The sequence below is a fragment of the Curtobacterium sp. NPDC089991 genome (assembly GCF_044748425.1).
Taxonomy (GTDB): Bacteria; Actinomycetota; Actinomycetes; order Actinomycetales; family Microbacteriaceae; genus Curtobacterium.
In genome coordinates, this window is the sequence record NZ_JBIVGB010000002.1 from 678,043 (window position 1) to 733,992 (window position 55,950).

The following is a 55,950-nucleotide window of genomic DNA, read 5'->3' on the forward strand; positions in this document are numbered from 1 at the left end:
CGACGCCCGGACCGCGGCCCTGGTGGACGTCGGCCCCGGAGGCGTCGTCGAGTCCTTCCCCCTGCCGCACAGTCGGCGCCGGTACGTCGCCCTGGTGCCGGACTCGCTGGCGTTCGCCCCGAGCGGCGCGACCCCCGACCCGGAGACGGCCGCACGATTGGCCGCGATCGTCGCCGCACGCACCGGCGTCGTCCCGGATCCGTCGTCCTGCACGATGCTCAGCGGCTTCCGGGTGCGGCGCCGAGCGGCCGACCGCGTCGGCGTCGGCCGGGTCGTGCTCGTCGGCGACGCCGCCCACGAGATCAGCCCGATCGGCGGGCAGGGCATGAACCTCGGCTGGCTCGACGCGGCCGAGCTCGCGCCGTTGCTCGCCGGTGCGGTCCGGACCGGCGTGGCCGGACCGTGGCCCGGCTACGCCGCCCGCCGCCAGGCAGCCGCCCGCCGTGCGGCCCGGCAGGCCGAGGCGAACATGGGGCTCGGTCGTCCGCTCGGTGCCGCCTCCACCATCGGACGGGAGGCGCTGCTCCGGACGGTCCTGTCGCTGCCGACCGCGCACGGCCTGGCTCGGCTCTACGCCATGCGCTGGGCCTGACGGCTCGCGTCGGCGCGCGGCCGGCTCGCGTCAGGCGACGAGTCGCGCCCCGGCGACACCGAGCTCGACGACGAGCACCAGGGACGACGCGATGACGAGCCGGAACAGGGTCCGCGACGCCCGTCCCGCCAGCACCAGCCGGACCCCCACCACGGCGAGCGCCAGCACGACGACCGCTCCGACCACGGCCAGTACGACCCCGCCGCCGCGGACCGGGTCGTCACCGAGCACCTGTCCGCCGAGCACCAGGCCGGCCGCGACGACGAGCGACCCGAACGCGACGATCCCGGCTCCCCGGAGCCCGAGGCGGTGCGGGAACCCGCGGACCCCGGTGGCGGCGTCGTCGACCAGGTCGGGCAGGACGTTCGTGCAGTGGATCGCGACGCCGAACACCGCGCCGGTGGCGATCGCCCACCACGCCGGCCACAGCTGCTCGGGACCGGCGGACACCGCGACCACGGGCAGCAGCCCGAACGCGACGACGAACGGCACGACCGACCACACGGTGCGCTTGAGCCCGGCGTCGTAGGCCCACCCCGCGGCGACGAGCACCAGGTGCGCGACGGCGGCGACGGGCCCGAGGAACAGCGAGAGGACCACGGCGACCCCGGCGGTCACGAACGCCGCCGTGCGGACCGTCTCGACCGCGATGAGCCCGCGGGCGACGGGCTTGTCGCTCCGGCCGACGGCACGGTCGCGGTCGGCGTCGATCCAGTCGTTCGCCAGGCCGATCGACAGCTGGCCGGCGACCACCGTCAGCGCGACCAGGACCACGAGCCACACCGGGTGTCCGACCGCCGCGGCGATGACGGCGGCGAGCACCGTGACCGTGACGGTCGGGCCGGGGTGGGACGAGGCGAACAGCAGTCGCACCACGTGGGGGTCCTGGCCGGAAGTCACCCGGCCAGCGTACGGGCGGGGCGTGCCGGGCGACGCAGACTCCGACGGCCGAGCACCCCCGAGGCCAGCGCGATGCCGAGCAGCACGACCAGTCCGCCCACCGGCTCGTTCCACCGCACGCGCTCACCGAGCACGAGCACGCCGAGCGCCACGCCGACCACCGGCGTCAGGTAGGTGACCGTCGACGCCCGACCGGCGCCCCACGCCTGGACCAGGCGCGTGTTCCACGCGTAGGCCAGCCCCGTGCCGACGCAACCGAGCGCGACCATCGCGGCCACGATCCTCCCGTCCAGCTGTACCGGGCCGGTGGCGATGGCGGGCGCGACCAGCAGGAGCATGCCCGACGCCAGCGTGAGCTGCACCGTCGCGATCGTGACCGGGTCGTACGCGCTGCCCACCGCCACGCGGCGCAGGTAAGCGAGGCCGATGCCGTAGGACGCGGTCATGCCGAGCAACGCCACCTGCCCCGGGACGCTCGCCAGGACGGCCGGGTCGCCGAGCAGGTCCCACGGACCGACGAGCACCAGCACGCCGACGATGCCGACCACGATCCCGGCCACCTGCCGGCCCCGCAGCCGTTCGGAGGGCACGAGCACCGCGAGCGCCGCCAGCGTCATGATCGGGGTCGTCGCGTTGTAGATGCTCGCGAGCCCGGACGGCACGGTCTGCTCGGCCCACGCCATCAACGACGACGGCAGGGCGTTCAGGAAGAACGCGACGACCGCCAGGTGCGCCCACACGCGGGGCTCCCGCGGCCAGCGCCGACGGGTCGCGAGCAACAGCACGACGAGCGTCACGCCGCCCAGGACGGTCCGCACGGTGGCGACCTGCTGCGGTGCGAGTCCGTCGAGGCCGATCTTCGCGAAGAGGAAGCTCGAGCCCCAGGTGAGGGCGACGAGACCGTAGAGGAGGGCGTTCATGTGGCCTAGTGTCGAACCACCAACGCCCATGCGGCAAACGCATGGGGTTCATGCCGACATGAGGAGCACGCATGACCGTCTCGGTCCCCCAGCTCCGTGCGTTCGTCGCCACGCTCGACGCCGGGTCGTTCACGTCCGCGGCATCCGTGCTCGGCGTCGGCCAGTCGGCCGTCTCGCACGCCGTCGCCGGGCTCGAGCGCGAGGTCGGCGGGCCGGTCGTCCGGCGCGGTGCGGTCGCCGTCCCGACACCCCTGGGCGACCGCCTGCTCGCCCACGCCCGCAGCGTGCTCGCCTCGGTCGACGCCCTGGAGGCAGTGGTCCGGCCCGCCACAGCGCGCGGCACCGTGCGACTCGCGGCCGTCCCCACCGTCTGCCAGGGCCTGCTACCGCGGCTCCGCGAGCTGTGGGCGGTGACGTTGCCCGACGTCGACGTGCAGGTCTACGAGGGCGACGACGACGAGATGCCCGATTGGCTCGAGAGCGGCACCGTGGACGCAGCCGTGCTCGTCGACCCCGCGCCGGTGCCGGCCGGGGGCGTCGTCGTCGCCCGGGACGAGATGGCCGCCGTCGTCCGGCGCGACCACCCGCTCGCCGAGCTGCCCGCGCTCACGCTCGACGACCTGCACGAGGACGGCCTGGTCGCGGGCGGCGGCGGGTGCGAGTACCAGATCCAGAAGCTGCACGAGCTCGACGGACGCCCCTTCCGGTACGCCCACCGCGTGCGGGAGATGAGCACCATGTTCGGGATGATCGAACGGGGCGAGGGCGTCTCGATCGTGCCGACGCTCGGCCGGGTGATGCTGCCGCCGGACCTCGTGATGGTGCCGATGGCCCGGCGACTCGAGCGGACCCTGGTGCTGAGCGGCCCGTCGTCGCGCGAGTGGCACCCGCTGGCGAGGGCGCTGGTCGACGCGGTCTGACAGGTTGCACTTGCAAGTGCAACCCCGGTACCGTTGAGCCAGTTGCCCACCAACGGACGCGAGACGGAGACCCGATGCGCCAGACGACGACACGACGACCCCTCCGCGTCGACGAGGTCGCTCGCGCCGAGGCCGTCGACCTCGTCGAGCGCGCCGGCGATCGACAGGTCGCGACCGTCGAGCTCCACCTCGACGACGGCACGGAACTCGTGCTCCCGGAGCGACTCGGGGGCTTCGTCGCGAACCTCGTCCGCAGCATGGCCGACGGGGCTGGCATCTCGACGAGCATCCTCCCCGACGAGATGACGACGACCGTCGCCGCCGACGTCATCGGGATCTCCCGGCCCACCTTGATGAAGGCCATCGGCCGAGGTGAGATCGCTGCACACACCGTCGGGACCCACCACCGGCTCCGGCGCGCGGACGTCCTCGCAGCCCGAGACACACGACGGGTCGCCCGCGCAGCGGCAGCTCGCGAACTGCTCGAGTCCGGTGAGGCCTTCGACTGACACCCGGTCGCACTAGGCTTGATATGTGATGCTTCAGCGGGTCTTCGTCGATGCGAACGTCTTCTGCAGCCGGACGTTGCGAGACTGGACGTGCCTGCTCCGACTGCACACGGACGGCATGTTCCAGCTCCACACGACCGAGGACGTGCTGGCCGAGACCACGCACACCCTCCGCCGACTGCACCCCGACAGGCCCGGGTCGGCCGTCTCCCGGCTGCGAGCAGCGATCCTCGACTCGATCGACGAGCTCGTCGACGACTTCGACGCCACGGTCGAGTACCACGGAACCGATCCCGACGACCGGCACGTGCACGCCGCCGCGATCGCCTGCGGGGCGCACGTCCTCCTCACGCAGGACCGTGGTCTCCGCGCGACGGATGCAGCGATGTACGAGGTGTACCGCTGTGACGAGTTCTTCAGCCTGGTCGACGACTCGGCGCCGTGGATCGTGCGCGACGTCGTGCGCGAGCAGGCGCGGTACTGGTCCAGCCGTCCCCGCGGCGCACGGAAGAGCCTGCCCGGGGCGCTCCGTGACGCCGATTGTCCGACGTTCGCCGGGCGGGTGGAACGACATCTGCGGTTCCTCGCCGGATGACCGTGCGCTGAACGGACGACGGGGACCCCTCGGCAGGATGGACCGGTGGCCGAGACGCACGTGAAGACCTTCACCACCCCGGACGAAGCGGCAGCCGAAGCCGCCGGCCTCGGCTGGCTCGCCGAGGCCGAAGACGCTGGCGGCACCAGGATCGCGCGGGTGCTGGACCGGCCGGCCACGACCGTGCTCGACCTCGAGCTGATCACTGACGGCTCCCCCACCGCCGCACAGGCCGAGCGCTTCGGACGCTCCCTCGCGCACACCCACGCCGCCGGCGCCGACCACTGGGGCGCACCGCCCGCCGGCTGGACGACGGGTTCCGCGCTCCGGATGGGACGCTCCCGCACCCCGTTCGTCGACGCTGCGCATGCACCGAGTACCTGGGGCGCGTTCTTCGCCGAGTACCGGATCCGCGACTTCGTCCGCCGAATCGTCGACGCCGGCGGGTTCGACCACGCCCAGGCGGCCGTGTTCGAGCGGGTCGCAGACCGGGTGCAGGACGGCACGCTCGGGTCGCCGCAGCCCGCACTCGTCGGGGACCGGCCCGCGCGGCTGCACGGCGACCTGTGGGCCGGCAACGTGCTCTGGCCGACGGACGCGTCCGAACCGACCGGCGCGGTGCTCATCGACCCGATCGCGCACGGCGGGCACGCCGAGACCGACCTGGCGCTGCTCGGACTGTTCGGGCTGCCTCGGTTGGAGACGGTGCTCGCCGCCTACGACCGGGAGTCGCGGCTCGCCGACGGCTGGCAGGAGCGCGTCGAGCTCCACCAGCTCGCGCCGCTGCTGCTGCACGTGTTCCTGTTCGGCGGGTCGTACACGGGGGCGGCCCTCCACGCGGCGCAGCGGTACGCCTGACCGCGCACGGTGCAGGCTCGCACCGTGCATCCTTAGACCGCGCACAGCCGGCGCAGTGCCGCGCTCGGGGAACGCCCCCGATGCTCATCGACATGACCACGTACCCGATACCCGTGACCGATCGAAAGGCCTCCGCGCTGACCGACGCGCAGGATCGGCGTCGCAAGCCGTTCGCCCGCCTGTTCCTCGGCGAGCGCGAGGACGCCCGCTGGCTCCGGCCGGCGTTCTGGGCGCTCCTCGCCGTGACCGCCGTGGTGTACCTCTGGGACCTCAGCGTCTCGGGGTACGCCAACAGCTTCTACGCCGCCGCCGTGCAGGCCGGCACGAAGTCGTGGGAGGCGTTCTTCTTCGGCTCCCTCGACTCGTCGAACTTCATCACGGTCGACAAACCCCCGGCGTCGCTCTGGGTGATGGTGTTGTCCGCGCGGCTGTTCGGCTTCTCGAGCTTCAGCCTGCTGCTCCCGCAGGCGCTCATGGCCGTGGGCTCGGTCGCACTGGTGTGGGGCACGGTTCGCCGCACCCTCGCCCGCGTCGGCACCACCACCGCGAACGTGGGCGCGCTGCTCGCCGGCTTCGTCGTCGCGGCCACGCCGGCGGCGGCCCTGATGTTCCGCTTCGACAACCCGGACGCGATGCTCGTGTTCCTGATGACCGCCGGCGCGTACTGCACCGTGCGGGCGCTGCCGCGAGGCAGCTGGAAGTGGATCGCACTGGCCGGGGTCGCCCTCGGCTTCGCGTTCCTGACGAAGATGCTGCAGGGGCTGCTCGTCCTGCCGGCCTTCGGCCTCGTCTACCTGTTCGCCGCCCGCACCACCTGGGGCAAGCGCGTCATCGGGCTGCTCATCGCCGCGGGGTCCCTCGTGGTGTCGGCCGGCTGGTGGGTCGTCGCCGTGTGGTTGTGGCCGGCCGAGTCCCGCCCGTACATCGGCGGTTCGACGAACAACACCGTCCTCGACCTGGTGTTCGGCTACAACGGCCTCGGTCGGATCTTCGGCGGCTCGGGCAACGGCGGCGGAGGCGGCGGCATGACCGGCGGCACCGCGGGTGGCTCCTTCGGTGGCTCGACGGGCCTGAACCGGCTGTTCTCGTCCGAGATGGGGCTCGAGATCTCGTGGCTCCTGCCCGCAGCGCTCATCGCGCTGATCGTCGGTCTGGTCGTCGTCGGACGCCGTCACCTGGCCGACCCGGCCCGCGCCGGACTCGTCCTGTGGGGCGGCTGGCTCCTGGTCACCGGCCTGGTGTTCTCGTACATGTCCGGCACGATCCACCCGTACTACACGGTCGCGTTGGCACCGGCGATCGCCGGACTCGCCGGCACCGGTGGCGCGCTGCTCTGGCACGCACGAGCGCGGTTCGTCGGCCGGATCGGCCTGGCCGCGATGATCGGCATCACCGCCTTCTGGGGCTGGTGCCTGCTCAACGAGAACCCGACGTGGCTGCCGTGGCTCCGCTGGGTGATGCTGGCCGGCGGGCTGCTGTCCGCAGCGCTCGTGGTGATGGGCAGTGTCCCGTCGCTCCGCAAGCTGGTCACGGTCGGCGTCCTCGCCGGCACCCTGTTCGGGCTGTCCGGCACCACCGCCTACGCCCTCGCCACGACGACCGTCGCGCACTCCGGTTCGATCCCGAGCGTCGGTCCGGCGGGCAGCAGCTCCGGTGGGATGGGCGGCGGCACCGGTGGCTTCCCGGGAGGCACGGGCGGACCGGGTGGGTCGACCTCCGGCTCCGACGACGGCGGCTCCGACAGCACGTCCGACTCCCAGCAGGGTCCCGGCGGGACCCCGCCGGAGGGCGCGTCCGGCGAGGCGCCGGAGATGCCGGACGGCACGTCCGGCACGGCACCGGGCAGTGGCCAGGACGGCACGGACGACGCGACCTCCGAGGGTGGGTCGGGGACGGGCCTCCAGACCGGGGGCGGTGGCGAAGGTGCGTCGACCTCGTCGGCACTGCAGAAGCTGCTCGAGGCGTCCGACGCGAAGTGGGCGGCCGCCGTCAACGGATCGCAGTCGGCCGCGCAGCTCGAACTCGACACCGACACCGCCGTCATGGCGATCGGTGGCTGGTCGAGCGACCCGGCACCCACGCTCGCCCAGTTCAAGGCGTACGTCGCCGACGGGGACATCGGGTACTACGTCTCCTCCGGCTCCGGTGGCGGCGGGATGGGCGGCGGGTCGTCCACCGCCTCGGCGATCCAGGAGTGGGTCGCGGCGAACTACGAGTCGACCACGGTCGGTGGGCAGACCGTCTACGACCTGAGCACCGCCGAGTGATCGACGACGAGGGCGCGGTGGATAGGCTCGCGGACGTGACCGGCCAACCGCTGCAGCGCACCGACGGCACCCCCGTCCGCGCCCTCGTCGTCGACGACGAGCACGCCCTGGCCGACGCCGTCGCCCTCGCGTTCGAGGGGGACGGCTGGGCCGTGCGGGCGGTGCACCGAGGACGCGACGTCCTGTTCGCCGCGCGGGAGTTCCAACCCGACGTCATCGTCCTCGACGTGATGCTGCCGGACATCGACGGGTTCGAGGTGCTCGAGCGCCTCCGCGACTCCCGCGACGCCGTCCGTGTGCTCTTCCTCACCGCGCGCGACGCCCCCGAGGACCGGCTCGCCGGACTCACCGGCGGCGGCGACGACTACCTGACGAAGCCCTTCGGCATCGACGAGCTGCTCGTCCGAGCTCGGATCCTCGCACGGACCTCCGCTCGGGTCGCAGCGGTGGGCGGGAGCGCCGAGGTGGTGGTCGGTGACCTCCGCCTCGACGAGGACGCCCGCGCCGTCAGCCGTGCCGGCGAACCGATCGAGCTCACACCGACCGAGTACGAGCTGCTGCGGCACCTGGCGCGGAACGCCAACCGGGTGCTCTCGCGGGAACAGCTGCTCGCGGGCGTCTGGGGCATGGACTTCGGGTCGTCGTCGAACCTGGTCGACATGTACGTGTCGTACCTGCGGAAGAAGCTCGACGCCGGACGCGAGCCGATGCTGCAGACCGTGCGCGGGGCTGGGTACGTCTTGCGGCCGACGACGTGAGCCGATCGACGAAGGCGATCCGGGCCCGTCCGACTCGCGCCGGACGGGTGCCGTCGTTGCGGTGGCGGGTCGTGGCTGCCGTCGCGCTCCTGCTCGTCGCGACGAACGTCGTCGTCGGAGCGGTGACCGTCGTCGCGTTCCGGGGGTACCTGGTCGACCGCCTCGACGCGGAGCTGTCGACGGCGGCGAACCGGACCGTCGGTGGCCGGGACGGTGCGGACGCACCCACCGGCCCGCCGCCCGGGTCGTCGTCGGGATCGTCGTCGGGATCGTCGTCGGACCGTCCGGATCCGGACAACGCCTTCATCGGGGCGCCGGGGCAGTCCGCCGGCACCGTCGTCGCGATCGTCCGCGACGGCACCGTGGTGCTCGGCGGGTACACCGACAGCGACGGCGACCAGCACGGGCTGTCGTCGGCGCAACGGCGGACGCTCACCGCGGTCGACAGCGGCGCCGACCCGGCGACGATCGACCTCGGCTCGCTCGGCACCTACCGGGTGCAGGCGGTCGGGGACGACGGCGACGTGTTCGTCACCGCACTCCCCCTCGGCGACCTGAACGCCGCCATCGCCCGCCTGTTGCTCGTCATCGGCATCGTCACCGTGCTGGGCCTCGTCATCGCAGCGTGGGCCCTCGCACTGCTCGTGCGGCGGTCCCTCCGACCGCTCGAACGCGTCGCCGCGGTCGCCTCCGGGGTGACCGACCTCGACCTCGAACGCGGCGACACCGACATCCCGGTGCGGGTCGCCGACGCCGACCTCACCGCGAACCGCGAGGTCGGGCAGGTCGGCACCGCACTGAACCGGCTGCTCGGGCACGTCGCCCGAGCCCTGACGGTGCGCCGCGACGCCGAGGCCGGCATGCGGACCTTCGTCGCCGACGCCTCGCACGAGCTGCGGACGCCGATCGCGACCGTCCGGGCCTACGCCGAGCTGACCGCGCGCTCGTCGGACCTCGACGCGATCCACCGGAACGTCGACCGGATCGGCCGGGAGGCCGTGCGGATGGGCGACCTCGTCGAGGAACTCCTGCTGCTCGCGCGGCTCGACGCGACGGCCCTGGCGTCCGGGACTCCGGTGTCCCCGATCGTGCGCGAACCCGTCGACCTGACCTCGATCGTGGTCGAGGCGACGATGGACGCCCGCGCCACCGCTCCCGGGCACCGGTGGACCCTGCAGATCGTCGACGACCACCCGCTGACGGTGACGGGCGACGCGGAGCAGCTGCGCCGCGTCGTGACGAACCTGCTCGCGAACGCCCGGACGCACACCCCGACCGGCACCGCGGTGGTGGTGTCGCTGCAGCGGGTGGGACCGTCCGGTGCTGGTGCGGCCGCTCGCCTCGTCGTGGCCAACGACGGGCCGCCGATCCCCTCGGAAGCCCTCCCGACCCTGTTCGACCGGTTCACCCGGGGTGAGGCCTCGCGGACCCGTGCGCAGGGACAGGGGGCGAGCGGCCTCGGGCTGGCGATCGTGCAGGCCGTGGTGTCGGCGCACGGCGGGAGCGTGCGGGTGGCCTCCGGCCCCGGTCGGACGGCGTTCACGGTGGACCTGCCGGACGTGGTGCCGGCGCCCGCTTCGTGACGTCCGCCTCGCCCGCTTCGTGAGCAGAAAAGGTCGCGTGCTCTGGCGCGACTCGACCATTGCTGCTCACGAAGGACGCCGATCCCGACGGCGACGCATACTGGTCGCATGACGAAGGAGTACGGCGAGCTGCCGGGCCGCCCGGACCCGTCGGAACTCGTGGTCGAAGTGCCCGCGTTCGAAGACGACCGTCCGCAGCCCGAACCTGCACCGCCGGCGGCCGCACCGGAGCTCGTCGCAGCGACCGAGTTCGCCCGGAGTTCCCACGCGCCGCCGACGATCCGACGAACCCAGGTCCGTGCAGGGATGTGGATCGCGGGCGTGCCGATCGCGGTCCTCGCGGTCATCGCGATCGTGCAGATCCTCCTGCAACCCTGACGGTACCCGCGTGCTCGTTGCGGGTCAGTCGTCACGGTCGTCGACGTCTGATCCGCAGAACTCGCCGGGAAAGCGCAAGACCCGAGCGCCCAACCGTCCGGATGGGGCCCGCGCCAGAGGATGGCACGCGCCCGGCGCAACCGTCCGCATCATCAGACGATCGTCCAACGTCCGGGCCGAACGCGTGCAACCCGGCACCCGGCGACGCAGGCTGGGTCCTGTCCGAGCTGGACGACCCACACGGGTCACCACCGCAGAGATGGGAACACGATCATGAACTCGTTCAAGCGCAAGTCCGTCAAGCTCCTCGCCGGCACCGCACTGGGTGGCGCCGTCATCGCCGGGGCGTTCGTCGCGGCACCGGCACAGGCCGCCGAGCCCGCACCGAGCACCTCGGCCTCCGTCGGCGGCAACGTAAACGTGAACCTCGACCCGGTCGCGATCGTCAACGCGATCAAGGACGCCGTGAACGACCAGAGCGACCGCGGCGGCGCCGTGCAGGCCGCGCTCGACGTCGGCTACTGGAACGCAGGCAACCCCGACCGCCTCACCGTCGCGGTGGTCAACAAGAACCAGGACATCACGGTGTCCGGCGACGTCGCGGACGCGCAGTCGATCGACATCAAGGGCGGCAACTACGTCATCTACTGGTTCAAGGGCCCCGGCTCGATCACGAACAACGGTGACGGTGGCTGGCTGAACTGGGGTGCGTTCGGCAACATCGAACGCATCGACAACGTCATCCACGTGAACGGCGGCTGATCCGCCCGCGCTGATCCGTCGGCGCCGCACCGACGCCCCCGGGGACCACGGTCTCAGGGGGCGTCGTCGTGGGTGGCGGGACGCTCGGCGGCGGGCTCGATCGCCGGGGGCCAGGTCCGTGCTGCACCGCGGACCTCGCGCCGTGCACGGATCCACCCCTTCACGAAGGCGACCGACACCAGCGCCGTCCGGTTCGGCGCCTTCCACGACTTCATCAGCCGTCCGAGGTGCCACGCGACGGCCTGGCGACTGTAGGCCGTCTCCTTCGCGATCTCGTCGTTGGAGAGCCCCTGCGCGGCGAGCGCGAGCATCTGTTCCTCGGTCTCGTCGAGGCCAGGCGCACGGGCGACGAGGTCGATCTCCCCGGTGGTGACCGCCGCCGCGGACTCGCCCGCCGATCGCCGGCGCTGCTCGGCCCAGGCCTCGGCCCAGCACGAGCCGAGTTCGTGGGCGACGAGCGAGGCGCGGCTCATCGCGAGCATCGTCCGGCCGGCGTGGTCGAGCGTGACGGCGTGGTCGCGGGTGGCCGTGTGCATGACGAGGGCGAAGACCCGGATCGCCGGCAGGGCCCCGCGGAGCACGACCGACACGTCGACGCGGGGGTCCTCGGCGCTCGCGGCCGCCACCGCGCGCAGCTGGGCGAGGCACTCGCGGTCGACGGGTTCACCGCGCTCGACGGCACGCAGCGCGGCGGGGAGCACGAGCGGGACGATCTCGGCGTACCGGCGTCGCAGCCAGTCGTGGCCGTCCGGTCGGATGCCGTGCAGCGGAGGCGTGAGCAGGAGCTCCTCGAACTCCGGACACCGCTCGTCGAGCGCCAGGCCGAGCCGCTCCCCCGGGAGCAGCACCGCCGATCGGTGTGCGTCGTCGCGCTCGGTCGTCATCGTCCGTCGACCGTATCCGCGCGACACCTGTCGTGTTCGGCCGTGACGTGAACGGTCGCCGAACGCCGTTCTTACCGGGAGCACAGCGCACTGCCTCGGTCCGCATGTGCCCGCTGCCGAGCATGAGCGGCATGACGGAGACGAACCAGACCCTCGACATCGACATCGTCGTCCCCTGCTACAACGAGCAGGACACGCTCGCGGCCCACGTGCGACGCCTGCACACGTTCTGCCGGACGTCGTTGCACCACTCTTGGCGGATCACGATCGCGGACAACGCCTCGACCGACGACACCGCGCGGATCGCCGACGACCTGGCCGCCATGCTGCCCGGCGTGCACGCGGTCCACCTGCCCGAGAAGGGTCGTGGGCGGGCGCTCAAGGCCGTGTGGGGTGCATCTCCGGCGACCGTGCTCGTGTACGTCGACGAGGACCTGTCGACAGACCTCGCGGCACTCGAGCCGCTCGTGGCGCCGCTGCTCTCCGGGCACTCCGACCTGGCGATCGGCACGCGGTTGGCGGACTCGTCGCGGGTGGTTCGGGGCAGCAAGCGCGAGTTCATCTCCCGCTCGTACAACCTGCTGCTCCGCACGACGATGGGGGTGTCGTTCTCGGACGCGCAGTGCGGGTTCAAGGCGGTCACGAAACGAGCGGCCGACCAGCTGCTGCCGCTGTGCGAGGACGACGCGTGGTTCTTCGACACCGAGATGCTCGTCCTCGCCGAGCACGCGGGACTGCGCATCCACGAGGTCCCGGTGGACTGGGTCGACGACGTGAACTCGTCCGTGCAGATCGCCTCGACGGCCACCGAGGACCTCAAGGGCATGTGGCGCGTCTCGCGGGGCATCGCCAGCGGGCGGGTACCGGTGGGTGCCGTGTACGAGACCATCGGCCGCCGTCCGTTCACGCCACCGCACGTCGGGTTCCTCGGGCAGGTGCTGCGCTTCGGCGCCATCGGGGTGCTGTCGACCGTCGCGTTCGCGGTGCTGTACGCACTGTTCCGTCCGGCGATCGGGGCGCAGACGGCGGACTTCACCGCCCTGTTGCTGACGGCGATCGGCAACACCGCGCTCAACCGGCGGTTCACGTTCGGTGTGCGGGGGCGTGCCGGAGCCGGGCGACATCACGTGCAGGGACTGGTGGTGTTCGGCATCGCGTGGGCGATCACGTCGGGGTCGCTCGTGGTGCTGCACAGCACGACGCCGGGAGCGTCGCACGGTGCCGAGATCCTGGTGCTGACGGCCGCCAACCTGGTCGCGACCTGCGTTCGGTTCGTGCTGTTCAAGGCGTGGGTGTTCCGCAGCGGCCGCCGTCGCCCGGAGCTCATCCGCCCCGGCACGACCCCCGCCGCCGACGCCAGCACGGCGGTGACGGAGCCGATCACCGTCGACGAACGGACCGGCGAGCGCGCGGCCTGACACCGTGCGGGGCTGGCCACTCGGTGCGGGGTCGTTCGGCCCGCGCGGCCCGTCGCACCGTGCGGTGTGGCCCATCCCGTGCGAGGTTCCACGCTCCGTGCAGCGCAACAACAGCGCACCGAGCGGGCAACCTCGCACCAGCCGAACAGGCGCGCACGGTGCGCCGCACCGCGCGGTGTTGCGTGGGCGGTATACCGCGCCGTAGCATCGCCGTACCGCACCACAACCCCACAGGGCCCGACTGCCAACACCGGTCTGCCCGCGGCGAGCGCTCCATCGATGCAGCCTGGCCGTCCGCTGCCGGCAACGCCCCACTGGACCCGCACACGTGAACCCCACATCTTTCGGTCTCTACGACCCTGCCCGCGAATCGAGCGACTGCGGCGTCGGTTTCATCACCCGACTCGACGGCACGCCCCACCACGACGTCATCCGCAAGGGTGACGAAGCGCTCTGCGCAATCCCGCACCGCGGCGGCAAGTCCGCCGAGGGTGTCGGTGACGGCGCCGGTGTGAGCATCGACCTGTCGGTGGAGTTCTTCAGCGCCATCACCGGCCAGGAGCTCCGCGCCGGACACTTCGGTGTCGCGAACTGCTTCGTGCCGAGCGGCGCAGGTGCGGCGGCGGACGCCGAGCGCGCCCGTGCGCAGCAGACCGTCACGGACGCCATCGAGCAGCAGGGCTTCGAGCTGCTCGTCGTCCGCGACGTCCCGGTGGACCACTCCGTCGCCCGGCCCGAGGCCGAGCAGTACCAGCTGCCGATCGTGCAGTGGGTCTTCCGCGCGCCCGAGCAGTGGGACCGCACCGAGGTCGACGCGGCGGCGAACCGCGCCCTGCTCGCAATCGAGTCGGTGTCCTACGGCGAGGCCGCCGAGCAGCGCGCCGAGCACGCGGCCCTGTACCCGCTGTCGCTCAGCGCCCGGACCCAGATCCTGAAGGGCCGCCTGAACTCGGGTGAGGTCATCGGGTACTTCACGGACCTGCGTGACCCGCGGCACTCGGTGCGGACGCTGTACTTCCACACCCGGTTCTCGACGAACACCGAGCCGCACCCGACGATGGCGCAGCCGTTCCGGCTGATGGCGCACAACGGCGAGCTGAACACCGACCGGAAGAACCGACTGTCGGACGAGGCGCTGGCGCGTGCCCGCACCCGCAGCATCGTCCGCCCGCCCGGGCAGTCGGACTCGAGCCGCCTCGACCAGACGCTGCAGAGCCGCGTGTTCGACGACGGGCTCGAGATCGTCGAGGCCGTGGTCTCGCTCATGCCGCCGGCGTGGGAGAACGACCGCACGCTGACCGCCGACGTGCGGGACATGCTCGAGTACTTCTCGCTGTACGAGGAGAAGAACGACGGCCCCGCCGCCGTGATCTTCAGCGACGGCGACGTGGTCGGCGCGCGCCTGGACCGCCTGGGGCTGCGTCCGCTGCGCACCGTCGAGACCACCGAGTACCTGATGGTGTCGTCCGAGGCCGGTCAGGTCACGTTCGACGCCGACGAGGTCGTGCACCGCGGCCGCATCGAGGCCGGCGGCATGCTCGTCGTCGACCACCGCACCGGCACCCGGATGCGCACGGACGAGGTGCTGCGCATGCTCGCGGCCCGCCGCGACTACGGCACGCTGCTCGACGCCGCGCGTGTGAACCTCGACGACCTGCCCGCTCCGGACTACGAGCGCACGACGACCACCCTGGGCTACGAGGGCGACCTGTCGCTCGCCGGCCGGTACGTGGCGTACTCGCTGAACCAGGAGAGCTTCCGGTTCATGCTCGACCCGATGCTGCAGAACGGCTCGGAGCGGATCTCGGCGATGGGCTACGGCAACGCCATCAACGCCCTGAGCGACACCGAGGGCGGCATGGCGAAGTACTTCTCGCAGCGCTTCGCCCAGGTGACGAACCCGCCGCTCGACTCGATCCGTGAAGCCGACGGCATGAGCATGCGCGTGGCGCTCGGCGCGAAGCCGGACGGCACGGGTTCGACGAGCCGACAGCTCGTCGTGCAGTCGCCGATCCTCGGCCACCTGGACATGGTGCGCCTGCGCGACCAGGACATCGTGCCGCTCGAGCGCTTCGACATGCTCTACGTGCCGGTGCTCGGCGACGAGCAGGCGAACGCGGACGCCGTGCGCGACGCCGTGGACGCCCTGTGCGACGCCGTGGAGCAGTTCGCGGGGACGTCCGGCGGCATCGCCGTGCTGACCGACCGCGAGGTCTCGTCGGCCCGTGCGCCCCTGCCCGTGATCCTGGCCGTGGCCGCCGTGAACCAGCGGCTCATCGAGACCGGGCTGCGCCTGCGGGTGTCCGTCGTCGCCGAGAGCGGTCAGCTGCCATCGTCACACCACGTGGCGACGGCCCTGGGCTTCGGCGCCTCGGCTGTGTACAGCTTGAGCGCGCGCCTGCGTGCCGAGGAGAAGTACCCCGCCGCGCCGGCACCCGCCGGTGAGCTCACCGCGACGGACCTCGCGCTGAAGCAGTTCCGCAAGGCCGCCGAGAAGGCGCTCGCGAAGACCATGGGTCGCGTCGGCCTGTGCACCGCCGAGAGCTACATCGGTGGCGCGTTCTTCGAGCCGAACTACCTGGACACCGGCGACGACGTCCTGGCGCGGGTGTTCCCGCACATGCAGGCGCCGGTCGGCGGTGTCGGCTTCGACCGCATCGCCCAGGCGGCGACGGACTGGCACGAGCGTGCCCGCTCGGTCGCGGCCGAGGGCCAGGTCCCCCTGCTCGGCCTGTTCAAGGAGCGCTCGGACGGTGCCGGCCACTCGTTCGGCGTCGCGAGCGTCCGCGGGTTCGGCGGCATGACCGAGGAGCGTCCGGCCTTCGAGCGCTCCGGCGACTCGGACGCACTGCGCCTGCTGACGCTCGGTCAGCTCGACGACTCGTTCGGCATCACCGACGCCGCGTACCGCAACACCGGCTACGACCGCCTCAGTGACACCGAGATCGACCAGCACCGGATCACGCCGGGCTACGTCACGTTCCTGCAGACCACGCACGACGAGCGGTCGCGCCGTCCCGCTGCGCTCCGCGACGTGCTCGCCCTGCCCGCGGACGTCACCGGCATCGACACGGCCGAGGACTTCGCCCGCGAGCTGGGTCGGTTCTCGACGACCGGCAACGCCAGCGTCACCGTGCGCGGGCTGTCCGGCTCGCGTCCGACGGACGACCAGGACCTGCCGGGAGGCACGGAGCGGTTCCGCCTCGCCCTCGCGTCCACGGGGACCACGGGTGCACTGCGCCACCAGGCCCTGGCAGACGGCCTCGCGCTGCTCTACCCGGGCCAGGTCGACGTCGACGCCGTCGACGCCACCCAGGTGACGCTCCGCGCCACCGGCGCGGCCGTCGGGCTGCTCGCCCTGCTCGAGAGCGCGCCCGACAGCGTCGAGCTCGACGAGGTCCAGCCGGCGCACGAGATCACCCGGACCCTGGCGTCCGGCGCGATGAGCCACGGCGCCCTCGTCGCCACCGCGCACGAGGCGGTGGCGCACGGCACGAACATGGTCGGCGGCATGTCGAACAGCGGTGAGGGCGGCGAGCACCACTCCCGCTACGGCACCATCCGCGGCTCGCGGATCAAGCAGTTCGCCTCGGGTCGCTTCGGCATCTGGGCGGGCTACCTCGCCGACCCCATGCTCGAGGAACTCGAGATCAAGATCGGTCAGGGCGCGAAGCCCGGCGAGGGCGGTCAGCTGCCCGCGCCGAAGGTCACGGTGGACATCGCCGCGGCCCGTGGTGGCACCCCCGGCGTCGAGCTCATCTCGCCGCCGCCGCACCACGACACGTACTCGATCGAGGACCTGGCGCAGCTCATCCACGACTGCAAGGCCGCCCGTGTCCGGGTGATCGTGAAGCTCGTGTCCTCCGAGGGCATCGGCACCATCGCGGTCGGCGTCGCCAAGGCCGGTGCGGACGTCATCAACGTCGCGGGCAACACCGGTGGCACCGGTGCCGCGGCCGTCACGAGCCTGAAGTACGCGGGCCGCTCGGCGGAGATCGGCGTCGCCGAGGTCCACCAGGCCCTCGTCGCGAACGGCCTGCGCTCCAAGGTCACGCTCCGGTGCTCGGGTGCGCACCAGACCGGGTCCGACGTCGTGACGAGCGCCCTGCTCGGCGGCGACAGCTTCGAGTTCGGCACGACCGCGCTCATGATGCTCGGCTGCGTCATGGCGAAGAACTGCAACGTGAAGTGCCCGGCCGGCCTCACCACGAACGCCGAGGCGTTCGAGGGCGACCCGCGTGCCCTCGCGCAGTACCTGCTCAACATCGCCCACGACGTCCGGCAGATCCTCGCTCGCCTCGGTCTGCGCTCGCTGCGCGAGGCACGGGGTCGCACCGACCTGCTGCAGCTCCTCGACCACCCTGCGAGCGTCGGGCGTCTGGACGCCCGCGCCCTGCTCGCGCAGGTGCCGGAGAAGGTCGTGACGGACCCGGAGTACCTGGAGAAGGACTTCCACACCGACGACGCGCTGCTCGAGCGCATCCGCACTGCGCTGGTCGACCACGCCCAGGAGCACGTGCTCGTGCACGGGGTCCTGCTCGGCAACAGCGACAAGTCCGTCGGCGGCCAGCTCGGCATCGACGTCGAGCGCCTGCTCAACCACGAGCTCCGCGCCGAGGACGTCCAGGGGCTGCCCGCCGTGGCGACCGACGACCGCGGGCGCCGCCGGCTGGTCGACGGTGCGGTCACGATCCGTACCCAGGGCTCGGCCGGTCAGTCGTACGGCGTGTTCAACAACGACGGCATCGTGCTCGAGCACACCGGCACCGCGAACGACGGCGTCGGCAAGAGCCAGAGCGGCGGTCGGATCATCGTCCGCGCTCCGGGCGGCGGCAGTGCCGACCAGGGCGGGAACGTCCTGATCGGCAACTTCGCGCTCTTCGGGGCCACCGGCGGCCGCACGTTCGTCGAGGGCGAGGCCGGAGACCGCTTCGCCGTGCGCAACTCCGGCGCCACGGCCGTGGTCGAGGGCGTCGGCGACTTCGGGTGCGAGTACATGACGGGCGGCGCCGTGTTCAACCTCGGCGCGTTCGGCAAGGGGCTCGGCAACGGCATGTCCGGCGGGTTCCTGTACCAGTACGACCCGTCCGGTCAGGTCGCCCAGCGCGCCAGCACCGACTCGCTCCTCGTGTTCCCCGTCACCGACACCGAGCGCGGCGCGTTCCACGAGGCCGGCGCGCGCCTGCTGCTCGAGTGGCACCTCGAGGCGACCGGGTCGGCGCTGGCCGAGCGGCTGCTCGCCGACTGGGAGACCACCCGGCAGCACGTCTTCGTCGGCATGCCGCGCGCCCTGCTGCTCTCGCAGGACGCCGGCGAGATCCTCGCGGCGGCCACCCGCTCCGAGCTGCTCGACGAGCTCGCGTCCTCGATCGCCACGGACAAGCTCCGTGCGTTCAAGGTCGACTACCGCGACCAGCGCACCGTCCTCGACGGCCGGGCCCCGGCCCTCGGCGACCAGGGCGACGACATGTTCTCGCTGCTGTCGTCGTACACGGTGCTCGGTGTCGCCCAGGACGTCGCCCTCGAGCGCGTCCCCGGTGCGGGTCCGAACGACCCCCGCGTCACCGAAGCGGTGAAGAACCTCGTCCTGACCGAGGACTTCTCGGTGAAGCAGCGCGTCGTGAAGTACCTGCGCGGCACGCTCGACCGGTTCGCGGACGACCAGCTCGCGACGCTCATCGCGATCAAGCGGCTCGACGACTACAAGCGTGCGCTCACGCAGCGGAACAACCGCAGCATGGATGCACCGGGCACCACGGGGTGGATCATGCACCAGAACGCCAAGAACGACGGCCGCGTCCGCGAGGCCCGCTTCGACGAGCTGCTCGCCACCGCGGCGCTCGAGGACATCGCCCGCCGTGCACCCCAGGCGCCGACCGAGGCGGTGTCCGCGTGAGCCTGCTCCCCCCGACCGGATCGCTGATCCCCGTCGACGCACCGTTCTCGGCTGCCCAGGAGTCCTGGCTGGCCGGGTTCATCGCGGGCATCGCCGCCGCCGGCAAGAAGGCGTCCGGCGCCGCCCCCACGACGACGATCGACGTGCTGTTCGGCACGCAGACCGGCAACGCGGAGTTCCTGGCCGACGAGCTCGTCGCCGGGGCGAAGGCCCGCGGGCTCGGTGGCCGTGCCGCTGCACTCGACTCCGTCACCCCGGAGCAGCTCGCCGGGATGACCCACGTGCTCGTCGTCACCTCGACGTACGGCGAGGGCGAGATGCCCGACAACGCCGGTCTGTTCTGGGAGGCGGTCCAGGCGTCCACCGTGCCGCGGCTCGAGGGGCTGCAGTACGCCGTCCTCGGCCTCGGGGACACCAGCTACGACGAGTTCTGCCAGGCCGGCAAGCTCCTCGACACCCGCTTCGAGCAGCTCGGCGCGACCCGGGTGCACGACCGCGTGGACTGCGACGTCGACTTCGAGGACGCCGCCGCACTCTGGAGCGCCGCCGTGCTCGACCGGCTCGCTGCCGAGGCCGGCGCGACGGGCGCACCCGGCGCGACCACGGGCAGTGGTGCCGACGGCGGTGCCACCGCGACCGGCGGGGCGGGCGCGGGTCGTGCCTCCCGGCCGGGGTCGCAGTGGAACAAGCGCAACCCGTACCCGTCGCGACTGGCCGAGAACCGCCTGCTCTCCTCGCCGCGCAGCGCGAAGGAGATCCGGCACTACGAGTTCGACCTCGGCGACTCCGGCATCGAGTACGCCGCCGGCGATGCCCTGGCGGTCGTGCCGGTCAACGACGAGGTCTTCGTCGCGGAGTTGCTCGAGCAGGTCGGCGCGAACGGCGGCGAGGCGCTCGACGGCCGACCGATCACCGAGGTGCTGCGGAGCGACCGCGAGGTCCGCACGCCGTCGAAGGACCTCATCGCGGACCTCGTGCAGCGCGCCCCGGCGAGCGAACTCGCCGCGGTCGTCTCGCACGGCGACAAGCACGAACTGGACCGCTGGCTGTGGGGCCGTGACGTCCTCGACCTGCTGCGCGACGCCGGACCGGCCGCTCCCGGACTCGACGAGCTGCTGCCGAACCTGCGCCCGTTGCAGGCACGCCAGTACTCGATCTCGTCGAGCCCACTGGCGCACCCAGACCGCATCCACCTGACCATCGCGTCCGTCCGGTACGGCGACCCGCACCGGATGTACGCCGGCGTCGCGTCGACGTTCCTGGCGGACCGGGTCGACCCCGACGGTACGGTCGACGTCTACCTGCAGCCGAACGCGTCGTTCGGCGTGCCGGCCGACGCGTCCGCACCGATGATCATGATCGGTCCGGGCACCGGCATCGCCCCGTTCCGCGGGTTCCTGCACGAGCGGGCCGCGGCCGGTGCGACGGGGCGCAACTGGCTGTTCTTCGGCGACCAGCACCGCGACACCGACTTCGTCTACCAGGACGAGCTCACCGAGCTGCAGGAGCAGGGCGTGCTGAACCGCCTCGACCTGGCGTTCTCACGCGACCAGGCCGAGAAGGTCTACGTGCAGACCCGGATGCGCGAGCAGTCCGCCGAGCTGTTCGCCTGGCTCGAGGACGGCGGCCACGTGTACGTGTGCGGCGACGCCTCGCGGATGGCGAAGGACGTCGAGGCCGCGCTGCTCGACGTCATCCGCACCGGCCGCGGCCGCGACGAGGACGACGCGCTGTCGTACCTCGCCGACCTGCGCCGCACGAAGCGGTACGTCCGCGACGTCTACTGAGCCAGCAGCGCCCGCCCGATCCGGGCAGCAGAACGCCCGGGCAGCAGAACGCCCCGGTAGCGGAACCCGAATCCGACTGCCGGGGCGTCCTGTGGAAGGGTGCCGGTCAGTGAGGCCTGACCGACGAGCCCAGTGGCGTGACGCAAGGACCCGGGTGCGATGACCCGGCTTCCTGGACGACGAGTCTCCTGATCCGGGACTCCCGTCGTGCTCGCCACTCGATCGCCGATGGTTGGTCGGCGCCGGGCGCGCACTGCGTCACGGTCATTCGGGTCCCCCTCCTGCCGCGGTTCGTTGCCGTCACCGGCTCCCTGGATGCCGGCCCGAAGGGACGACTCTGATCCGCGGTACAGAAACCGTACGACGATCACCGGATCTTCGGAACCCGTTGACGGGATTCACTCAGCCGTGCTACCGCTCGGTGTCCCCGAAGCGTCGTCGGCGTCCCCCGGTGCGACCGCCCGCGACCACGCCGAGTCGGCCGCCGTGCTCGTGTCCGGCGGTTCCGGCGTCAGGACGAGCCCCGACCCGGACGTGGCCGAGGCGTAGAGGTCCTCGAGCCAGCTGCGGTTGATCGACGGCACCCGGCTGCCGGAGAACTTGAAGTGCAGGCCGACGTTGGGGTTCAACCAGATCGTGCTGCGGCCGTTGCCGTGGACGACGTCGTCCTTCCACGAGAACGCGAACCGGTGATCACGCCGGAGCATGTTCACGATCACGATCTGCAGGTGTGTCATGGCACGGTCGTCGATGCGGAGGTCGAGCGGCTGGCCGTCGTAGATGAGCTGACCCATGGCCCCTTCTACTCCATGGTGCCGGTGTGGTCGAGCGATCTCACCCAGGTCGTGATCGTGGTGTCGAACCAGACGGCGTCGACGTTCCGCTCCCAGGCGTGCTCGGCGGGCTCGCTGACCGCCAACGTCACGGTGTCGGGGTGCGCGTCGGCGAACTCCCGACTGACGGCGAACGGCACGGTGGTGTCCCCCGACGAGTGGATGAGCAGGGTCGGCGGCAGGCTCCGCGGCGTGTGCAACCAGGAGAGCGCGCGGACGTCCACGGGTGAACGGAGCCCGACGAGACGGCACACGAGCGGCAGCGCCATCGCCCGGAGCGCGGCACCGACGACGAACCCGGGGAGCCCGGCACGACCGGCCTGGGAGCGCACCGTGGTCGCCCAGTCGAGCGCCGGTGACACGAGGACCAGTCCGACGAACCGGTCGCGGTGCGCCGACCGTGCCAGCAGTTCGTGGGTGATCGTCGCGCCCATCGACCACCCCACGATGACGAGCCGTTCGGCCCCGTTCGCGACGGCGTGGTCGAGTGCGGCCTCGACGTCGGGCCACTCGCGGGCGCCGAGGTGCGAGGCACGGCCCTGCCAGGGCGCTTCGCCGTCGCCGCGGAACGACGGGACGATCGAGGTCCAGCCGGCCTCGAGTGCCGCCGGCACGGTCCGGAGCGCCGTCACGCGGGTGGTGCGGATGCCGTGCACGTGGACGGCCCAGGTCGCGGCGGGCGCGTCGGTGGCGGGCGCGTCGGCGCCAGGCGCGTCTGCGTTGGCCTGCGCGAGCTCGGCCTCGGGGCCACCGGGCCGGATGACCCACGCCGGCGCCGGGCCCACGGGCGTCGCCAGGTCGACCTCCGCCCAGTCGACGTCCATCGCGGCGGGGTCCGGGTGCACGTGCCCGCTCCACCGCACCCGTGTCGACACGTCGCCCGTCGTCCGGACCACCGCACGCCGCACGGTACCGGCGGCCTCGTCGACGTCGAGCACCGGTCCGACCGTGGTGTGCCCGGTACCGTCGTGCCACAGGCCGTACTCCCCCGGGCGCACGGTGTCGTCGGTGATCGGGAGCCGGATCGAGTCGTCGGTCGTCTCGAGCACCGGGGTCCAGCGGTCGCCGCCGGGCAGCACGATCTTGCCGACGACCTTCCGCACCACGAGCAGGAACGCCGCCGCCAGCACGACGAGCACGCCGAGCACCCACCAGACGATCGTCATCGCATCAGCCTCCGAGACTGCGGGTCAGGGTCAGTTCCGCCGAGCGCACCTGGGCGAGTTCGGCGTCGTCGAGGGTACGGCCCTGCACCTCGGCGTCGCGGATCGCGATGACGAGGTCGTAGGTCCGTGCCTGCACGTCGCCGTCCCGTTCGACGGCGCGCAGTTCGTGGCGCCGGGCGATGCGGCGGAGCCGTCGGTGGTGCCGACGACACGTCACGTCCCGCCACCACCGGCGGAACGTGAGGGACGCCATCGCGACGACGATGAGGACGATGCCCAGGTAGAACGGCGGGTCGAAGCCCAGACGGAGTCCGTCGCGCAGCGGAGCGGGGAACCACCCGAAGTGGTCGGCGGTGAGGGAGAGGAGCTCGTCGATGCTCGCGATGACCACGAGCGACAGGCCCACCCGGAAGACCACGAGCGCGACCGGGTTGCGCAGCACGCCGTACCGGAGCGTCGCGGCGGCGATCACGCCGACACCGACCATGTAGACCGACCCGTAGAGCCACATCGCCGGCTGGTGGATCTCCCGCACGATGAAGTGGAAGTCGGTGCCGCCCCGGTCGCGCACGGCGAAGAACGGGACGGCGAAGGCCACGACCACCACGAGGAGCGCGAGCGGGCTCGCCAACCCCGGCCGTTTCGGCAGGTCGGACGTGCTCGCCCGGAGCATCAGCCAGAAGGCCGCCGTGGCACACACGTTCTGCACCAGGTTGATGAGGTTCGTGCCCCCGAGGGCACCGTCGAGCACGGTCTGCGGTACGACGCTGCCGAGGGTCAGCAGCCCGAGCGCACCGACGCCGGTCGCGCCCCAGGCGGCGCGGCCACGTGGGTTCCGCAACACGTAGGGCGTGCGGGCGAGGAAGATCAGCGCCGCGCACCAGAAGGCGGCGGCGTGCAGGACGGCCATCAGCCGTAGGCCCGCTCGTCCGCGCTCGCGCTGCCGGCGAGCAGCACGGTCGCCAGCTCGTACGCGAACCGCTCGGCGAAGTGCTCGTCGTCGTCCGAGATGCTCACCAGTCCGGTGTCGCCGTCGAGGGCGCGGCGGCACACGTGCCCGCCCGAGGCGAACTCGGCGATCGAGGTGGTGGTCGGGGCTCCGGCGTCGCCGTGCACGAGGTGTCCGAGCTCGTGCAGGACGCAGTGCATCCGGTACAGCTCGGGGGCGCCGGCCGGCACCAGGACGAGGTTCTCGTGCTCGAACTGCGACACCAACGCGGTGAGCGGTCCCCAGCTCGGACCGTCGACGTCGACCACGCGGGTCGGCTTGCCGACGAACCGCCCGACCCCGGCGACGACGTCGGGGAGCCTCGGCGACGGAGGAAGGGTCGCGACGAGGGCACTGACGGTGTCCGACGCGCTCGAGCCCACTGGCATCGCCCCTTTCGATCTCCGCGGACAGACTACCTGCACGTCCCCCTTGCGCACGAGGGTGGACAGTCGTAACGTACAACCAAATGGTTGTACGAATTGCACTGTCCGACGCCGAGGTCGACCGGGTGTTCCACGCACTCGCCGACGCGACCCGTCGTGACATCGTCCGACGCACGCTCGTCGGGTCCTCGTCCGTCAGTGACCTCGCGGACGCGTACTCGATGTCGTTCGCCGCCGTCCAGAAGCACGTCGCCGTCCTCGAAGGAGCCGGACTCGTGAGCAAGGAAGCACGCGGCCGCACCCGCATCGTGCGCGCCGAACCGGGGCAGCTCGCCCGGGTGCGCGACCTGCTCGACGCCTACGGCGACCTCTGGCGGGGCCGGCTCGACCGCCTCGACACCCTGCTCGACACCGACAAGGAGCAATGATGCCCACCACGTCCGTCCACACCGATCCCGAGGCCCTCGCGCTGACGCTCGTCGCCGAGTTCCCCGTCCCGGTCGAGCGCCTCTGGGGCGCCTTCGCCGATCCCCGTCAGCTCGAACGCTTCTGGGGCCCACCCGGCTTCCCCGCCACCTTCACCTCGTTCGACCTGCGGCCCGGCGGCCGCGCCGACTACCGGATGACGTCACCACAGGGCGAGCGGTTCCACGCGGTCTGGCAGGTCACCGAGGTCGACGAGCCACACCGCATCGTGTTCCGCGACCTCTTCACCGACGCGGACGGCGAGGTCGACGACGGGTTGCCGGCCAGCGAGACCGTCCTGTCGTTCGAGACCGTCGGTACCGGGTCGCGGGCGACCGTCCGGTCGTCGTTCGGGTCCACCGCCGACCTCGAGACCATGGTGGACATGGGCATGGTCGAGGGCTACGAGCAGGCCTTCGGACAGCTCGACGCCGTCCTCGCCGACCTGCGCGAGTACGCCCTGGGCAACGGCACCGTCACCGAGCTCGTCGACGACACCCACGTCCGCATCACGCGGGCCTTCGCAGCACCACGCCACCTGCTGTGGCGGGCGCACACCGAGCCCGAACTCGTCCGGCAGTGGTTGCTCGGACCGGACGGGTGGGAGATGACGGTGTACGAGAACGACCTGACGCCGGGTGGCACGTTCCGGCAGGCGTGGGCGCCGACGGGTGACACCGAGGGCGAGCCGTTCGGGTTCGAGGGCGAGAACCTCGTCGTGGAACCGGAGCGGCGGATGGTGTCCACCGAGCGGATGACCGGTGCGCCGTTCCCGCCGAACACGAACGACCTGCAGTTCGACGAGGCCGACGGCGTCACCCTCCTGACGCTGCGCATCACCTACCCCGACCGGACGCAGCGCGACGTGATCCTGGCCACCGGCATGACCGACGGCATGGAGACCAGCTACCAGCGTCTGGAACGCGAGGTCCTGTCCGCCACGTGACCAGCGGACGGACGGGAGGCCCGTGGCGGGGCCGCCACGGGCCTCCCGTCCGTCACGCGGTGCGTCTCAGGACGCCTCGTAGTGGCGCGCGCCGCCGCGCACCCCGGCGAAGCGGTACGGCCCCGCCGTGACGCGCGGACGCTCGACGTCGTCGCTCGTCGCGGCGCCGGTCGCGTGCAGCTCGCGGTACGCGTCCACGGTCAGCGGAACGCGGGCCGAGAGCAGCTGCCGGACGCGGCCGACGCGACGGTGCTCACGGTAGGACGGCTGCACGATGCCGGTGAGGAGCTCGCCGACGCTGCCCGAGCCGTAGCTGAACAGGGCGATGCGCTCACCCGCCAGGTCCTCGTCGAGGTCGAGGAGCGCGGCGAGCCCGATCCAGAGCGACGCCGTGTACGTGTTGCCGGTCTGCTTGTTGTACGTGAATCCGACGAACAGCTCCGACTCGTCGAACGGCACGCCCACGTGCTGCGTCAGCTTCCGGTGGGCCTTGAGCGCCATCTTCGTGAACGGCTGGTGGTGGACGAAGCGCACGATGTCCTCGTACGCCGGTCCGCCTTGCTCGGCGAGGTCGTCCCACGCGCCCACGAAGGCGTCGACGTAGGCGCTGACGGACAGGCGGCCGTCGACCAGCGCGGTGGAGCGGTCGTTCGGACGCCAGAAGTCGTCGACGTCCGCGGTGAAGACGCCGGCGGCCGGCTCGATCTCGATGAGGTCGGGGTCGGCGGACACCAGGATCGCGGCCGCACCGGCACCCTGGGTGGGCTCGGCGGCGGTGTCGACGTCGTAGCGGGCGACGTCGGCGGCGATCACGAGCACACGCTCGTGCGGTGCCCGGGCGATGATGCCGAGGGCGAGCTGCACGGCGGCCATCCCGCCGTAGCAGGCCTGCTTCAGCTCGACGACACGGACGTTCTTCGGCAGGCCGAGCAGGCCGTGCACGAAGACGCCGGCGGCCTTGGACTGGTCGACGCCGGACTCGGTGGCGAACAGCACGGTGCGGATGCCGTCGACACCGTGGCGGTCGATGACCTCCTTGGCTGCGGCGGCCCCCATCGTGACGATGTCCTCGTCCGGGGCGGGCACGCTGAAGGCGTCCTGGCCGATGCCGACGTGGTACTTCGCCGGGTCGACGCCGAGGCGCTCGGCCAGGTCGTCGAGCTCGAGCACGTGGTGCCCGGTCGCGATGGCGATGTCGTGGATGCCGATGCGCGTCATGCTGCGCCTCCGGCCGGCTTCGTGCCGCGTCGCTCCATGGCGACGTGGGCGGCCATCAGCTCACCCGGGTTCGTCTGGGCGGCGAGCAGCGAGAGTTCCCCGCACAGCACCGTGGCGGCGCACAGGGCGGCGAGACGACGGGCGTTCGCACCGGGCTCGCGGTCCTCGCGGCAGCCGAGGCGCACCAGGGCGTCCTCGACGACGGGCAGGTCCCCGCCCTTACCGTTGCCGACCGTGCCGACGATCAGGTGCGGCAGCGAGGTGGCGAAGTACAGGTCGCCGTCGCGGTTCTCGGCACTCGTGATGCCCTGCGAGCCCTCGACGATGTTCGCGGCGTCCTGCCCGGTGGCCAGGTAGAAGCCGAGCAGCATGTTCGCGTAGTGGGCGTTCGCGGAGCGGAGCGCCCCGGCGATGGTCGAGCCGATGAGGTTCTTCGCGATGTTCAGTTCGACGATGCGCTCGGTACTCGACCGCAGGCGCTTCTCGACGATCTCGCCGGGGATCACGATCTCGGCGATGGTGTTGCGGCCACGACCACGGATGCCGTTCACCGCGCTGGCCTTCTTGTCGGTGCAGAAGTTGCCCGAGACGGACACGTAGCGCAGGCCCGGCTGCCACGCCAGGATCGCGGGCAGGAGCTTGTCCGCCGCCTGCGTGACCATGTTGTGACCGGAGGCGTCACCGGTCGTGAACGCGAACCGCAGGAACAGCAGGTCACCGACGATCTCGGGGTGCACCTCGATGAGCTTCGCGAACCGGCTCTGCCCGGCGACCAGCGCCTCGAGCTCGTCCTGTCGCGCGAGGATCTGCCCCGCAGCGACGTGCGCCGCGGCGGCACTGGCCGCGCGGACGACGACCGAGCGGGTCATGCGCTCGTCGACGACGGTCGCGACGATGCCGTCGTCGACCATGCGCGAGATGCGGGCGCCGCGGCCGACGGACGGCCAGAGCGGCGACTCGTACGTGGCGAGCGGGACCTCGTGCTCGTCCTGGACCGCGTTGCCGCTGATGCGGATCGGTCCGACCCACTTGGTCGGGATCGGCGTGAGCAGGTCACTCATCGAGGGCTCCTTCTGGTGCTCGCACCGCGACGCTGAGGTGTCTGATGTCGTGCGCCTCCCAGGCGCGGTGGATGCCGGCGGGGTCGATGTCCGCGGGGACGAGTGCGATGCCGCAGTCGCCGCCGCCGGCGCCGGACGGCTTCGCCGCTCCGCCGGCCGCCTCGACGACGTCGCACAGGGTCGCGAGGCGTTCGGTCTCGATCTTCGACCCGACCGAGTCGCCGAGGCGCTGCATGAGCACCCGGGCACGTCGGAGCGCGTCGAGCGTCTGCTCCGCGTCGCCGGCCTGGAGGCCCGTGGTCAGGTCGTCGACGCAGCTGCGGCTCTCGTCGAGGAACGCCTGGTACCCGCCGTTGCGGTGCCGACGCACCACACCGACGAGCTTCGTGGTCGAGGCCGGCGAGCCGGTCCAGCCGACCAGGAGCTGCAGGTTCTCGGGGGCCGGCAGCCGCTGGACGTCGAAGCCCGCCCACGCGGCGGCGTCGGTGAGGATGTCGGACACGCGGCGCTCGTCGACGAACGACGCGAGGTGGTCGCGGTCCGGGGCGCTGTAGCGCAGCCATCCACCGAAGGTGCTCGCGGCGAGGTCCCCGCCGGAGGCCCGCGGGTTCACCCGGATGGTGGCGAGCAGGGCGACCTGGAAGCGCTGCCGCTGCGTCAGGCCGATGCCGTAGAAACGGTCGAGGGCACCGACGGTCGCGACGGTCACCGCCGCCGAGGACCCGAGCCCGAACTTCCGGCCGCTGGCGTCGTCGAGCTGGCTCTCGATCCGCAGGTCGTGGAAGCGCGGGGCGATCCCCCGCTCGGCGCGGAGCTTCTCGACGAGGTCGATCGTCGCCATCACGTAGTCGTAGGGGTGGTGCTCGCGGTCCAGGGCGAGGCCGTCCTCGTCGCGCGTCCACGTCAGCGGCAGGTGGCCGTACTCCTCCGAGTGCACGCTGCCCGCACCGTGCGCCTCGGACACGCGTGCCGTGATGGCGCGGTCGAGGGCGATGAGGACGGACGGCTGGCCGGGCTCGACGACGGCGTACTCGCCGGCGACGAACAGCTTGCCGTGGGCGCGGAACTCGATCACTGCACGGACTCCTTCTGGTCGGGGCTGTCGCTCGCTGCGGCGACCCCGATCTCTTCGGAGCGGAGCACCCGAGCGGCAGGTCCGGTGCCGGACTCGATGACGTCGCCGAACGACGCCAGCGCGGTGGCCACGGCGGAGCGGTCCTCGGGCCGGCAGAGCACGACCACGTTCGGGCCGGCGTCGGCGGTGGCGTAGGCCTCGAGCCCGGCGGCGCGGAGTTCGCCCACGGCGTCGAACACGGCGACGCTGCGCGCGTTGAGGTAGCGGATGGGCGGGAAGGCGCCCTCGATCGTGGCGTGCATGCGCAGCGCGTTGCTCTCGGTGATCTCGCCGATGCGCGTGAAGTCGCCGGCTGCGCAGGCGTCGAGCATGTCGCCGACGGTCTCGGTGGTCGACGTGACCCACGCCGGGTAGAACGGCGACGTGGCGATGGTGCGGCGCATCGCCTCGCGCGAACCGATGGGCTTCGGTCCGGCGTCGATCGTCACGACCACCATGGCCATCGGCGGTGCCGGGATCGGCTCGGCGAAGGACCCCTGGTCGTCGCCGGCGTGCCACACGGCGACACCGCCGGGGATCGACCGCGTGGCCGACCCCGAGCCGCGTCGGGCCAGGCGGGACAGGTCGCGCGGGGACAGGTCGAGGCCGTACGCCGCCGAGGCCGCGGTGGCGAGCGCCGCGAACCCCGAGGCGCTCGAGGCCAGCCCGGCACCGGTCGGCACGGTGTTCTCGGACACGACGGAGGCGCGGGCGTCGCTACCGGCGAGCTCCCGCACGAGGTCGAGGAAATGCTGCACGCGCACCAGGGCGCCGTCCTCGACGACGTGACCGTTCAGCGTGAACCGGTCACGGGCCTCCTGGCCGGCGCCGGACCCGCCGTCCAGCGTGACGGTCGTCGTCGTCGGGAACACGTCGAGACCCATGGAGACGCTGCCCGTGGCGGGCAGCGCGAGCTGCGCGTCCGCCTTGCCCCAGTACTTGACGAGGGCGATGTTGGGGTGCGCGACGGCGGTGGCGGTCATCAAGCGCGGGCTCCGATCGTGGTGGTCCAGGTGGCTGCGGCCCCTGCGCCGCGGAGTGCGGCCGCGATGCGGTCCGCGTGGTCGTCGTCCGCGGCGAGTGCGAGCACGCACCCGCCCCGCCCGCCGCCGGTCAGCTTCGCGCCGAGGGCGTCCGCAGCACGTGCGGCGTCGACGAGCCGGTCCAGGTCGGCACTCGACACGTCGAGTGCGCTGAGCAGGTCGTGCGCGGCGTCCATCGTGGCACCGAGCCCCTGTGCGTCGCCAGCCTCGAGTGTCCCCCGTGCCCGCCGTGCGAGCGCGCCGATCCGGTCGATGACCGCGTCGACGGCGACCGGGTCCTGGTCGTGCCGTTCCCGCACGGCCGCGACCGCCTGCCGGGTGTGGCCGGGGACACCGGTGTCCGCGACGACGAAGGTGAAGCGGGCCCCGAGGGCGACGGGCTCGATGCGACCGCCCTCGAACCAGACCGGCACCGCGGCGACGACACCGCGGGCGTCGAGTCCTGACGGGCGGCCGTGGGCGACCCGCTCGCACTCCTGGATGAGGTCGTGGTGGGTCTCGGCGTCGAGGGTCTCGCCGAGGGCGTCCGCGACGGCTGCCGTCACGGCGGCGGCGACCGCTGCGCTCGACCCCATGCCCCGGGCGGTCGGGACCTCGCTCTCGACCCGGACGTGGAAGTGCCGGTCGGTCACCCCGAAGTGCCGCAGGGTCGCGGTGACGGCGGTGACGGTCGGCATCACGGCAGCGGGCGCGAGGTCGAGGGGACCGGTGTGCACCGTGGACTCGAGGGTGTGCCCGACGACCGTGCCGGTGGCCTCGTCGACGCCGGCGGTGACCGGGCTCACGGTCGCGACGACCCGGGCGTCGAGCACCGGCAGGACGAGTGCGGGTGCGCCGTAGACCACGGCGTGCTCACCGATCAGGATCGTCTTGCCGTGGGACGACGCGGTCCCGGAGCCGGGGGTCGTGGTGGAGTCGAGGTCGCTGCTGGTCATCGTGGGTCACGTCAGCCTAACCGTCCGGGCCGGAGCACGTGTTGGGTTGTGCACAACCGAGTTGCGTGCGATCCTGGTGGCATGCCCGTGACCGACGAGATGGTGTGCTTCTCCCTCTACGCAGCGAGCCGCGCGACCACGCAGGCGTACCGCTCGCTGCTCGAACCCTGGGGACTGACCTACCCGCAGTACCTGGTGCTCGTGACCCTGTGGATCGAGGGCGACCAGACCGTCTCGAGCCTCGGTGACCACCTGCAGCTCGACTCCGGCACCCTGTCGCCCCTGCTCCGCCGCATGGAGCAGTCCGAGCTCGTCCGCCGCGAACGCCGCAGCGCCGACGAGCGCGTCGTGACGATCACGCTCGGCGACCGCGGCCGCACCATCCGTGCCGACCTCGCGCACATCCCGGCGACGATCGCCGCCGGCATGGGGCTCCCCGACGAGCAGGCCGCCACGGAGCTCATCGCGACCCTGCACCGGCTGACCGAGACGATGCACGCCGCGGCCACGAACGACACCGCCGCGACGCCCGACCGCGCCGCCGCGGACCACTGACCCCACGAAGGAAGGAACACCATGGAAGCCCTCTACACCGCCGAGGCCCTGGCCACCGGCGAAGGCCGCAACGGCCACGTCGCCACGAGCGACGGCACGGTCGAGTTCGACCTCGCCATCCCGAAGGAGATGGGTGGCTCCGGCAACGGCGCCAACCCCGAGCAGCTCTTCGCCGCCGGGTACGCCGCCTGCTTCCACTCCGCACTGCAGGGCGTCGCCCGCAGCCAGAAGGTGAAGATCACCGACTCGTCCGTCGGCGGCCGCGTGCAGATCGGCCCGAACGGCAACGGCGGCTACCAGCTCGCCGTCATGCTCGAGGTCGTCATCCCCGGCCTGGAGCACGACCAGGCCCAGGCACTCGCCGACGCCGCCCACCAGGTCTGCCCGTACTCGAACGCGACCCGCGGCAACATCGACGTCACCATCGTCGTCTCGGAGGACTGACCCATGAGCACCACCACCCCCACCACCATGCGCGCCGTCGTCCACGAGACCTTCGCCGAGCCCGCCGAGGTCCTCGGCGTCCAGGAGCGCCCGGTCCCCACGCCCGGCGCCGGCGAGGTCCTCGTCCGCACGGTGCTCTCCCCCATCCACAACCACGACCTGTGGACCGTCCGCGGCACCTACGGCTTCAAGCCCGAGCTGCCCGCAGCCTCCGGCACCGAGGCGCTCGGCGTCGTCGAGGCCCTGGGCGAGGGCGTCACGAACCTGACGGTCGGCCACCGCGTCGCCGGCGGTGCCTTCGGCGTCTGGGCCGAGTACTACACCGCGAACGCCGCCGGGCTCGTCCCGGTGCCGGACGCCATGACCGACGAGGCCGCAGCACAGCTCGTCTCGATGCCGTTCAGCGCCATCAGCCTGCTGCACTCGCTCGACCTGCACGAGGGCGACTGGCTCATCCAGAACGCCGCGAACGGTGCCGTCGGGCGCATGGTCGCCCAGCTCGGCGCGGCCCGCGGCATCAACGTCATCGGCCTGGTGCGTCGCGCCGCCGGTGTCGAGGAGCTGCGCGAGCAGGGCATCGAGCGCATCGTCGCCACCGACGCGGACGACTGGAAGGACCAGGTCACCGCGATCACCGGAGGCGCCCCGATCGTCGCCGGTGTCGAGTCTGTCGGCGGCAAGGCCGCCGGCGACATCGCCAGCGTGCTCGGCGAGAACGCGACCCTCGTCGTCTTCGGCGCGATGGCCTCGCCCACGCTCGAGATCCCCTCCGGCAAGGTCATCTTCGGCCAGCTCACCGTGAAGGGCTTCTGGGGCAGCGTCGTCAGCAAGACGATGCCGGCCGAGACGAAGGGCCAGCTCTTCGGCGAGCTCATCACCCGAGTGCTCGACGGCTCGCTGACGCTCCCCGTCGCCGAGACCTTCGCGTTCGAGGACGTCCGCGACGCCGTGCGTGCCTCGGACACCGCCGGCCGCGTCGGCAAGGTGCTCCTGCGCCCGTAGCGCGACAGAACGACGGACGGGCGCGCCCCGCTCAACGGCAACGCGAAGCGTTGCGCGGGGCGCGCCGACCGAGCCTGCGAGGGAGGACGGTGCCAGTTGGCACCGTCCTCCCTCGCCGTCTGCACGCGCGATCACCGCGCCACGCGCGCGACCTAGCCGCGCGACGCCTTCTGCGGGACCGTGAAGATGTTGCCGGTGGTGACGCCCTCTTCCACCTCTTCGAGGGTGCGACCGCGGCTCTCCGGCACGAACTTCCAGATGAAGAGCAGCGCGAGCAGACCGACGATGCCGAAGCCGAAGAACGTCCCGGTGATGCCGGTCGCGGCGACGATCGTCGGGAAGTAGAGCCCGAGGAACGCGTTGGCGATCCAGAGGCAGAACACCGAGATGCCCATGCCGAGCGCGCGGATCTGGGTCGGGAAGATCTCCGACAGCACCACCCACACGGCGATGTTGAGGAAGGTCTGCATCGAGCCGACGAACGCGACGACGAGGAACAGGATCACCCACGGGCGAGCCGGGTTGCCCTCGGGCAGTGCGACCGAGGCGATGCCGATCAGGAAGTGGCAGACCGTCGTCAGCGAGAACCCGATGATCAGGGTCGTCCGGCGGTTGATCTTCTCCATGTTGTACAGCGCGATGACGCCACCGACCACGGCGATCACGCCGGGGGCGATGTTCGCGATGAGGGCCGCCGACGCCTGGAACCCGGACTCGATGAGGACGGTCTGCCCGTAGTACATGATCGAGTTGATGCCGGTGAGCTGCTGGGCCACGCCGAGCCCGGCACCGATGAGCACGATGCGGATGAGCCACTTGTTGCCGCGCAGCGTCTGCCACCCGCTGACTCGATCGGCCTTCGCCTCGAGGTCGTTGCTCCGCTTGATGTCGTCGAGCTCGGCGGTCGCACGCTCCGTGGTGCGGACCTGCTGCAGGACGGACAGCGCTTCGTCGTAGCGCCCCTTCGACGCAAGCCAACGCGGCGACTCCGGCACCCGGAGCATGCCGACGAAAAGAGCGATCGCGGGGAGTGCACAGACGGCCAGCATGACGCGCCAGACGCCGTTGCCCTCACCCCACAGGTTGCCGATGATGGCGTTGACCACGAACGCGGCGAGCTGCCCGATCACGATCATGAGCTCGTTGCGGCCGGACAGCGAACCCCGGATCTCGTACGGAGCGAGTTCGGCGAGGAACACCGGGACGACCGTCGATGCACCACCCACTGCGAGGCCGAGGAGCACACGACCGACGACGATGACACCGAACGTCGGTGCGAAGACGCAGATGAGCGTGCCGAGGAAGAACGTCACGGCGAGGGCGATGATCGTCTTGCGCCGCCCCCACCCGTCGGCGATGCGGCCGCCGAGCATGGCACCGATCGCGGCACCGAACAACAGGGAGCTGGTGACGACGCCCTCGGTGAAGTTCGTGAGGCCGAGCTCGGCCTTCATCGGGTTCAGGGCACCGTTGATGACACCGGTGTCGTACCCGAAGAGCAGCCCGCCGAACGTGGCGACCAGGGCCAGGACGCCGAGGCGTCGGCGGTGCGGTCCGGTCCCGATCGGGGGCAGTGCGACAGTCGGGGCTGTCGGCTTGATGTCGACCATTCGGTGACTCCTTCGTCGGTGATCGCGCTTCAGTGCGTGCACCGATGGTAACCCGATTCCATGTCCTGTCAATTGGACATTCTGTCGTCAGGACGATTGGATCGGTCCACATAACGCCTGATCAGGACGGGAGCGGTCCAACGGCCCCCGTTCGACCGTCAGGACTCGTCGGGCGTCGGGCTGTCCCCCAGCACGTCACCGAGCGACGCGATGTCCGCGCCGTGGTCGGTGTAGCGCCGGACGGTCCGTCGGGCAGCTGCGCTCGCGGCACCGGACAGCGCCGGGTTGCGTCGCGCGGCATCGGCCACCCGGCCCGCGTGCCCCGCCGTCGAGAGCAGGACGTTCGCCAGCGCCCGGGCGTCGCCGCGTTCGGGCACCCCGGTGACCGTCCACGCCGTGCGCACCTGGGCGTCCGGCGTCACACCGCGTCGGGTGCCCATGCGGTGCCAGTCGGACAGCACGCCCTCGGTCCGGGAAGCCGCGCGGTCAGCCTCGCCCGCTCTCCGGCGCGCGGCGTCGCGTGCAGCGGACTCGCTCGCGCCCTCGACCGTGTCGTACCGGTCGGTGAGGCCGTCGGCCCGGCGCCGGACACTCTCCGCCCGTTCACGAGCAGCGCCGTCGTCACCGCCTTCTTCTGCGATGCGGGCGGCGTGCGCGGCGGCAGCCGCGGCGAGGATCTCCGAACGCTCCATGGCCTCGACGGTAGCCGTTCCGACCGACACCGGCGACCGCTCAGACGATCGACACGTCCCAGCCGAGGTCGGCGGCCCGGTCACCGAGGACCCGGGCGTTCGCGCCGCACACCGACTCGGTCGACCCGGTCGGGTAGTAGCGACGGATGGCTGCTTCGGGAACGAACCGACCACCGAGCGGATCCGTGGCGGCATCACGCACGCTCCACCACCGATCGGTCGCCTGCGCGATCGCCGTCTCGAGCGGGACCTCCACGGTGACGATGCGCAGCTTCTCGTACCCGGCGTCGTCGAGCTCGGCGAGGAGGTCGTCGAGGTAGTCCACGCTCGACAGGGTGCCGTGCACGACGACGTTCTCGCCGTTGCGGAGGGCGCGGCGGCGCAACGTGTCGGCAACGGTGGTCGACTCGGCGTGCACGAACCCGGCGATCTCACGCAGCTGCACCGGCCGGTCGTCGGCCAGGCGACGAGCCGTCCACCGGTCCACGAGACCGTCCGCCTGTGCGCGCAGGAGCAGCGGGTCCTTGAAGTCGTCGGCGTCGATCGACCGGTAGCCGCACAGCTCCGGCATCCGCTCCAGGGCGGTCGACTTCCCCGACCCCGGCGGTCCGGCCGTCACGACCACCGCGAGCGAGCCGTCGGTGACCGGCGACGGGGTCAGCGCGCGGTGCTCCTCGAGCACGGACTCGTGGAACCGCAGGCGGCTCGCCTGGTACAGGAAGCCGTCCGGTGCGTAGATCGTCCTGGTGCTCGCGCCTGCCGTGTCCGACCAGGGGTTGTCGAGCGAGTCGGCCCGGAGCGCACGGCCCAGCTCGACGGCCACCCGGTCGCGGAGCTCCGTCACCGGGTGCGCTTGCGGGTCTGCCGTTCGGCGATCGCCCGGCGGACGGTCTCGTACTCGACCTCGGACAGGAGGCCGTCCTGGAACGCCGCCGCGAGTTCCTTGGTGGTGCCGGTGGCCGAGGCGGCACCGTCGAACGCCGCACCACGCTTCGGGGTGCGGTGCGTCAACGCCATCGACGACAGCTCGCGCAGCATCGTCTCCGAGTCGATCTGGCCGCCCTCGCGCCGGGAGATGACCTCACGCGGAGACGGCCGCTTGGTGGTCAGGGTTCGACGGGAGAGCCGCCGCGAGACCTCGGGCTGGGAGATCCCGGCGAGCTTCGCGATCTCGCGCTGCGGGACGCCGAGGTCGGCGAGCTTGAAGATCCCGCGCCGCAGTTCCATCTCGGCGTGGTGTTGCTGCTCACGACTGTGCAGGACGTGCTCGACCGCCGCACGGACGGTCGCGGGAGCACTGTCGGTCCGACCGGCCAACGCGCGCACGACGGCTTCCGTGTCGGGTCGACGGGGGTCTGACCCACCGCGTCGCCCGGGGACCACCCTGACGCCCATGACCACCTGCTCTCGTTGATACCGATGGTATCACTCGCCGTCGACGACGGAGGATCCGCGGTACGTCTGCAGACACAGGACGGAGGCGCTGCGTTCGCCCCGGGGACACCGCGCGGCTAGCATCGAGCTGAGGGGGAATCATGAACCGGACGCTCGCGATCGGGGTCGTCGTCGCGGCCACTGTGGCACTGTCGGGGTGCTCGCTGCTGCGCGGGTCGGACCGAGCCCTCCCCGCCCCGTCCACCCCGGCGACGACGCCGACCTCGTCCGCCACGCCGACACCGACGCCGGACGCCGACCCGGAGGGTGACCTCCTCGAGTCGTCGGCGCACCCCCGCACCCCGACCCCGGAACCCACCGAGTCGGCGGCTCCGGCTCCGACGCTGACGCCGATCCCCGCCGGGACCGTCCTCGCCCAGGGCGACGTCGCGTCCCCGAAGGGCAGCGTGCACTTCCGGTTCCGCGTGGTCGCGGTCGGCGACGACACGTTCACCGCGCAGTACTCCGGCTTCACCTCGACCCTGCCGGTGCCGGTCGGGGTCGGCCTGTTCGACCTGCCGCGCGCGGTCGGCGACGGCCTGACCTACCCCGGCGTCGGCGACCGGACGCTCGGTGGGCCGACCAGCACGGCGACCGCGGTGGACGTCCCGCTGAGCGGCTCCGGCGTCGACCCGTCGCACCTCACCACGCTCGTGACCTACTCCGCGGCGGCTCCGGGGCAGGAAGCCCCGGTCGAGATCGGGGCCGGCAAGGTGCTCGCGGTGACGACCGTGCGGTGGTCCGTCCCGGCGCGGCAGACGAACGTGCACCCGAAGGACGCCGGTGCCCGGGCGAACGCGACCGGTCCGGTCACCGCGACGACGGGCGGGGCGCCGCGGTCGTACACGGTCGCGCCGGACGACCTCATCGGGGACGTCGCGGCGCGGTTCGGCATCAGCGTGCGGGCGCTCGTCTGGCTCAACGAGGGCGTGCAGGTGTTCGGGACGGACCAGCACCTATACGAGGGAACGACGCTCAACCTCGACCCGCTCGCCCGCTGACCGCGGCGGTGGCCCCTCCACGAAAGCGACACTCTTCCGCGGAACATCGGCGCACATCTGTCGCTTTCGCGGGCCTGACGGCGCCCCGTGGGGCGCAATTGTCGCTTTGGCAGCGACCGACAGACGGACGGGAGGCCCGTGGCGAATCCGCCACGGGCCTCCCGTCCGTCAGGTGGGTGCGTCGCTACTTGCGCAGCTCCAGGTACTTCGCGATGAGCGCCTTCGTCGAGGCGTCCTGCGCGTCGAGCGCGGCCTGGTCACCCTCGACGGCGGGCGTGACCTGCAGCGCCAGCTGCTTGCCGAGCTCCACGCCCCACTGGTCGAACGAGTCGATGCCCCAGATCGTGCCCTCGGTGAACACGATGTGCTCGTAGAGCGCGATGAGCTGGCCGAGCACGCTCGGGGTGAGCTCCGGCGCCAGGATCGACGTCGTCGGCTTGTTGCCCGGGAAGGTGCGCGCCGCGACGATGCCCTCGTCCGTGGTGCCCTCGGCACGGACCTCGTCGGCGCTCTTGCCGAACGCCAGCGCCTTGGTCTGCGCGAAGAAGTTCGCCAGGAACAGCGTGTGCACGTCGGTGCCGGGTGCGACGCCCTTGCCGTCACCGGTCTCGTCCTTGAGCGGACGGGCCGGGTTCGCGACCGTGATGAAGTCGGCCGGGATCAGGCGGGTGCCCTGGTGGATGAGCTGGTAGAACGCGTGCTGGCCGTTCGTGCCGGGCTCGCCCCAGAAGACCTCGCCGGTCTCGGTGGTGACGGGCGAGCCATCCCAGCGGACGCGCTTGCCGTTCGACTCCATGGTGAGCTGCTGCAGGTACGCGGCGAAGCGGTGCAGGTACTGCGTGTACGGCAGGACCGCGTGGCTCTGCGCACCGAGGAAGTTCGTGTACCAGACGTTGAGCAGGCCCATCAGGACCGGGACGTTCCGCTCGAGCGGCGTGGTGCGGACGTGCTCGTCGATGGCGTGGAAGCCGGCGAGGAACTGCTCCCAGTTCTCCTGGCCGATCGCGACGATGACGCTCGTGCCGATCGCGGAGTCGACGGAGTAGCGGCCGCCCACCCAGTCCCAGAACCCGAAGGCGTTCTCGGGGTCGATGCCGAAGGCCTCGACCTTGTCGAGCGCGGTGGACACGGCGACGAAGTGCTTCGCGACGGCGTTCTTCTTCTCGTCGTCGGCGGCGTCGGTCAGGCCGAGCCGCTCCCACAGCCACTGGCGTGCGAGTCGCGCGTTCGTCAGGGTCTCGAGGGTGCCGAAGGTCTTCGACGCGACGATGAACAGCGTGGTCTCGGGGTCGAGGTCCACGGTCTTCTCGTAGATGTCCGCGGGGTCGATGTTCGACACGAAGCGGGCTTCGAGGCCGGGCTGGACGTACGGCTTGAGTGCTTCGTAGACCATGACGGGGCCGAGGTCCGAGCCGCCGATACCGATGTTGACGACGGTCTCGATGCGCTTGCCGGTGACACCGGTCCACGAGCCGTCACGCACCTGCGACGCGAACGCGTAGACCTTGTCGAGCGTGGCGTGCACGTCGGCGTCGACGTCCTGGCCGTCGACGGTCAGCGGCGCCGCCGGGACGAGCCCCTCGGTCGCCTTCGGACGGCGGAGCGCGGTGTGCAGGACGGCGCGGTCCTCGGTGACGTTGATGTGCTCGCCGGAGAGCATCGCCTGGAAGCGCTCGGCGACGCCGGTGTCCTTCGCGACCTGCAGCAGGGCGGCGAGGACGTCCTCGGTGACGAGGCCCTTCGACAGGTCCACGGTCAGGTCGGCGGCCTGGAACGTGTACTGCTCGGCACGGCCGGGGTCGCTGTCGAACCACCCGCGCAGGTCAGGGGTGAAGTCGGCAGCGATGCTGTCGAGCTTCTTCCAGCCTTCGGTCGATGTGGGGTCGACGGGAGCGGATTCGGTCACTTCGGTCCTCCTGGGATCACGTTCGAGACGTACAGCCCGCAGGTCACCGCACCAGTGCGTCGCGGACCGTCTTCGAGCGTAGTGCCGTCGGCACCGTCGCGCGCACCGCCGGACGGGAGGCACGGGGCGCGTTCGCTGCGCGCGTCACGTCCGGCGGATGGCCGGCCTCAGGGCCGGGGTGCGAAACGCCGCAGCCGCAGGCTGTTCGTCACGACGAACACCGACGAGAACGCCATGGCGGCGCCGGCGAGCACCGGGTTCAGCAGCCCCGCCATCGCGAGCGGGATCGCCGCCACGTTGTACGCGAACGCCCAGAACAGGTTGCCCTTGATGATGCCGAGCGTGGCCCGCGACAGCCGGACGGCGTCGGCGACGACGGTGAGCCGACCGCTCACGACCGTGATGTCACTGGCCGCGATCGCGGCGTCGGTGCCGGCCCCCATCGCGATGCCGAGGTCGGCCGCGGCGAGCGCGGCAGCGTCGTTGACGCCGTCACCGACCATGGCCACGCTCCGTCCCTGGGCCTGCATGGCCCGGACGGCGTCGAGCTTGCCGGCCGGGGTCGCGCGGGCGTGCACCTCGTCGATGCCGACCTGTGCGGCGACGGCTCTGGCTGCTCCGTCGTTGTCGCCGGTGAGCAGGACGGGGTGGAGGCCGAGGGCCACGAACCGCGCGACCGCGTCAGCGGCCTCGGGCTTCACGGTGTCGCCGACGACCACGACGCCCAGCACGCGGCCGTTCCGCGCGACGACGACCGCGGTGCCCCCGTCGGCCTCGGCGGCGGTGACCGCGGCCGAGGCGTCGTCGGGCACGACGACCGCCCAGGACGCTGCGAGCCAGCGGGTCCCGCCGACGAGCACGACGTCGCCGTCCACGACGGCCTGCACGCCGGCGCCGGGGATGGAGTCGAACTGCTCGGCGGCCGGGACGTCGAGTTGCCGGGCCGTCGCGGCCCGCACGACCGCACGTGCCACGGGGTGTTCCGATCCGTGCTCGACGGCGGCGGCGAGCCGGAGCACGGCGTCCGCGTCGAGGGTCGCGTCCGTCGAGGTCACGGCGCGAAGGGTCATCTCGCCGGTGGTGACGGTGCCGGTCTTGTCGAGCACGATGGTGTCGACGCCACGGGTCCGTTCGAGCACCTGCGGGCCGCCGATCAGGATGCCGAGCTGGGACCCGCGGCCGGTGCCGACGAGCAGTGCGGTCGGCGTCGCGAGTCCGAGGGCGCACGGGCAGGCGATGATGAGCGTGGCGACGGCCGCGGTGAACGCCGCCGTGACCGAGCCGCCGAGCACGAGCCAGCCGACGAACGCCAGCACGGCGAGCGCGATGACGATCGGCACGAAGACACCGGAGACCCGGTCGGCCAGGCGTTGGACGTCGGCCTTGCCGGTCTGCGCGTCCTCGACGAGCCGTCCCATCCGAGCGAGCTCGGTGTCGGCGCCGACGCGGGTGACGGCGACCACGAGCCGGCCGCCGACGTTGATCGTCGCGCCGGTCACCCGGTCGCCCGGTCCGACCTCGACGGGGACGGATTCGCCGGTGACCATGCTGCGGTCCACGGCCGAGGACCCGTCCTGCACGAGGCCGTCGCTGGGGATCCGCTCCCCCGGCCGCACGACGACGACGTCCCCGACGACGAGCGCCGACACGGCGACACGCTGCTCGACGCCGTCGCGCAGCACCGTGGCCTCCTTCGCGCCGAGTTCGAGCAGGGCGCGGAGTGCTGCGCCGGACTGCTTCTTGGCGCGGGCCTCCATGTACCGGCCGGCCAGGATGAACACCGTCACGGCCGCGGCGACCTCGAGGTACAGGTCGGCCGCCTCGGGGTCGGTCGCGATCCACGAGAACGTCATGTGCATGCCGGTCGTGCCGGCGTCGCCGAAGAAGAGGGCGTAGAGGGACCAGCCGAAGGCCGCCAGCACACCCACGCTGACCAGGGTGTCCATGGTCGCGGCACCGTGTCGGGCGTTCACCCACGCGGCGCGGTGGAACGGGAGCGCGCCCCACACCGCGACGGGCGCGGCGAGTGTCAGGGCGAGCCACTGCCAGTTCGGGAACTGCAGGACCGGCACCATCGAGAGCAGGACGACCGGCACGGCCAGGACCGCAGAAACGACGAGTCGTCGGCGCAGCGCACCGGCCGGGTCGTCGGCGTCGTCGTCCGGCGCCGTCGTGTCGGCCGGCGGCGCGGGGACGGTCGCACCGTAGCCCGCGGACTCGACGGCGGCGATGAGGGCAGCGGGGTCGGCGGGGCCGTCAGCCGCGACCTGCACCTGCGCCTTCTCGGTGGCGTAGTTGACGGTGGCGGTGACCCCGGGGAGCTTGCCGAGCTTCCGTTCGATGCGGTTCGCGCACGAGGCGCAGGTCATGCCCGTGATGTCGAGCTCGACGATGCCGTCCGTCACGACGGCACGACCTCGTACCCCGCCTCGGCGACCGCACCGCGGAGCGCACCGGCGTCGACGGGTGCGTCCGAGGTGACGGTCACCGACGAGGCACCGCCGGGGACGAGCGCGACGGCGACGTCGGACACCCCCTCGAGTTCGGTGAGTTCCTCGGTCACGCTCAGCACGCAGTGCTCGCAGGTCATGCCCTCGACGAGCAGCAGTTCGGTGGTCACGGTGTCTCCTCCTGTGGTTCGGGTGCGGGCGGCGGTCACGAGCGCACGAGCCGGGCGATGGCCTGGCTGGCTTCGCGGACCTTCTCGTCCGCGGCGTCGCCACCCTCGGCGACCGCCTCGGCGACGCAGTGCTTGAGGTGGTCCTCGAGCAGCGACAGCGCCACGCGTTCGAGCGCCCGGTTCGCCGCCGAGATCTGGGTGAGGACGTCGATGCAGTACGTCTCGTCCTCGACCATGCGGGCGATGCCGCGCACCTGGCCCTCGGCGCGACGGAGCCGCTTGAGCAGGTCGTCCTTGTCGCCGATGTACCCGACGTGTTCGTGCATGGTGGCCTCCACGGTCCTCAATACGGTACCCCCCTAGGGTATTCCCTCCCATGGACGCGCGGACACGAACGAGGGTATTCACCTCGCCGTGCCGTCGATGTCATGATTTCGACCATGACCGATCCGGCGACGAACGGCTTCCGCAGACTGCGGTTCGCCGACGGCGACGGCTCCGACTACTCGGACATCTTCGAGGCGGAGTACCACGGGTCCGACTTCGCCTCGGAGACGTACGCGACGAACGACACCCGCTACGAGTACACCGTGGTGGGCGACGACGACCTGACGCTGCGGACCATGCGCGCCGAGGGTGGTCGGCGCGGCGGGATGATCGGGGCGCGGGAGGACCACGTGGTCTTCTGGCTCACCAGGGGCCGACTCGAGATGCACTTCGCCGACCGCACGCGGGTGGTCGAGCCGGGCAGCCCGTACATCGCGAGTGCGTCCGAGGCGTACCGCTTCGAGTCCGACGGCACGGTCTACAACGGGGTGCACATCGCGGACTCGTTCCTGCGGACCGTCGGGCGCGACCTCGGCTACCGACTGCCGGACGGCCCACTGCTGTTCGAGCAGCAGGACGAGGTCATCGCCCGCCGCGAACCGCTGCGCCACCTCATCGGGGAGCTCGGCCCGGCACTCGTGGACGACCGGGTGGTCGGTCCGATGCGGACGGCCCTGAACCGTCGACTGGCGATCGTCGTGCTCGACACCTTCCCGATCCGCAACCGCGGCGACGACGTCCCCGTCGCGAACCGCCTGCGCGACGCGATCCGCTACGTCGAACAGCACGCGGCCGAACGTCCGGCGGTGTCGGACATCGCCGCCGCGTGTGGGCTCAGCCAGCGGGGGCTGCAGGACGTGTTCGCCCGCACCCTCGACTCCACGCCGCACCGGTTCCTGCGCGAGCACCGGCTCGACCGCGCCCGGAGCGAACTCCTGCGCGCGGGCGACGACCGGGCCCCCGGCGCCGACGGGGTCGCCGTGGTCGCACGTCGGTGGGGCTTCACCAACCCGGGCCGGTTCGCCACCACCTACCGCGAGCGGTTCGGCGAGGACCCCGCCGCCACGCTCCGCACGTCGCTGTCCGCACGCCCCGACAGCGGCCGGGCGTCGTGGCGCGTCCGCCGCGCGGTCGCGTTCATCGAGGAGCACGCCGCCGAGGACCTCTCCCTGCAGGACATCGCCGACGCCGCCGGGGTCCTGCCGCGACGCCTGCAGCAGCTCTTCCGGGCCGAGCGGGGCGAGTCCCCGATGGCGTGTGCCCGGGCGATCCGCGCCGCTGCAGAACGCAACGCGGCGGACGGAACACGCGAAACCGCCTGAGCGGACGGCCAGGGGGTACAGCCACATCCCCGTGTTTCCGCGGATTCCTGGATTTCTGCCGAATCCGAAAAGTCATGTGTGACGAATCTCTGGTGCAGCCCGTCTCATCCGTGAACAGCAACCGCTGGGAACGCCCGGCGGGTCACTCGGAAGGAACGAACCATGGCTGACTCCATCACCACCACCCCGGCAACCACCGCTGCGGCCCGGACCACCTCGCACGCCGGCTCGAACAGCGGCGTCACCGGCAAGACCGTCATCGACGACACCGTCGTGTCGAAGGTCGCCGGCATCGCGGCGCGCGAGGTCAACGGCGTGCACTCGCTCGGCGGCGGCGCTGCCCGTGCGATCGGCGCCCTCCGCGACGCGATCGGCCAGCGCGACTTCGGTCAGGGCGTCAAGGTCGAGGTCGGCGAGAAGCAGGTCGCCGCGGACATCGTCATCGTCGCCGAGTACCCGGTGTCGCTCCAGCAGGTCGCCGACGGCGTCCGCAGCAGCGTCGCTCGTGCCCTCGAGCAGATCGTCGGCATGGAGGTCGCCGAGGTCAACGTGACCGTCCAGGACGTCTTCATCCCGGGCGACGACGACGACAACGACAACGACGAGAAGAAGGAAGCGCGAGTCGCATGAGCAACACACTGATCGGTGCCCTCATCGGCGCCGTCCTCGCAGTCGTCGCACTGCAGTTCGGGTTCTGGGGCTTCGTCCTGGTCATCGTCTTCGGTGCGATCGGGGCCCTCGTGGCTGCCCTCGCCACCGGCAAGATCGACCGTGGCGCCCTGACCGACGTGCTCACCGGGCGCCGGAGCTCCCGGTGAACGCCGGCCCGGACGTCGTCCCGGGCCGCGTCGAGATCACCGCTCGTGCACTGACCTCGCTGGCGCGGGCCGTCGCAGCCGAACGGCTCGGCGCCCCCGCCAAGCGGGTCAGGGTCGGTCTCGGAGACGCGGCCGGAGCGATGGCCCTCGACGTCACCGGCCCGATCGCCGCGGGCGACGACCTCGTCGCCCGTTCGGCCCAGGTCGCCGACGAGGTCAAGCGCCGCGTGAGTGAACTCACCGGCCGACGCGTCGGCAGTGCCCACATCGAACTCACCGGGATCGTGCGCGAGCGCGAGTCCCGAACCCGGTAGGAGACCATCATGAGCAACGGTTCCGTCGAACGACGCATCCGTCGTCGGAGCGTGCACCGCTCCCGCTCGACCGCAGTGGCGGTGGCGCTGGTGGTCCTCGCACTGGTCGCCGCGTGGATCGGCACGGAGTCGGTCCTGCGGGCGATCGGGCGGCCTCCGCTCCTCGCCGACCCGCAGACCGCCGTCGACGCCGCACTGCAGCCCGACGCCGCGTTCGTCACGATCGCCGAGGTCATCGCCGTCGTGCTCGTGGTCCTGGGCATCGTGCTGATCGTCCTGGCCCTGAAGCCGGGTCGCCAGCACCGCTCCGTCGTCCAGCACGATCGTGGCGCCGTCGTCATCGACACCCGCATCGTCGCCTCGACCGCGGCCAACGCCGCCGGGACGGCCGCGGGGGTCCCCGAGGGCAACGCCTCGGCCACCGCCCGCGGTCGCCGCACCGACGTCCGGATCGTGCCCGTCACCGGCATCCCGGTCGACGAGCATGCGGTGCAGGCAGCCGTCCGTGACCGCCTCAGTGGTCTCGACGAGCGGTTCGGCCGGAACATCCGCGTCCGCGTCGACGAGAAGGGGACCCTCGCATGACCAAGAGCAACCGGACCATGAACCGGATCATCCTCTTCGTCCTCGGCCTCGTCGCCGTCGTCGTCGGTCTCACGATCGGCGCGGGTGTGCTGCCCGCCGTGCAGGACGCGATCAAGCCGTACGTCGACCTGCCGAGCAACCTGGACGTCCCCGCGTCCTCGCTCTGGATCGTCGCCGTCGCCTGCGCCGTCGTCATCGTGCTCGCCCTGGTCTGGGTGTTCACCCGCGGCGGGGGCGGCACGTCCGTCGCCGTCCGCGAGCGCTCCGGTGAGGACGCCGTCACGGTGAACGTCGCACTCGTCCGCGACGTCGTCGAGCACGAGCTCGCCGGGGTCCGCGACGTCGTCGGCTCCCGCGTTGACACCTACCTGGTGCGCAAGCAGCGTGCCGCTCGCATCCGCGTCGCGGTCCGCCGCGGCGGGGACGCCGTCTCGGTGCTCGACGCCGTCGACCGCGCCGTCGCGGTCCTCGACCGCACGCTCGGCCGCCAGGTGCCCGTCCTGGTCCACCTCACCGGTGGGACCCGTTCGGCGCTCGCGAAGTCGACCCGCGTCCACTGACACCCGTCAGCCGGACGCGACCCCGGGCCTCCCGGCCCACCGAAGACCCACGCAACACCCACCACCGGGCGAACGCCCGACCGATGAAAGGACCCCTCATGGGACTCGACGACAAGATCAAGAACGCTGCTCAGGACCTCGCCGGCAAGGCGAAGGAAGCCGTGGGCAAGGCCCAGAACGACGACTCCAAGGTCGCCGAGGGCCAGAAGGACCAGGCCTCCGCGAGCGTCAAGAAGACCGGCGAGGACGTCAAGGACGTCTTCAAGAACTAGGACGCTCGATGCGTGTCGGGGCACTCGCGACGTCGAGTGCCCCGATGCGTTCCGCGGACCCGAACGAGGAGGAACCATGCAGCACGACCCCCATGCGCACACGCAGGTCACCGAGGTGGCCCTGCCCGCAGAACTGACGGAGCCGCTGCCCGACGACGCGACCCCCGCGATGCTCATCGCGCGAACCGCGGCGGAGACGGCGCTCGGCGTGCCCGGCGTGCACCACCTCGGCGGGACCGTGTCCCGAGCCGCCGACGAACTGCGGAAGCGGCTCGGCCGCTCCGCCGGGACCGCCGGCGTGCAGGTCGACGACGAGGACGGCACCTTCGCGGTGCAGGTCTCCGTGATCGTGACCTACCCGCGGAACGTCCGCGAGGTCGCCGACGAGGTGAAACGGCAGGTCGCTGCAGCAGCTGGCCAGGTCGCATCCGTGCCGACGACCGTGGACGTCCGCGTCCTCGACGTGCACGGTCCGTTCGACGACGAGCCCTCGCCCGTCGAGCGAGCGGCCACCGCCGTCGGCGATGCCGTGCAGGATGCCGCCAAGGCGACGAGCGAGACCACGAAGCGCGTGGCGACGGCGACCGTCGACGCCACGAAGCAGGCGGCCGACGCGACGGCCGAGGCGACCAAGCGTGCCGCCGACGCCACCGCCGACGTCACGAAGCAGGCGGCCGAGGTCACCGCAGACGCCACCAAGCGTGCTGCCGACGCGACGGTCGACACCGCCAAGCGTGCTGCCTCGGCCACCGCTGAGGTCACCAAGCAGGCAGCCGACGCCACCGCGGACGCCACGAAGCGTGCAGCCGACGTCACCGCGGACGCCGCTGCACAGGCCGTGGACGCGACGACCGCCACGGCTGGCCGTGTGCACGAAGCCGCGTCCGACGCGCTCGACCGTGCGTCCGAGGGCGCACGGGACGCTGCCGACACCGCGCGCGACGCGGCCAGCAGCGCACGTGCGGCCGTCGTCGACGAGGACACTGCGACCCCCGTCGTCGCCTCCGAGACGGCTGCCGACGCAGCGGTGCGTGCCGCCGACTCCGCCGAGGACGCCGCGCAGGACGCCGCCGACGCCGCAGCCGACGCCAGCGAGGCAGCGCGGGCAGCCGCCCGCGACGGCGACCAGCCGACCGACCCGACCACGGACCGACCGTGACCACCGCCTGGTCCGGCGGTCGTCGGCCCCGCACCCGTCGGCCCCGGCCGCGCGGTGTGTGGATCGCCGGTGGCATCGGCGTGGTCCTGGTCGCCGGGGTCCTGCTCGGGGCGTTCCTGCCCCTGGTCGGGTTCCTCGGCGGCGTCACCGCCACCACCGCCGGCCTCGTGCCGTTCCCGTTCGTGCGGGTCACGGTCGTCGCGGTCCTCGGGCTGGTCGTCGTGCTGGCGCTCCTCGCCATGGCCCTCACTCGTCGGCACACCACGACGGCGACGATCTCGGTCGTGCTCGCCGTCCTGGTGAGCATCGCCGTCACGATCGTCCCCGTGGTGCTGGTGGCCGTCGGGTCCGCCGACCGTGCTGGCGACGTGTGGCCGATCGTCACCGAGCTCTGGCAACGCTTCACCGGCTGATCCGCCGGCACCTGCACCACCGACCAAGGAGTCCCACCATGCGCAACCGCATCATCGTCATCGGCCTGATCGTCCTGATCGGGTTCTGGTTCGGCTCCCGCGCGAACCGCCCGGTCATCAAGACGTCCAAGGGCGAGACCGTCCGCAGGGCCTGGAACGACCCGCACGCCCGCAAGGCCCGCAAGAAGCTGGGCAAGAAGATCGCCAAGGCCGCCAAGCGGCACAGCTGACGACCTGGAGGCCCGGATCACCTGCGCCGATCGGCGCGCGTGATCCGGGCCCCGCGTCCGCTACCCTCGCGACGTGAAGCGTCTCTCCCCCGGCCAGCGCTGGGTCATCGGTCTCGGCGCGTTCGCGCTCGTCTGTCTCGTCGTCGGCATCATCGGTCTGGTCGTCGGCGTCACGAACCGGTACGGGTGCCTCTCGGACGGAGACGTCTGGCCGCAGGAGCGCTGCCTCGGCGACGACTCCGGCATTTTCTGGGGCAGCGCCCTCGGCATCATCGGCCTGCTGCACCTCGGCTTGACCGGCCTGGCCGGTGCGCTCGTCTGGACCTCGACCCCGGCCATCGCTCCTGGCCCCGCTGAGCGCCCCACACCGGGCGCCGGTGCGACTCACCGGGTGTTCTCGTACGGCACGCTGCGGCAGCCGCTCGTGCAGGAGTCGCTGTTCGGCGGCCACGTCCCGACCACCCCGGACACGCTGCCCGGGTGGCGGCTCGACTGGGTGGCGATCACCGACCCCGAGGTGGTCCGGACGAGCGGCTCGGACCTGCACCCGATCCTCCGCCGGGGTGCACCGGACGACGTCGTCGAAGGTGTCGCTCTGACCCTCGCCTACGAGTGGCAGCTCCGCGCGGTCGACGACTACGAGGTCGCTGACTACCAGCGCATCCGGGTCGAGCTCACCTCGGGTCTGTCCGCCTGGGTCTACGTGGCGGCCGACGAGGCCTGAGCCGCCGCCAAGCGCGCGAGACCCTCGTCGATCGACACCGACGGGGACCACTGCAGGTCGGCTCGGGTGCGGCGTTGGTCGAACCAGTGCGCCGTCGACAGCTGCTCGGCGAGGAACCGCGTCATCGGCGGCTCGTCCTGCCCCGGACGCACCCGCCACACGGCCTCGACGAGCGACCCCGCGGCCCGGGCCACGACAGCCGGCACGTGCCACCGCGGTGCAGGCACACCCGAGGCCGCGCAGATCCCGGCGAGCAGGTCCGCGACGGGCCGGGGTTCGCCGTTCGTGACGACGTAGGCGTTGCCGTGCACGTCGTCGTCGGCCGCGTGCTCGAGCGCCGCGACCATGGCCGACGCGGCGTTGTCGACGTACAGGGTGTCGATCAGGGCGGCACCGGAGTCGAGCAGCGGCAGGCGCCCGGCCCGTGCCCGCTCGACGATCCGGCCGATCAGCTGCGTGTCCCCCGGCCCCCACACCAGGTGCGGCCGGACGGCGACGACGGCGAACCCAGGAGCGTCGGCGTCGAGCGCGAGGAGTTCGGCCGCGGCCTTCGTGCGGGCGTAGTCGCCTCGCGCGTGCTGCGGTTCGGCGACACCGGCTCCGGCGCCGACGAGCGACGACCCGGTGTGCGCGACCGACGGCGACGAGACGAACACGAACCGCCGGGAACCGGCACGACGTGCGGCGTCGACGAGTGCTCGGGTGCCGTCGACGTTCACACGGACGAAGTCAGCCGCGTCCCCCGCCAAGGAGACCTTCGCGGCGAGGTGGACGACGGCGTCGACACCGTCGACCGCGCGTGCCACCGCGGCGGCATCGGTCATCGAACCGGCGACGTCCTGCACGCCCGCGACCCCGGACGGCCGTCGCTGGAACGTGCGGACCTCGTGACCGGCGTCCCGCACGGCTGCGGCGGTCGCCCGACCGAGGAACCCGCTGGCGCCGGTGACCAGGACCGTCACGGGCGGCCCATCCGTCCACCGGACAGCACCGAGGCGGGTCGGAGATTTGCGCTGAGCGACAAGTCGCGCGTCCGACGGCCCGTGAAGTGTCGCTGAACGCGTGAGAACGCGCCGACCACGCCGGTCACGGGCGGGCCATCCGTCCACCCGACAGCACCGCGGTCGCCCAGCGGGACAGCCGGGCGCGGTCGACCTTCGAGTTGTGCCGGATGTCGGTCGGCAGCACGGGCACGGTCAGCACCGCTGCGAGCGGGACCCCGGCCGCGGCACGGACCGAAGCTGCCAACGCCGGCGGAGCCAGGGCAGGCCGTCGGACACGTCGCCCGCCGGTGGTCTCGACGACGGCCACGACCTGCTGCGTCCCGCGCGGTCCGATCCCTGCGACGCCGGCACGGCCGACTCCGGGTACGCCCTCGATGCGCTGCTCCGGTCCGACCGGGGTGACGACACCGTCCGGGGTGGTGAGCACGTGCTGCATCCGCCCCTCGACCCAGAGGCGCCCGGACGCGTCCAGGTGTCCGACGTCACCGGTGCGGTGTCCGCGCGGGTCCTCGACGCCGAGCCGCGCGACGCGGTTCGTCCGCCAGAGCCGGTCGTAGTGGTCGCGCACGTGTGGTGCCACGACGACGATCTCGCCGGTGACGCCCGCCGCGTCGGTCAGCCCACCGGTCGCTGCACCCGCGGCGTCGAGCGGCGCGATCCGCACCCGCACGTTCGCCGCCGGGAGTCCGACGCAGATGCCCTCGTCGTCCGAGGCCGCCGCCGAACGGACGCCGTCCAGGTCGACGTCGGTCATGAGCAGCCCCTCGGTCATGCCGTAGGGGGTGTGCGCACTCGCGTTCGGCATCAGCTCGGTCGCCGCGGTCAGCAGCGCGGCCGACACCGGGGCGCCCGCCGACAGGAACAACCGGACGCGCGCGAGTGCCGCACGGTCGGCGTCGGTCAGCACCGATGCCGTCGCCACGACGTTCGCCAACGCCGCCGGCGACAGGAAGACCACGGTCGCGTCGGCCGCGGCCACCGAGGCCGCGACGGCGCGCGCCGTCAGGGTGCGGGGCGCGGTGACGTCCATGTCCGGCGCCACCGACCGGGCACCGAGGGCCGGTCCGAGCAGCGCGAAGGGTGCGAAGCCCGCGACGAGGCCGGTGCCGACACCGATGTCGTACTGGGCCGCCAGGACGTCGCGGACGGCACCGAGCTGTCCGTGCGTGTAGACGACGCCCTTCGCCGGGCCGGTCGACCCGGAGGTGAACAGGATCGCGGCCGGAGCATCGGACGCCGGCACCGTGGGCAGCACGGAACCGTACGCGGGCCGACGGGCACCCCGCCGGGCGACGTCGACGAGCGTGTGCTCGACGCGCAGCGCACGCCGTGCGGGTGCGGGCAGCGGGACGGTCGCGATGCGCCGACCCGGCCAGCCGAGTGCACGAGCGGCTCCGAGTCCGGGCAGCGCGCCGATGATCCAGTCGGGCCGGGCTCCGCGGACCGCACGGGTCAGACCGCGCAGCCCCAGTCCGGCATCGGCCACCACGACGACCGCACCGATCCGCACGCAGGCGTACAGGACGGCCGTCAGGTCGGCTCCCGGGGTGACGAGGAGCGAGACACGGTCACCGCTCCGGACACCGAGGTCGTCCAGCCCGGCGGCGATCTCGTCCACCCGACGGGCGAGCAGACGCCACGTGATCGTCCGGGGGCCGCCGGCCGCGGCCATCTCGACCAGGGCGGGTTCGTCGCTGTCCCGCAGGTCCTCGAGCGCGGCGCCGAGCGGGCGGCTCACGTCGGTCGACTGGTCGGCGTCGACCGGGAGGCCCTTCTCGGCTGGAGCAGGCACGTGTCCGCCCGGCAGACGGTCGCCGATCCAGTCGAACACCGCGCCCGCCACGTCGGCGTCGTCGGGCAGCAGGTGGCCGGCACCTTCGAAGCGGTGCACGTCGGCCTGCGGCAGCCGCTCGGACAGGTCGTCGAGGTAGCGCTCCAGGAACACCGGATCGCGGGGACCCCAGAGCAGCAGCGCCGGGACCTCGAGCGCAGCGACCCCGGCGGCGATCCGGTCGAGCTCGGGCGCACTCCGGTGCCGGGCGTCGACGGGGATGTCCGCCACGAATCCACCGATCCCGCCACGACGCGCGGCACCGCGGTAGGGGGCACGGTAGCCGTCGGCCACGGCACGGTCGAGCTTCGGGTGCGCGATGCCGAGCGTCGTCTCGAGGAACGCCGGCGTCACGACGGTCGCACGGCCGAGCAGCCCCGGCCCCAGGGCGAGCCGCAGCGGCGCCGGGATCGGGGCGTCGTCGGGCTGGTGCACGGCGGTGTTGCACGTCATCACGGCAGCCAGGACGTCGGGGTGGTCGACCGCCCATCCGAGCGACACGACTCCGCCCCAGTCGTGGCCGAGGGTGACGACCGGGCCGGTCAGCCCGAGTTCGTCGGTCAGGGCACCGAGGTCCGCGACGCGCTGCGGCAGCCCCCGTTCCACCCCGGTGCGCTCCGAGAAGCCCATGTCGAGCTGGTCGACGGCGACCACGCGCCAGGCCGGGCCACCGGCCTGGGCGACCTCGAGCGAGGTGCGGAGCACCGACCGCCACAGGTACGACCACGTGGGGTTGCCGTGCACGCACAGGATGGTGCCGACCGGTTCCACGCCGAGCGCGGCCAGGGACCCGGCCGTGTCGAGGAGGTGCCAGGTGCGCGCGGCGCGATCCGTCCCCACGGGCTCGGCCGGAACGTCGCTCCGCAAGCTCCGCGACGCCCCGGAACCGGCCCGCGTGGGCCCACCTCCCGAACGGTTCTCGGACCACTCCGGGACCGTGACCAGGCGTGACCAGGCCGGGTCGAGTCCGGGCAGGGAGGGCGGCTGCGTCGCCGGAGCCGTGCTCGCGGCGACGCGGGGCAGCCGGGACCTCACCAGTGGAGTTCCATCATCGCCGTGTTGATGCCGGAACCGACGCCGCCCAGGAACACGCGGTCACCGCGACGGATGCCGCCGGACTCGACCTCGTCGGCCAGGGTGATCGGGATCGACGCCGGGCCGACGTTGCCGAAGCGCTGGTAGGTGGTGGGGACCTTGTCGCGCGGGATGCCGATGGCCTCGACGAACGCGTTGGTGTGCACGTCGGAGACCTGGTGCAGGACGTAGCGGTCCATGTCGGCCCAGTCGAAGTGGGCACGGGCCTCGGTCCAGGCCGCGACGACGAGCTCCATGCCGCCCTTGAGCAGCATCTTGGCGTCCGTGAACATGCCGTCCACGCTGCCGACGCACAGGTCGTACCACTGGGTCGCCGCGCGGGTGACGCCGCCGACGATCCGGTGCCCTTCGGGGTGCAGGTCCGCCGGGCCGAGCACGGCGGCCGCGGCACCGGACCCGAGGGTCAGGCTCGCGAACTCGCTCATGAAGTCCTTGCGGTTCCGACCGCCCTGGTTCAGGCGGTCGATGGTGTTGAGCTGCACCTGGTCGGCGTCCTCGCCGTCGACGACGAGCGCGTACTTGATCTGACCGGAGTCGATCATGCCCGCGGCGACGCTCATGGCGTTGACGAACCCCAGGCAGGCGTTCGCGATGTCGAAGTTGATCGCGGACGACGGCAGACCGAGCCCGTGGTGCAGGCGCACGGCGACCGACGGCTCGAGGTGCGGACGGGTCACCGAGGTGTTGATCAGCAGCCCGATCTCGTCCGGACGCACCCCCGCCTCGGCCATGGCGCGACGGCCGGCGTCGATGGCGGCGTCCTGGAAGGTCTGGCCCTCGCCCCAGTTGCGGCGCTCGATCACACCGGCGACCCGCTCGAGCAGTCCCATCGGCAGACGGAGGCGGCGGAGCACGCCGCGCAGCTTGGCCTCGATGTCGGCGGAGGTCGTCACGCGTTCGGCGGTCGTCGTCGCCACGGACAGCAGCGAGACGTTGTGGTGCTTCGCCGTGGCGTTGCCGGGCTGCTCGGGTTCACTGCTCGGCGCCCGGTCACTGCTCGCTGCCCGGTCGACCGGCCGTTCCGTCATGATCGTCACCGACACATACTTCCTCATTTCACCTGTGTGTGCAGTCCGGCTCGGCTGGACGCGCGGTGTCAGGCGTCCTTCGGGAGCTTCCGGATCTTGCTGCGACGGCGTCGACGGTCCGGCACCATCGAGCGCATCTCCTCGAGCTTGCCGAAGCAGAGCAGCCGGTCACTGGCCTGCAGCTCGACGCCACTGCGCGGGTTCGGGATGACGGTCGCGCCCCGGTGCAGGGTCAGCACGGTGATGTCCCGGTCCCACAGTCCCGACTCCTTGATCGTCTTCCCGACCAGGTCGGCGTTGGTGTGCACGAGCAGCTCGGCGACGCCGTAGCCCGTCGACACACTGAGCCGCTGGCGCACGTCGATCTCGGGGAAGGCCACCTGGTTGCCGATGAAGTCGATGATCGCGCCGGCGACGTCCAAGCCCGTCGCACGCTCGATGCCCTCGAGCCCCGGTGACGAGTTGACCTCCATCACGAGCGGACCGTCGTTGCCCTCGAGCATGTCGACACCGGCGACCTTGAGCCCCATGATCTGCGCCGACCGGACCGCGACCGCCTCGTACTCCGGCGACAGCGTGACCTTCTCGACGGTGCCGCCACGGTGCACGTTGGACCGGAACTCGTCCCCCGACGCCGTCCTGCGCATCGCGGCCACCACCCGGTCGCCGACGACGAGCGCGCGGATGTCACGACCGCGGCTCTCCGAGATGAACGACTGGATCAGGACGTTCTGCTTCGTCGAGTGCAGCGTCTCGACGATCGACTCGGCGACCTTCTCCTCCGGCGCCAGGATCACGCCGATCCCCTGCGTGCCCTCGAGCAGCTTGATCACGACCGGAGCCCCGCCGACCCGTTCGATCGCGCCGCGGACGTCGGCCCGGCTGTTCACGAACGTCGTCGCGGGCATGCCGATGTGGTGGCGGGACAGGATCTGGTTCGCCCGGAGCTTGTCGCGGGAGTTCGTGATGCCCGTCGCGGTGTTCGGCGTGTACACGTCCATCTGTTCGAACTGCCGCACCACCGCGGTGCCGTAGTAGGTGATCGAGTTGCCGATCCGGGGCAGCACCGCGTCGTAGTCGGACAGGAGCTTGCCGCGGTACAGCAGGTCCGGGTCCTCGCCGGACAGGTCGATCGCGAAGCGCAGCGTGTTCAGCACCTTGACGTCGTGGCCGCGGTCGAGCGCCGCAGCACGGAGGCGCTGGGTCGAGTACGCCTGCGGGGCGCGGGACAGGATGGCGAGTTTCATCGAGGGGTTCTCCGCGGGGTGGGATCGACGGCGACGGTCCATCCAAGCACGCCCGCGCCGCGATGCCACTGACCGCCTTGGAGAGCGAGCGCGTTGTACTCTTTTGACGCTTGTGCGGTACGCTGGATTGACTGATCGGACGGTGGGCGCAATGACGAAGAACCAGTACGGTCTCCGGGCGACCCGGAGCAACCGGACCCCTCGACTCGCAGGGTCCGGACGGTCAACGTCGCGGCGACCCGCGTCGTCCGAGTGGCGTGTCCGATCGCGGAGACCTTCCTCGACCGAGGCGGTCGCGCCACCGACCACCACCTCCACCGGTGCGGCGGACGACCTCCGGGATCGCCTCGTGGCCGCGCTCCTGCGGCACGTCGACCTGATCGACCTCGCCGAGGTCGAGCGGGTGAACGGATCGATGGACGCCGTCGCGGAGCGGATGCTCGCCAGCATCCCCGGCGCCGATGTGCTCGACGAGCGCGTCGGACCGTTCTACGACACTGCCGGCCTGCGGAAGTGGTTCCAGATGAGCCGGCAGACCCTCGACGCGCAGGCCAAGGTCGGCGACGTGCTCTGCG

55 protein-coding genes (2 of these 55 cut by a window edge) are annotated in these 55,950 nt (G+C 72.0%); 31 read left to right on the top strand and 24 right to left on the bottom strand.

Features of this window, described 5'->3' with window-relative positions:
• On the top strand, positions 1-592 hold the 3' portion of the coding sequence (locus ACIPV1_RS08400) for an FAD-dependent oxidoreductase (RefSeq protein WP_402726141.1). 590 nt of this gene lie to the left of the window's left edge; 592 of the gene's 1,182 nt are visible here — the last part of the coding sequence; its start codon lies beyond the left edge, outside the window; the stop codon is at positions 590-592.
• A gap of 30 nt (positions 593-622) precedes the next feature.
• Here ACIPV1_RS08400 and ACIPV1_RS08405 read toward each other — a convergent pair whose 3' ends face one another.
• Positions 623-1,492 carry a UbiA family prenyltransferase gene (locus ACIPV1_RS08405; protein ID WP_243692415.1) on the bottom strand — a complete coding sequence of 290 codons (870 nt, stop codon included), beginning with the start codon at positions 1,490-1,492 and terminating at the stop codon, positions 623-625.
• Positions 1,489-2,412, bottom strand: coding sequence for a DMT family transporter (locus tag ACIPV1_RS08410; protein ID WP_111084731.1), 924 nt, complete (start codon positions 2,410-2,412; stop codon positions 1,489-1,491). The genes ACIPV1_RS08405 and ACIPV1_RS08410 overlap by 4 nt, the downstream gene beginning before the upstream one ends.
• Before the next feature lie 71 nt (positions 2,413-2,483).
• On the opposite strand from ACIPV1_RS08410, the gene ACIPV1_RS08415 reads away from it, so the two are divergent.
• From ACIPV1_RS08415 to ACIPV1_RS08455, 9 genes are all read left to right on the top strand, one after another.
• Positions 2,484-3,332: a LysR family transcriptional regulator gene (locus ACIPV1_RS08415; protein ID WP_402726142.1), complete on the top strand. Its 849-nt coding sequence runs from the start codon at positions 2,484-2,486 to the stop codon at positions 3,330-3,332.
• Positions 3,333-3,406: 74 nt separating this feature from the next.
• Entirely contained in the window at positions 3,407-3,841 is a 435-nt protein-coding gene (locus tag ACIPV1_RS08420) for an excisionase family DNA-binding protein (RefSeq protein WP_243650073.1), read from the top strand.
• 28 nt (positions 3,842-3,869) lie between these two features.
• Entirely contained in the window at positions 3,870-4,436 is a 567-nt protein-coding gene (locus tag ACIPV1_RS08425; protein ID WP_132099842.1) for a putative toxin-antitoxin system toxin component, PIN family, read from the top strand.
• A gap of 45 nt (positions 4,437-4,481) precedes the next feature.
• Positions 4,482-5,294, top strand: a complete 813-nt coding sequence (locus tag ACIPV1_RS08430) for a fructosamine kinase family protein (protein ID WP_131880415.1) — start codon at positions 4,482-4,484, stop codon at positions 5,292-5,294.
• 113 nt (positions 5,295-5,407) lie between these two features.
• On the top strand, positions 5,408-7,561 hold the full coding sequence (locus tag ACIPV1_RS08435; protein ID WP_402726143.1) for an ArnT family glycosyltransferase: 2,154 nt from the start codon (positions 5,408-5,410) through the stop codon (positions 7,559-7,561).
• A 35-nt stretch (positions 7,562-7,596) separates the two neighbouring features.
• Positions 7,597-8,319 carry a response regulator transcription factor gene (locus ACIPV1_RS08440; RefSeq protein ID WP_123339010.1) on the top strand — a complete coding sequence of 241 codons (723 nt, stop codon included), beginning with the start codon at positions 7,597-7,599 and terminating at the stop codon, positions 8,317-8,319.
• On the top strand, positions 8,316-9,902 hold the full coding sequence (locus tag ACIPV1_RS08445) for a sensor histidine kinase (RefSeq protein WP_402726144.1): 1,587 nt from the start codon (positions 8,316-8,318) through the stop codon (positions 9,900-9,902). Before ACIPV1_RS08440 ends, ACIPV1_RS08445 begins: the two co-directional genes overlap by 4 nt.
• Before the next feature lie 108 nt (positions 9,903-10,010).
• Positions 10,011-10,280, top strand: a complete 270-nt coding sequence (locus ACIPV1_RS08450; RefSeq protein ID WP_123291791.1) for a hypothetical protein — start codon at positions 10,011-10,013, stop codon at positions 10,278-10,280.
• A gap of 273 nt (positions 10,281-10,553) precedes the next feature.
• On the top strand, positions 10,554-11,042 hold the full coding sequence (locus ACIPV1_RS08455; RefSeq protein ID WP_111084734.1) for a hypothetical protein: 489 nt from the start codon (positions 10,554-10,556) through the stop codon (positions 11,040-11,042).
• Positions 11,043-11,095: 53 nt separating this feature from the next.
• On the opposite strand, the gene ACIPV1_RS08460 is transcribed toward ACIPV1_RS08455, so the two are convergent.
• A complete protein-coding gene (locus ACIPV1_RS08460; RefSeq protein WP_123291790.1) occupies positions 11,096-11,926 on the bottom strand; it encodes a helix-turn-helix transcriptional regulator in 831 nt (276 codons plus the stop codon).
• Between the two features lie 122 nt (positions 11,927-12,048).
• On the opposite strand from ACIPV1_RS08460, the gene ACIPV1_RS08465 reads away from it, so the two are divergent.
• The 3 genes from ACIPV1_RS08465 (at position 12,049) to ACIPV1_RS08475 (ending at position 21,027) form a co-directional block, all read left to right on the top strand.
• Entirely contained in the window at positions 12,049-13,344 is a 1,296-nt protein-coding gene (locus ACIPV1_RS08465) for a glycosyltransferase (protein ID WP_402726145.1), read from the top strand.
• A gap of 328 nt (positions 13,345-13,672) precedes the next feature.
• The gene (locus ACIPV1_RS08470; RefSeq protein WP_402726146.1) at positions 13,673-19,240 is read left to right on the top strand and encodes a glutamate synthase-related protein; all 5,568 of its coding nucleotides are present in this window, start codon (positions 13,673-13,675) and stop codon (positions 19,238-19,240) included.
• Positions 19,237-21,027: a sulfite reductase subunit alpha gene (locus ACIPV1_RS08475; protein WP_402726147.1), complete on the top strand. Its 1,791-nt coding sequence runs from the start codon at positions 19,237-19,239 to the stop codon at positions 21,025-21,027. Before ACIPV1_RS08470 ends, ACIPV1_RS08475 begins: the two co-directional genes overlap by 4 nt.
• Positions 21,028-21,425: 398 nt before the next feature.
• On the opposite strand, the gene ACIPV1_RS08480 is transcribed toward ACIPV1_RS08475, so the two are convergent.
• Genes ACIPV1_RS08480 through ACIPV1_RS08495 form a run of 4 tightly spaced genes read right to left on the bottom strand, consistent with a single transcriptional unit; the run spans position 21,426 to position 24,403 of the window.
• Positions 21,426-21,821, bottom strand: coding sequence for an ATP-dependent DNA ligase (locus ACIPV1_RS08480; RefSeq protein WP_123291787.1), 396 nt, complete (start codon positions 21,819-21,821; stop codon positions 21,426-21,428).
• A gap of 8 nt (positions 21,822-21,829) precedes the next feature.
• On the bottom strand, positions 21,830-23,026 hold the full coding sequence (locus ACIPV1_RS08485; protein ID WP_402726148.1) for an alpha/beta hydrolase family protein: 1,197 nt from the start codon (positions 23,024-23,026) through the stop codon (positions 21,830-21,832).
• Positions 23,027-23,030: 4 nt separating this feature from the next.
• On the bottom strand, positions 23,031-23,936 hold the full coding sequence (locus ACIPV1_RS08490; protein WP_123938426.1) for a hypothetical protein: 906 nt from the start codon (positions 23,934-23,936) through the stop codon (positions 23,031-23,033).
• Positions 23,936-24,403, bottom strand: a complete 468-nt coding sequence (locus ACIPV1_RS08495; RefSeq protein WP_402726149.1) for a hypothetical protein — start codon at positions 24,401-24,403, stop codon at positions 23,936-23,938. The genes ACIPV1_RS08490 and ACIPV1_RS08495 overlap by 1 nt, the downstream gene beginning before the upstream one ends.
• 80 nt (positions 24,404-24,483) lie before the next feature.
• Between ACIPV1_RS08495 and ACIPV1_RS08500 the strand changes: the two genes are divergently transcribed.
• Both ACIPV1_RS08500 and ACIPV1_RS08505 read left to right on the top strand, forming a co-directional pair.
• Positions 24,484-24,828 carry a helix-turn-helix transcriptional regulator gene (locus ACIPV1_RS08500; RefSeq protein ID WP_123291783.1) on the top strand — a complete coding sequence of 115 codons (345 nt, stop codon included), beginning with the start codon at positions 24,484-24,486 and terminating at the stop codon, positions 24,826-24,828.
• Entirely contained in the window at positions 24,828-25,811 is a 984-nt protein-coding gene (locus ACIPV1_RS08505; protein ID WP_402726150.1) for an SRPBCC domain-containing protein, read from the top strand. The genes ACIPV1_RS08500 and ACIPV1_RS08505 overlap by 1 nt, the downstream gene beginning before the upstream one ends.
• Before the next feature lie 66 nt (positions 25,812-25,877).
• On the opposite strand, the gene ACIPV1_RS08510 is transcribed toward ACIPV1_RS08505, so the two are convergent.
• The 5 genes from ACIPV1_RS08510 to mvk are packed head-to-tail and all read right to left on the bottom strand — an operon-like array spanning position 25,878 to position 31,182.
• Complete coding sequence (locus tag ACIPV1_RS08510) at positions 25,878-27,029, bottom strand: hydroxymethylglutaryl-CoA synthase (RefSeq protein WP_194646945.1); 1,152 nt, start codon at positions 27,027-27,029, stop codon at positions 25,878-25,880.
• Positions 27,026-28,090: a hydroxymethylglutaryl-CoA reductase gene (locus ACIPV1_RS08515; protein WP_402726151.1), complete on the bottom strand. Its 1,065-nt coding sequence runs from the start codon at positions 28,088-28,090 to the stop codon at positions 27,026-27,028. The genes ACIPV1_RS08510 and ACIPV1_RS08515 overlap by 4 nt, the downstream gene beginning before the upstream one ends.
• Positions 28,083-29,165 carry a phosphomevalonate kinase gene (locus ACIPV1_RS08520; protein ID WP_402726152.1) on the bottom strand — a complete coding sequence of 361 codons (1,083 nt, stop codon included), beginning with the start codon at positions 29,163-29,165 and terminating at the stop codon, positions 28,083-28,085. The genes ACIPV1_RS08515 and ACIPV1_RS08520 overlap by 8 nt, the downstream gene beginning before the upstream one ends.
• Entirely contained in the window at positions 29,162-30,187 is a 1,026-nt protein-coding gene (gene mvaD / locus ACIPV1_RS08525) for a diphosphomevalonate decarboxylase (protein WP_402726153.1), read from the bottom strand. Before mvaD ends, ACIPV1_RS08520 begins: the two co-directional genes overlap by 4 nt.
• Positions 30,187-31,182, bottom strand: a complete 996-nt coding sequence (mvk, locus tag ACIPV1_RS08530; RefSeq protein ID WP_402726154.1) for a mevalonate kinase — start codon at positions 31,180-31,182, stop codon at positions 30,187-30,189. Before mvk ends, mvaD begins: the two co-directional genes overlap by 1 nt.
• 81 nt (positions 31,183-31,263) lie before the next feature.
• Between mvk and ACIPV1_RS08535 the strand changes: the two genes are divergently transcribed.
• From ACIPV1_RS08535 to ACIPV1_RS08545, 3 genes are read left to right on the top strand one after another with little or no spacing between them, the layout of a single operon-like run.
• Positions 31,264-31,737, top strand: coding sequence for a MarR family winged helix-turn-helix transcriptional regulator (locus ACIPV1_RS08535; RefSeq protein WP_185020884.1), 474 nt, complete (start codon positions 31,264-31,266; stop codon positions 31,735-31,737).
• A gap of 21 nt (positions 31,738-31,758) precedes the next feature.
• On the top strand, positions 31,759-32,181 hold the full coding sequence (locus tag ACIPV1_RS08540; protein WP_017885422.1) for an organic hydroperoxide resistance protein: 423 nt from the start codon (positions 31,759-31,761) through the stop codon (positions 32,179-32,181).
• 27 nt (positions 32,182-32,208) lie between these two features.
• Complete coding sequence (locus ACIPV1_RS08545; RefSeq protein ID WP_402726251.1) at positions 32,209-33,183, top strand: zinc-binding dehydrogenase; 975 nt, start codon at positions 32,209-32,211, stop codon at positions 33,181-33,183.
• A 152-nt stretch (positions 33,184-33,335) separates the two neighbouring features.
• Here the strand turns inward: ACIPV1_RS08545 and ACIPV1_RS08550 are convergent, their stop codons facing one another.
• The 4 genes from ACIPV1_RS08550 to ACIPV1_RS08565 all read right to left on the bottom strand — a co-directional run bounded on the left by ACIPV1_RS08550 (position 33,336) and on the right by ACIPV1_RS08565 (position 36,811).
• Entirely contained in the window at positions 33,336-34,793 is a 1,458-nt protein-coding gene (locus ACIPV1_RS08550; protein ID WP_123938434.1) for a sugar porter family MFS transporter, read from the bottom strand.
• Between the two features lie 158 nt (positions 34,794-34,951).
• Positions 34,952-35,485: a hypothetical protein gene (locus ACIPV1_RS08555; protein ID WP_123938435.1), complete on the bottom strand. Its 534-nt coding sequence runs from the start codon at positions 35,483-35,485 to the stop codon at positions 34,952-34,954.
• A 40-nt stretch (positions 35,486-35,525) separates the two neighbouring features.
• Positions 35,526-36,329, bottom strand: coding sequence for a zeta toxin family protein (locus tag ACIPV1_RS08560; RefSeq protein ID WP_132099832.1), 804 nt, complete (start codon positions 36,327-36,329; stop codon positions 35,526-35,528).
• Positions 36,326-36,811: a hypothetical protein gene (locus ACIPV1_RS08565; protein WP_123673706.1), complete on the bottom strand. Its 486-nt coding sequence runs from the start codon at positions 36,809-36,811 to the stop codon at positions 36,326-36,328. Before ACIPV1_RS08565 ends, ACIPV1_RS08560 begins: the two co-directional genes overlap by 4 nt.
• Before the next feature lie 209 nt (positions 36,812-37,020).
• Between ACIPV1_RS08565 and ACIPV1_RS08570 the strand changes: the two genes are divergently transcribed.
• The gene (locus ACIPV1_RS08570; RefSeq protein ID WP_402726155.1) at positions 37,021-37,920 is read left to right on the top strand and encodes a LysM domain-containing protein; all 900 of its coding nucleotides are present in this window, start codon (positions 37,021-37,023) and stop codon (positions 37,918-37,920) included.
• Between the two features lie 184 nt (positions 37,921-38,104).
• On the opposite strand, the gene pgi is transcribed toward ACIPV1_RS08570, so the two are convergent.
• From pgi to ACIPV1_RS08590, 4 genes are all read right to left on the bottom strand, one after another.
• Positions 38,105-39,826, bottom strand: coding sequence for a glucose-6-phosphate isomerase (pgi, locus tag ACIPV1_RS08575; RefSeq protein ID WP_402726156.1), 1,722 nt, complete (start codon positions 39,824-39,826; stop codon positions 38,105-38,107).
• Between the two features lie 167 nt (positions 39,827-39,993).
• Complete coding sequence (locus ACIPV1_RS08580; RefSeq protein WP_402726157.1) at positions 39,994-42,231, bottom strand: heavy metal translocating P-type ATPase; 2,238 nt, start codon at positions 42,229-42,231, stop codon at positions 39,994-39,996.
• Positions 42,228-42,446 carry a heavy-metal-associated domain-containing protein gene (locus ACIPV1_RS08585; protein ID WP_333925306.1) on the bottom strand — a complete coding sequence of 73 codons (219 nt, stop codon included), beginning with the start codon at positions 42,444-42,446 and terminating at the stop codon, positions 42,228-42,230. Before ACIPV1_RS08585 ends, ACIPV1_RS08580 begins: the two co-directional genes overlap by 4 nt.
• 35 nt (positions 42,447-42,481) lie before the next feature.
• A complete protein-coding gene (locus ACIPV1_RS08590) occupies positions 42,482-42,772 on the bottom strand; it encodes a metal-sensitive transcriptional regulator (RefSeq protein ID WP_111084793.1) in 291 nt (96 codons plus the stop codon).
• A 114-nt stretch (positions 42,773-42,886) separates the two neighbouring features.
• Here ACIPV1_RS08590 and ACIPV1_RS08595 point away from each other — a divergent pair, with 114 nt between their 5' ends.
• The 11 genes from ACIPV1_RS08595 to ACIPV1_RS08645 all read left to right on the top strand — a co-directional run bounded on the left by ACIPV1_RS08595 (position 42,887) and on the right by ACIPV1_RS08645 (position 49,170).
• Positions 42,887-44,095, top strand: coding sequence for a helix-turn-helix domain-containing protein (locus ACIPV1_RS08595; protein WP_402726158.1), 1,209 nt, complete (start codon positions 42,887-42,889; stop codon positions 44,093-44,095).
• Positions 44,096-44,257: 162 nt separating this feature from the next.
• On the top strand, positions 44,258-44,725 hold the full coding sequence (locus ACIPV1_RS08600) for an Asp23/Gls24 family envelope stress response protein (protein WP_111084754.1): 468 nt from the start codon (positions 44,258-44,260) through the stop codon (positions 44,723-44,725).
• Positions 44,722-44,913 carry a DUF2273 domain-containing protein gene (locus ACIPV1_RS08605; protein ID WP_123291766.1) on the top strand — a complete coding sequence of 64 codons (192 nt, stop codon included), beginning with the start codon at positions 44,722-44,724 and terminating at the stop codon, positions 44,911-44,913. The genes ACIPV1_RS08600 and ACIPV1_RS08605 overlap by 4 nt, the downstream gene beginning before the upstream one ends.
• Positions 44,910-45,227 carry a hypothetical protein gene (locus ACIPV1_RS08610; RefSeq protein WP_123291765.1) on the top strand — a complete coding sequence of 106 codons (318 nt, stop codon included), beginning with the start codon at positions 44,910-44,912 and terminating at the stop codon, positions 45,225-45,227. The genes ACIPV1_RS08605 and ACIPV1_RS08610 overlap by 4 nt, the downstream gene beginning before the upstream one ends.
• 9 nt (positions 45,228-45,236) lie before the next feature.
• Entirely contained in the window at positions 45,237-45,812 is a 576-nt protein-coding gene (locus tag ACIPV1_RS08615; RefSeq protein WP_402726159.1) for a DUF6286 domain-containing protein, read from the top strand.
• Positions 45,809-46,372 carry a hypothetical protein gene (locus ACIPV1_RS08620; protein ID WP_111084758.1) on the top strand — a complete coding sequence of 188 codons (564 nt, stop codon included), beginning with the start codon at positions 45,809-45,811 and terminating at the stop codon, positions 46,370-46,372. The genes ACIPV1_RS08615 and ACIPV1_RS08620 overlap by 4 nt, the downstream gene beginning before the upstream one ends.
• A 98-nt stretch (positions 46,373-46,470) precedes the next feature.
• Complete coding sequence (locus ACIPV1_RS08625; protein WP_123291762.1) at positions 46,471-46,644, top strand: CsbD family protein; 174 nt, start codon at positions 46,471-46,473, stop codon at positions 46,642-46,644.
• A gap of 76 nt (positions 46,645-46,720) precedes the next feature.
• Positions 46,721-47,803, top strand: coding sequence for an Asp23/Gls24 family envelope stress response protein (locus ACIPV1_RS08630; protein WP_402726160.1), 1,083 nt, complete (start codon positions 46,721-46,723; stop codon positions 47,801-47,803).
• Positions 47,800-48,216: an MFS transporter permease gene (locus ACIPV1_RS08635; RefSeq protein WP_131921429.1), complete on the top strand. Its 417-nt coding sequence runs from the start codon at positions 47,800-47,802 to the stop codon at positions 48,214-48,216. The genes ACIPV1_RS08630 and ACIPV1_RS08635 overlap by 4 nt, the downstream gene beginning before the upstream one ends.
• Before the next feature lie 38 nt (positions 48,217-48,254).
• Positions 48,255-48,446 (top strand): hypothetical protein, encoded by a 192-nt coding sequence (locus ACIPV1_RS08640; protein ID WP_123939323.1) that lies wholly within the window; start codon positions 48,255-48,257, stop codon positions 48,444-48,446.
• Positions 48,447-48,519: 73 nt separating this feature from the next.
• Entirely contained in the window at positions 48,520-49,170 is a 651-nt protein-coding gene (locus ACIPV1_RS08645) for a gamma-glutamylcyclotransferase family protein (protein ID WP_402726161.1), read from the top strand.
• Here the strand turns inward: ACIPV1_RS08645 and ACIPV1_RS08650 are convergent.
• The 4 genes from ACIPV1_RS08650 to rimK all read right to left on the bottom strand — a co-directional run bounded on the left by ACIPV1_RS08650 (position 49,146) and on the right by rimK (position 55,375).
• Positions 49,146-50,132: an NAD-dependent epimerase/dehydratase family protein gene (locus ACIPV1_RS08650; protein WP_402726162.1), complete on the bottom strand. Its 987-nt coding sequence runs from the start codon at positions 50,130-50,132 to the stop codon at positions 49,146-49,148. The genes ACIPV1_RS08645 and ACIPV1_RS08650 overlap by 25 nt on opposite strands.
• A 124-nt stretch (positions 50,133-50,256) precedes the next feature.
• On the bottom strand, positions 50,257-53,028 hold the full coding sequence (locus ACIPV1_RS08655; protein WP_402726252.1) for an alpha/beta fold hydrolase: 2,772 nt from the start codon (positions 53,026-53,028) through the stop codon (positions 50,257-50,259).
• 8 nt (positions 53,029-53,036) lie between these two features.
• Positions 53,037-54,143, bottom strand: a complete 1,107-nt coding sequence (locus tag ACIPV1_RS08660) for a 3-oxoacyl-ACP synthase III (protein WP_123939401.1) — start codon at positions 54,141-54,143, stop codon at positions 53,037-53,039.
• Between the two features lie 53 nt (positions 54,144-54,196).
• Positions 54,197-55,375, bottom strand: a complete 1,179-nt coding sequence (gene rimK / locus ACIPV1_RS08665) for a 30S ribosomal protein S6--L-glutamate ligase (protein ID WP_123291758.1) — start codon at positions 55,373-55,375, stop codon at positions 54,197-54,199.
• Between the two features lie 349 nt (positions 55,376-55,724).
• Here rimK and ACIPV1_RS08670 point away from each other — a divergent pair, with 349 nt between their 5' ends.
• Positions 55,725-55,950: the beginning of a hypothetical protein gene (locus tag ACIPV1_RS08670; RefSeq protein ID WP_402726163.1), read on the top strand. The gene runs 251 nt beyond the window's last position; 226 of the gene's 477 nt are visible here — the first part of the coding sequence; it begins with the start codon at positions 55,725-55,727; the stop codon falls past the right edge of the window.

Bases quoted from the DNA above. Each gene is read 5' to 3' on its own strand.
- ACIPV1_RS08455 (WP_111084734.1), top strand. From the start codon at position 10,554: ATGAACTCGTTCAAGCGCAAGTCCGTCAAGCTCCTCGCCGGCACCGCA.
- ACIPV1_RS08555 (WP_123938435.1), bottom strand. From the start codon at position 35,485: ATGGAGCGTTCGGAGATCCTCGCCGCGGCTGCCGCCGCGCACGCCGCC.
- ACIPV1_RS08620 (WP_111084758.1), top strand. From the start codon at position 45,809: ATGACCAAGAGCAACCGGACCATGAACCGGATCATCCTCTTCGTCCTC.
- ACIPV1_RS08550 (WP_123938434.1), bottom strand. From the start codon at position 34,793: ATGGTCGACATCAAGCCGACAGCCCCGACTGTCGCACTGCCCCCGATC.
- mvk (WP_402726154.1), bottom strand. From the start codon at position 31,182: ATGACCAGCAGCGACCTCGACTCCACCACGACCCCCGGCTCCGGGACC.
- ACIPV1_RS08625 (WP_123291762.1), top strand. From the start codon at position 46,471: ATGGGACTCGACGACAAGATCAAGAACGCTGCTCAGGACCTCGCCGGC.
- ACIPV1_RS08415 (WP_402726142.1), top strand. From the start codon at position 2,484: ATGACCGTCTCGGTCCCCCAGCTCCGTGCGTTCGTCGCCACGCTCGAC.
- ACIPV1_RS08465 (WP_402726145.1), top strand. From the start codon at position 12,049: ATGAGCGGCATGACGGAGACGAACCAGACCCTCGACATCGACATCGTC.
- ACIPV1_RS08480 (WP_123291787.1), bottom strand. From the start codon at position 21,821: ATGGGTCAGCTCATCTACGACGGCCAGCCGCTCGACCTCCGCATCGAC.
- ACIPV1_RS08495 (WP_402726149.1), bottom strand. From the start codon at position 24,403: ATGCCAGTGGGCTCGAGCGCGTCGGACACCGTCAGTGCCCTCGTCGCG.
- ACIPV1_RS08630 (WP_402726160.1), top strand. From the start codon at position 46,721: ATGCAGCACGACCCCCATGCGCACACGCAGGTCACCGAGGTGGCCCTG.
- ACIPV1_RS08600 (WP_111084754.1), top strand. From the start codon at position 44,258: ATGGCTGACTCCATCACCACCACCCCGGCAACCACCGCTGCGGCCCGG.
- ACIPV1_RS08605 (WP_123291766.1), top strand. From the start codon at position 44,722: ATGAGCAACACACTGATCGGTGCCCTCATCGGCGCCGTCCTCGCAGTC.
- ACIPV1_RS08485 (WP_402726148.1), bottom strand. From the start codon at position 23,026: ATGACGATCGTCTGGTGGGTGCTCGGCGTGCTCGTCGTGCTGGCGGCG.
- ACIPV1_RS08500 (WP_123291783.1), top strand. From the start codon at position 24,484: ATGGTTGTACGAATTGCACTGTCCGACGCCGAGGTCGACCGGGTGTTC.
- ACIPV1_RS08490 (WP_123938426.1), bottom strand. From the start codon at position 23,936: ATGGCCGTCCTGCACGCCGCCGCCTTCTGGTGCGCGGCGCTGATCTTC.
- ACIPV1_RS08460 (WP_123291790.1), bottom strand. From the start codon at position 11,926: ATGACGACCGAGCGCGACGACGCACACCGATCGGCGGTGCTGCTCCCG.
- mvaD (WP_402726153.1), bottom strand. From the start codon at position 30,187: ATGACCGCCACCGCCGTCGCGCACCCCAACATCGCCCTCGTCAAGTAC.
- ACIPV1_RS08640 (WP_123939323.1), top strand. From the start codon at position 48,255: ATGCGCAACCGCATCATCGTCATCGGCCTGATCGTCCTGATCGGGTTC.
- rimK (WP_123291758.1), bottom strand. From the start codon at position 55,375: ATGAAACTCGCCATCCTGTCCCGCGCCCCGCAGGCGTACTCGACCCAG.
- ACIPV1_RS08535 (WP_185020884.1), top strand. From the start codon at position 31,264: ATGCCCGTGACCGACGAGATGGTGTGCTTCTCCCTCTACGCAGCGAGC.
- ACIPV1_RS08615 (WP_402726159.1), top strand. From the start codon at position 45,237: ATGAGCAACGGTTCCGTCGAACGACGCATCCGTCGTCGGAGCGTGCAC.
- ACIPV1_RS08420 (WP_243650073.1), top strand. From the start codon at position 3,407: ATGCGCCAGACGACGACACGACGACCCCTCCGCGTCGACGAGGTCGCT.
- ACIPV1_RS08545 (WP_402726251.1), top strand. From the start codon at position 32,209: ATGCGCGCCGTCGTCCACGAGACCTTCGCCGAGCCCGCCGAGGTCCTC.
- ACIPV1_RS08510 (WP_194646945.1), bottom strand. From the start codon at position 27,029: ATGACGCGCATCGGCATCCACGACATCGCCATCGCGACCGGGCACCAC.
- ACIPV1_RS08590 (WP_111084793.1), bottom strand. From the start codon at position 42,772: ATGCACGAACACGTCGGGTACATCGGCGACAAGGACGACCTGCTCAAG.
- ACIPV1_RS08410 (WP_111084731.1), bottom strand. From the start codon at position 2,412: ATGAACGCCCTCCTCTACGGTCTCGTCGCCCTCACCTGGGGCTCGAGC.
- ACIPV1_RS08425 (WP_132099842.1), top strand. From the start codon at position 3,870: ATGCTTCAGCGGGTCTTCGTCGATGCGAACGTCTTCTGCAGCCGGACG.
- ACIPV1_RS08515 (WP_402726151.1), bottom strand. From the start codon at position 28,090: ATGAGTGACCTGCTCACGCCGATCCCGACCAAGTGGGTCGGACCGATC.
- ACIPV1_RS08450 (WP_123291791.1), top strand. From the start codon at position 10,011: ATGACGAAGGAGTACGGCGAGCTGCCGGGCCGCCCGGACCCGTCGGAA.
- ACIPV1_RS08570 (WP_402726155.1), top strand. From the start codon at position 37,021: ATGAACCGGACGCTCGCGATCGGGGTCGTCGTCGCGGCCACTGTGGCA.
- ACIPV1_RS08540 (WP_017885422.1), top strand. From the start codon at position 31,759: ATGGAAGCCCTCTACACCGCCGAGGCCCTGGCCACCGGCGAAGGCCGC.
- ACIPV1_RS08505 (WP_402726150.1), top strand. From the start codon at position 24,828: ATGCCCACCACGTCCGTCCACACCGATCCCGAGGCCCTCGCGCTGACG.
- ACIPV1_RS08595 (WP_402726158.1), top strand. From the start codon at position 42,887: ATGACCGATCCGGCGACGAACGGCTTCCGCAGACTGCGGTTCGCCGAC.